This is a genomic window from Cyclobacterium sp. SYSU L10401, assembly GCF_010993705.1.
Lineage (GTDB): Bacteria > Bacteroidota > Bacteroidia > Cytophagales > Cyclobacteriaceae > Cyclobacterium.
This window is the reverse complement of sequence record NZ_WOFO01000002.1, coordinates 576,715-634,385: the sequence shown is the minus strand read 5'-3', so window position 1 is coordinate 634,385 and position 57,671 is coordinate 576,715. Positions and strand designations below refer to the sequence as shown.

Genomic DNA, 57,671 nt, shown 5'->3' with positions numbered 1-57,671 from the left:
TAATTTCAGTGCTGAAATGATGCCATGTTTTTTTTAGGCCAATTTAGCAAGAAAAAACGAATTCCGCCTTAAAAAATGTCCGAATATGGACATAATCAGATCGATTTTGTACATCCGTGAAATCACTGGGTCCTGATTTTTAATAGCCTGATAAAATTGTTACCTTTACTTTTTAATCAAAACATAAATTAATATGTCTGTAGCAACTAAAGGAAATACCGTAAAGGTACACTACACAGGAAAACTAAAAGACGGAACTATATTTGATTCTTCTCAGGACAGAGAGCCTTTACAGTTTCAATTGGGTGATGGAAAAATGATAAAGGGTTTTGACGTAGCCGTTCAGGGAATGGAGGTAGGAGCTGACAAGAGTGTTACCATACCTGCTGATGAGGCCTATGGTCAGAAAAGAGAAGATATGGTGCTGGATGTTCCTTTGGAGCAGGTGCCGGCCGAAATCAAACCAGAGGTAGGAATGGATCTTTCCATACAAAATCAACAGGGCCAGCCTACACCAGTTAAGGTTGTTCATGTAGATGATGCAAAAATCACACTAGATGCCAACCATCCACTGGCAGGTGAGGATCTTATTTTTGATATCAAATTGGTAGAGGTTATATAATACCCTTTATTGGTATCGAAACAAATGGGCTGTTTATCTTTAAGATAGACAGCCTTTTTTTATTCGTCAGTCGTAGATACATTTCGTTCCAGGGTTCCCTGGGGGTTAGCATATACACTTTTGGTTTTATTGTATTTGGCATTACCTACCTCTACTACAAATAACTTGCTGTTCAGATGGGTGAAATCATAGTTTTTTTGCATGCCGTCTTCAGGCTTTAGCTTTTCATGAAGGATCAGGTTTCCCAAAATATCATAAATCTTTACATTGGTTAAGGTTTGGTTGGGCTTTTCCAAAACCAATTTAAACTTTTTATTGCCCAGGGAATGCAAATCAAAATTGACATCGGGAGAACTCAGGTCCTTGGGAAAGGAGATTTCTGTCTCTACAGGCCTCAATACATTTTGTGCCAATACCGAAAACATTCCGGTAAAAAGAAGCAGGGCCAAAAGTGTGATTGGAAAAGTAAGTTTCAAAGTAATTTTTTCTTCATCCATTAACAGGCAAAATGCAAAAACTGAACCAGATAATTTTAATAATTCACCTTTAATTAATATTAATTAACAAAATTATAATTTATAAATTAAATTTTTAACTTAATTGATATAATATTTAAACTGTTTTATGTAAGTGGTAGAATCAGCAGGTTTAAAAATTTTCAGGTCTGGCAAAAGCAATTAATCCTTTCGGGTGCGTTAAAACCAGGGTTTTATTGGTTACAGCCAATCCGGTAAATTCATAGGTGTCGGGAATTGCGGCCGCTGCTAATTCGCCTGTAATAAAATTATTTTTCAGCACCTTGTTATTTTCAAGATAAAAAATGCTTTCACTTTCAATAAAAATCGGAATTTTACTGGCAATCGGAATGGCCTTGATAAAATTTGCCTGGTTATCTAAAATATAGACAGCTTCATTGGATACTTGTACAAACAACAGGTTTTTTCTTTCAATCAGCTGCAGGATTTGCAAGCTGCTCTCTGGGAACAAAATATTCAAAGGCTGTTCCTGAACCAGGTTCCTATTGTTATAATTGATTTTTTTAAGGCTTAAATCTGTTTCATCATACAGCCAAATGCTATGGTTATTGCCCGGGGTAGCTTGACTAAAAAAACCAGTCAAGCCAAGATCGGCCATGGATTTACTGCTCAAAGGACTAAGAAACCGATCCAGAATTTCAAACCTTTGCTGGCTTTCATAAAAAAGAAATACAGAAACTGTCCAATGTGCATCCAGCCTGGAAATACCTGCACTGAAATTTGGTGCATAAAAATTAATGGAATCACCGGAATCATTGTATTGTCTTAAATGGCCGTTTGGTGTGGTAAAGAAAATATTTCCTCTGCTATCGGTATCAATTCTTTCTATTCCATGTTCCTCCAATTGCCAGATGGCTTTAATCAAAGGGTTTTTCTGGGTAAATGCCTGTTGGCAAATTAAACTTAAAAAAATTAAAAGAACCGTTCTATTTAGATTTGAGGGCATATCCATTATACTGTCTGAGATGAAAAGCTTCTCCGTCAAATTCCCCAAAATAACATTGATTGACCCATTCACCCAGGTTAAAATAGGTAGCATCTCCGTTTAAAGGAAGGTTGAGTGGCAGGTGGCGATGGCCAAAAATGTAATAATCGAAGTGCATTTTATTTTCCATTTCCAGGCAGTACTGGTAGAGCCATTCTTTTTCTTTCCCTTTAAATTCATCTTCCTGCTTCAAATCGTTGGTTATCCGGCTGTTTTTCGACCAGGACTGTGCTATAGAGATGCCAATATCAGGATGAATCCATTTGAACAGCCATTGACAGTACTTGCTGGTAAAGAACTTTTTTAACAACTTATATTTTCGATCTCCGGGCCCTAAACCATCCCCATGGCCAACAAGGAATTTCTTACCATTGATTTCCATGCTCAGGGGATTGTGGTATACGGGTATATCCAATTCTCCGGTAAAGTAATCTTTCATCCACAAATCATGGTTACCGGTGAAAAAAAACAATGGCGTGCCCTTAGCCCTCAACAGGGTAATTTTGGATAGAAAACGTAAAAAACCCTTTGGAATCACTTTGTCATATTCAAACCAAAAGTCAAAAATGTCTCCCACAAAAAAAATAGCAGCGGCATCCTCCTCTATTTCCCCTAGCCATTTTACGATTTTTTCCTCCCTTTGCCTGCTGCTCTCCGGATCAGGGGTTCCTAAATGAAAATCCGAAACAAAATAAACTTTTTGTCCCTTTGCAAGTCTTATCTTCATGTTGTTTGGATGTGCGGGTTAATCTCCATGAATACTACAGGGTGGCTAATGCTTTTCCGGAAAGTGCAAGCATGGCACAAACGATAAAAAGGAGGGCAAGCCCTCCTTTAAATATATCGATTAATGAGAAAGTGCCATAAAATCAGTCTTTATTTTCAATCACATTTTCCTTTGCCTCTTCTGAATTTTTTGTTTCTTCCTTTTTTACGGTCGAATTTCCCTCAGCATTCGGATTCTTTTCATCTACCACCCGGGTAAATTTTTCATAGGTAGTCTCCTTATCAAATGGCCTTTTGCCAATGAGATTTTCAAGATCAGATTGAAACAAAATTTCTTTCTCCAACAATTCATTGGCGATTTTCTCCAATTCAGTTCTCCGTTCCTTTAACAAGGCAATGGTTTTAGCATAAGCAAATTCAATTAATTTACGAACTTCCTCATCAATGGTTTGGGCGGTGTTTTCGGAATAAGGTTTATCTAATTTATATTCACTTCCCTTGCTGTCATAAAAAGACACATTTCCGATTTTTTCATTCATACCGTAAATGGAAACCATGGAATAGGCCATTTTGGTAATCCGCTCCAGGTCACTCAGGGCACCAGTAGATATTTTCCCAAAAATGATTTCCTCTGCGGCTCTACCACCGAGGGCCATGCACATTTCATCGATAAGCTGCTCTGTTTGGTAAAGAAATTGTTCCTTCGGCAGGTATTGGGCATAACCCAGGGCCGCAATCCCTCTGGGAACGATACTCACTTTTACCAAAGGGTCCGCATGTTCTAAAAACCATCCGGCCACGGCATGTCCAGCTTCATGGTAGGCAACGATTTGCTTTTCCTCGGGAGAAATGATTTTATTTTTCTTCTCTAGTCCTCCAATCACCCGGTCTACAGCGTCCTGGAAGTCTTGCATGTCCACTGCTTCTTTATTTCTCCTGGCAGCGATTAGCGCTGCTTCATTACAAACATTAGCGATTTCAGCACCTGCAAAGCCAGGCGTCTGGGCCGCAAGTTTTTTCGGTTCTACATCATCAGAAGTCTTAATCGGTTCCAGGTGTACTTTGAATATGGCTTCTCTGCCCACAATATCTGGCTTATCTATGCTGATCTGACGGTCGAATCTTCCTGCCCTGAGTAAAGCACTATCCAAAACATCCGGGCGGTTTGTCGCCGCAAGGACGATGACACCAGAATCGGTACCAAATCCATCCATTTCAACCAGCAGCGAGTTGAGTGTATTTTCCCGCTCATCGTTGGATCCTGGCATTTGGCCTTTTCCTCTTGATCGTCCAATGGCATCTATTTCATCAATAAAAATGATACAAGGGGCTTTTTCTTTCGCTTGTTTGAAAAGGTCCCTGACCCTTGCAGCACCTACTCCGACAAACATTTCCACAAAGTCAGATCCGGAGAGTGTGAAAAAAGGCACACCGGCTTCTCCTGCAACTGCTTTGGCCAATAAGGTTTTTCCAGTACCTGGAGGGCCTATTAACAAGGCTCCTTTTGGAATTTTACCTCCTAATTTGGTGAATTTAGATGGCGTTTTCAGAAACTCTACAATTTCTTCCACTTCTTCCTTTGCTTCGTCCAGGCCTGCCACATTGTCAAAAGTAATTTTAACTTTGTTTTCAGCATCAAATAGCTGGGCCTTGGATTTGCCAACATTGAAAATTTGTCCTCCCGGCCCACTTGGGCCAGACATTCTCCTCATCATCATCCAGAATAGAAAGAAAATCAATATCAGAAAGCCGAAACTCGATATCCAATTTCCCCAGCTTTCTTCTTCCTTGGCAGAATAGCCAATCCTTTCCCCTTCCGGTAATTGTTCTTCAAGACGTGTATAATTTTCTATGAAATTATCTACTGATGCGATATTGATTTTATAATGCGGGCCTGTAGGATTGTAAAAGCGGTTTTGGGCTTCCAATTCATCCCTGTACCTTTGGTTTTCCAAAGCCTCCTCCCTCAGTGTGACTTCAACATAGTTTTGGTTGTAAATCACGGTAACCTTTTTCACATCGCTGCTCAAAACCATGTCTTCAAATCGCTTCATGGTAATCTCTACCGTAGCCGAATTTTGATTAAACCAGGTTACCCCTATCAAAACAATGACTGCAGTAATGATTAACCAAAGCTGAAGATTTGGCTTTTGGGGTGGTTTTGGAACAAATTTTTTTGATTTATTTTTATCACTCATCTTGATTTTTTTATCTCTGTAAACTTTTTGTAGAACGAAATTAAAAAATGAAAGTTTAAATCCATCGGATTTACTGATTGTTTATTTTGGTTACTTTAGCATCACCCCAGAGATCTTCTAACTGGTAAAACTCCCTTTTTTCCTTTAAGAAAATGTGAACCACTACATTAACATAATCCATTAACACCCACTGCCGGTTGTTTTTTCCTTCACTTTTCCAGGGTTTTTCCTTATTGGATTTGTAAACTTCTTCTTCCACAGCATTGGATATGCCTTCTATTTGTGTATCTGACGTACCTGAACAAATCACAAAAAAATCAGTCATCGTACTGTTGATATCTCTTAAATCCATTACCACAATGTCGGAAGCTTTTTTATCTTCCATTCCTTTCACTATAACATTGCTCAGCTCCTCTGCCGTCATATAATTTTTTCTGGTGATTTTAATTTAAATGCCAATTTATCCGTAAATTCACTTTGGTTTTTAAATATCCTGATTATAGGATAAAATAACTAATATTAAATGCATAAAATCCTTGCCAATACCACTTTTTTGGGAAAAGATTTGGTAAACCTGACAGAGTGTCATTCCACCAACGATGTCGCCATTTCCATGATCAAGTCTGGAAAGTTCAGGGAAGGAATGGTAGTAGTGTCAGATGTTCAAACCCGGGGCAAAGGACAAAGGAGTAATACATGGATTGCGGCAGCAGGAATGAACCTCACTTTTTCCATCGTCTTTCAACCTTATTTTCTTCCCGTAAGTCAGCAATTCATTTTTAATATGGCCATTGCCAATGGTGTTCTGTCTGCTTTGCAAAACCTGGCTTCAAGCATCCAAATCAAATGGCCCAATGATTTCCTCGATTTGAATGGGAACAAATTGGGTGGCATGTTGATAGAAAACACCATATCCGGACATTTGTTCGATACTTCAGTAGTAGGAATAGGCATAAATGTCAACCAGCTGGAGTTTCCCATCAGAAATGCCAGGTCTCTGGCAAACCTTACCGGAAAAACCTTCAACCTGGAAAGGCTTTTGGGTGAATTGTTGTTTTTCATTGAAGAGGAATACCTTAAGCTTAAAAATGGGGCGCAAGACACTATAAAAGAAACCTATCTGGATAATTTATACCGCTTTGCTGAATGGGCAACTTATGATGATGGAGAAATATTTACCGGAAAAATTCTGGGAATAGGCCCGTCTGGTCATCTCCAAATGATGAAACAAAATGGGAAAATTCAAAGTTATGACCTGAAGCAGATCAAATTCATTTAATGGGCCAGATTTTCTATTCTGTCAACGAATCCTTAAATTTGTTCAAAATTTTAATTATAACCATATACGATGTCAACAATTAAATCACAAAAATACACTGCATACAAAGTGAAAGACATTTCGCTGGCTGCTTACGGTAGAAAAGAAATCAGGTTAGCGGAAAGTGAAATGCCAGGACTCATGTCTTTACGTGAAGAATATGGCGCAGCACAACCCCTTAAAGGAGCCAGAATCGCCGGGTGTTTGCACATGACCATTCAAACGGCTGTACTTATCGAAACCCTGGTAGCCCTGGGCGCAGAGGTTACCTGGTCCTCATGTAACATCTTTTCAACCCAGGACCATGCTGCTGCTGCTGTTGCTGAAGCCGGTATCAGTGTATATGCCTGGAAAGGGCTCAATGCTGAAGAATTTGACTGGTGCATAGAGCAAACCTTGTTTTTTGGTGAAGAAAGAAAACCATTAAACATGATATTGGATGATGGTGGAGACCTCACCAACATGGTTTTGGATAAATACCCTGAGTTGGTGGCTGGAATCAAAGGGCTTTCAGAAGAAACCACTACAGGAGTACACCGCTTGTATGAGCGCATGAAAAACGGCACCTTGCCAATACCCGCCATCAACGTCAATGATTCGGTTACCAAATCAAAGTTTGACAACAAATATGGTTGCAAGGAGTCCCTCGTTGATGCCATCAGAAGAGCCACAGATATCATGATGGCCGGTAAAGTGGCTGCAGTCGCTGGATACGGTGATGTTGGAAAAGGATCTGCGGCTTCTTTGAGGGGAGCAGGCGCAAGGGTAATCATTTCAGAAATAGACCCCATATGTGCGCTGCAAGCAGCAATGGATGGTTTTGAAGTAAAGAAAATGGCAGATGCGGTAAAAGATGCAGACATCATCGTCACCGCCACCGGTAACAAAGACATCATCGGAGAAGCACATTTCAGGTCCATGAAAGACAAGGCCATTGTATGTAATATTGGCCATTTCGACAACGAAATAGACATGGCCTGGCTCAATGGGACTTTTGGGAACACAAAAGATGAAATAAAGCCTCAGGTAGACCTTTACCATGTTGATGGTAAGGATATCATTGTTTTGGCCGAGGGCAGGTTGGTGAATTTGGGTTGTGCCACAGGCCATCCTTCATTCGTAATGTCTAACTCTTTCACCAATCAAACCCTGGCGCAGATGGAGCTTTGGAACAATACAGATCAATACGAAGCAGGTGTATACATGTTACCCAAACATCTTGATGAAAAAGTCGCTGCCCTGCATCTCAAAAAGCTCGGTGTGGAACTGGATGAATTGTCTGAGGATCAGGCTTCATATATTGGTGTAAAACCGGAAGGACCTTATAAACCTGAATATTACAGGTACTAGATTTCTATAATACAGTTTCCCTTATTATTTAAAACCCAGGCCTTTTGTCTGGGTTTTTTTGGTTAATATAATTTTTAATCCGGATGCATTAAGTTACAATAAGCTAATTGAGGAATGTCCCTTGGAAAACTGGACAGGAGGCCATATCCCTAATGCTTGTTCGATTATAAAATGTTACAATTTCGGGTTTTGAAAATATCCAAAAAGTAAAAAATGAATAAATTGTAAGCATATTGGTTGAATAACACTTGTTAGGCAAGCAGGTAAAGTTTAATTTTATCCCAATATTGAAATTTATGAAACCACTGTCATTTGTTTTTATACGCTGGGGAATAGGAATCAGCATGTTTGGGCATGGATTGGTCAGGCTTCCAAAATTAAATACCTTCAGTGCCGGAATGGTCGATAATTTCAGTGAATCATTTATTCCAGACCTTATGGTCTTACCATTCGGTTTTGTTTTACCTTTCCTGGAATTTCTTTTGGGATTAATGCTCCTTTTGGGCTGGAAAACCCGATTGGCAGGCATTATGGGAGGAATCCTAATGCTTATTCTAATGTTGGGTACTTCTATGATCGAAAACTGGAGCTCCTTACCTTCCCAGATGATTCACCTTTTGTTTTTTATTTTGGTTTATGAGTTTCATCATAAAAACACCTTGGCTTTGGACAACATTTCTCCAAAAAAATAATTCATTATGATCAATAAAGAGGATTTGAAAATCCATTTACCTTTCATTACCGACATACGCTTACTTGATGCGATGGCAAGAGATGGGAAAATCATTGAAATTGAAAAGGGAAAATCCATTATGGAACCCGGCCAATTCATTAAAATGGTACCCGTCATCCTTGAAGGAAGTATCAAGGTGCTTCGCATGGATGAGGAAGGGAAAGAATTGTTTTTATATTACCTGGAACCCGGAGAGACCTGTGCGCTATCCCTGACTTGTTGCTCTGCCTCAAAGCCCAGTGAAATAAAAGCTGTGGCAGAAGAAAAAACCACGCTTTTGGCTATTCCCGTCCTCAAGCATGAACAGTGGTCGGATGAATTCAAACAATGGAAAGACTATGTAGCTAGTACCTATCAATCAAGATTTCAGGAAATGTTGGAAACGCTGGATGCCGTAGCATTCAAACGCATGGACGAGAGGTTGATGAGGTATATTGTTACTAAAATGAAACAGGCCAAAGCCAATGAATTGCAAATTACCCACCAGGAAATTGCCACAGAGCTTGGTACTTCCAGGGAAGTCATTTCAAGGTTATTGAAGCAATTGGAAAATAAAAAATGGATTGAACTCGGTAGAAATGTCATTTATATCAGAGATGATTTTGAAGAGTTGATCAGCAGGTAGGCAATATTTTTTTGCGGTTTTTCCAAAATATTGGTTTCAGTTTGAAGATGAAATTTATTATTCCATCTAATTTTTTAGCTTTGGATAGTCATCAGTTATCCGTGGGAAAAGAATTATGGGTAGAGCCATTACTTTTATTTTATTAATAGTGAGTCTGACTTTGCTGTCAGAAGTCAAGGGACAGAATGATTCTGAAATCACATTCAGGAAACTGGAAACCAGCCAAAACCTTTCCAGTGGAAATGTTCAGGCCATTTTTCAGGACGAAGATGGGTACCTTTGGTTTGGGACCAATAATGGTCTAAACCGCTATGATGGATCCAATCTCCTTGTGTATTATGGAGATGATGGAGATTCAACCACCATCAACAGCAGTTCCATCTACAAGATTTTTAAGGGTCCGGAAGGAAACCTATGGCTGAGGGATTTTGACAGGATCTTCAATATCTATCTTAAGGATCGGGGCATTTTCGAAAGTGACATGGAGAAAATAGCCCTCGAATATCAGTTGAGGAGTGTTGAAATCAGTAAAGTATTTGAGGATTCAAAGGGAAATTTTTGGTTTTTGCACCCGTATGAAGGATTGACCTATTATGATTCTCAGCGGAAAGTGTCAAGCTATCTTTTTCATAAGCCTACGGTAGAAGGAACTTTGAGCCAAAATGCCGTTTCAGATATACAAGAGGATCAGAAAGGCAATGTATGGGTGATGTATACCAATGGCTGGATAGACATCCTGTCTGGAGAAAGCCATAAAGTTATCAGGAAAGTTCAGTTGCCAGTTGATGCCGATGAAAAATTGGATTATTATTTTGAACTTCAGATCGATCAATCGGGTGATGCCTGGGCATTTTGTCCGGATTATGCCTGGGGAGTTTTTCATATCAGTGGGGAAGATTATGACATTCAGCACATCCATGAAAAATCCTCACCGCTTAGGCTAAACAATGCCCTGGTCAAGTCCATTATGATTAATTCCAGGAATCAGGTTTGGTTGGGAACGGATCATGGTGGAATCAATATTATAGACAAGCAAGAAAAGGAGGTCAGGTATCTGGTTAATCAACCTGAAAATGAACAATCATTATCCCATAATGCAGTCTATGCTTTGTACAAGGATGATAGTGGCATTGTATGGGTAGGCACACACAAGCGAGGCATAGATGTACACCATCCTTATTTTAGCCGATTCGGATTAGTAAGGAGGGAAATGGACCTGGACAACCCTGCTCCAAAGAATGATGTCAATGCCATTGAAGAAATTTCTCACGGGGAGATCATTATCGGATCAAATGGAGGTGGTTTATGGAAATATGATTATTCCGAGGGCAAATGTCTGGACTTGAAAAACTGGGCAGCCTTATCGGGTGATATCCCTTCACAGGATTTGGTAGTGGTGGATTTATATACAGACAGTTCAGGCAAACTATGGATAGGAACGTATCAAAATGGTCTTTATTCCTTTGATGAGAATTTGTTCACCCATTATACCGCTTCGCCAGGTCAATTGGGATCCTTAAAAGATAACAACGTATGGAAGATTTTTGAAGACAGCAAAAACAGGTTATGGATAGGTACCTTAAGGGAAGGGTTGTTTCTTTTTGACAGGGAAAAGGATGTTTTTACCCAGTTTACCTCCGAAGGAGAGGGGATTCCTCTAAATAACCTCTATATCACAGGAATAAATGAGGACAGCGCCGGGAATATTTGGGTAGGAGGCAGCCGGGGAATCGATGTGTTTCATCCGGATAAGGGATATCAGCAATATTATCCTGGTACTGAAACGGATCAATCAGGATTAGGTAGTAATACTGTTTCGGAGATTATCCGGGATCGACATGGAATCATGTGGATAAGTACAGGAAAGGGCTTGTATTATTACGATGAAGAATCGGACATCTTTCATGGGTTTGATCAGTCCAATGGGCTTGAAAATCATTTTTTGGTAAGCCTGATTGCGGACCAATCAGGGGATTTTTGGTTGAGTTCCCAGGAAGGCCTTACCCATGCAAAAGTGGATCGGAGCAGTAAAGATATGTCTCTTGAATTCCGGTTTTTCAATAGGGGTGATGGTTTGCAGGGAAATTATTTTAATAAGAATGCTGCTTTTTTATCCCGTACAGGCAAGGTTTTTTTTGGAGGGTCGGATGGTATAAATTATTTTGATCCTGCCAGTTTTCCATTTGTGGAAAAGGAACCTGAGATAGTGTTTACAGCTTTTCATTTGTTTAACCAAGCCATAGCTGTAAACCAACAAGTAAACGGGAGAGCCCTACTTTCCTCCTCTTTGAATAAAAAAAGGTCCGTTCAATTGAAGCATCACGAAAACATTTTTTCTGTTTCATTTTCATCACTGAATTACCTGAACCCGGAGAAGAGTAGGTTCTTATACCGCCTGGAGGGTTTTAATAAAGATTGGGTCAAATTAACAAAACCGCCATTTAAAGTCTCCTTTACCAACCTGGACCCAGGAACGTATACTTTGATGGTAAAAGCATCGAATCCTGATGGGGTCTGGGGAACAGAGACTGCAAGCTTATCGATTGAAATCTTATCTCCTTTCTGGCTCACCCCTTTGGCTTATGGTATTTATGCAGTGATTGTTTTAACTGTTTTTGTGCTGGCCTGGAGATGGTTTGTTTTTAGGGAGCGTCAAAGGCTCAAGCGCCAGGAGGAGTTGAGAGAAAACAAAAGACTGGCAGAAATGGATGAAATGAAAAGCCGGTTTTTTGCCAATGTAAGTCATGAATTCAAAACCCCGCTAACATTGATTTTGGCGCCTATTGAGAAAATGATCATGGACAGGCCTGAAAACCCGGAGTCCTTTCATTTCAAGACCATTCAAAAAAATGCCAAAAAACTCCTGCTCATGGTCAATCAATTATTGGAAGTCAGGAACATTGAAAAAAACACCTTGCAGCTAGAGATTTCGGAGGGAGATATCGTGGCTTTTGTAGAAGAGCATGTTCGCGCCTTTCAAAGTTTATCTATACACAAGCAGATATCACTCACATTTGCCTCCAATGTCCAAAGTGTACCGACCTCTTTCGATCCTGACAAGATGGGCAAGATCATTTATAACCTGCTTTCCAATGCCTTTAAGTTTACCCCGGAGGGCGGAGAGGTTCATGTGGGATTAGAGTTTCGACAGCAGAGCCTGAGCCATGGTATATTGCTGATCCATATTCAGGACTCAGGGATTGGAATTTCCGCGAAAATTTTGGATCGGATCTTTGACAGGTATTTTACCCTGAATACCGAGGGCAACCAGGGTACAGGTATAGGATTGGCTTTGGTTCAGGAGTTTACCAAACTCCATGGTGGAACAATAGAAGTGGAAAGCGAAGTTGGGCAAGGAACCCTGTTTACGCTTTCTATTCCCCTGTCTTTAAGGGAGGGTTACCTTGCCTGGGAAGAGTTTTTTCTTGAAACCGGAAAAGAAGAATTGATTACATCAGATCTTTCTCCAGGAAGGGAGGGAAAGCCAGGTTTGCTGCTCGTAGAAGATAACCCTGATTTAAGGCATTATTTGTCGGAGATCCTAAAGGAATCCTATGTTGTGGAGCAGGCGGCGAACGGAAAAGAAGCATTGGAAAAAGCTTTAGGGAATATTCCGGATTTGATTTTGTCAGATATTTTAATGCCGGAAATGGACGGTATTGCCCTGTGTTTGGCCATCAAGGCAAATATCAAGACTTCACACGTTCCGGTGGTTTTGCTTACTGCCAAGACTGCAGAAGAAGACCGGCTGTTGGGGCTGGAATCAGGCTGCAATCTTTACCTGGAAAAGCCTTTTAGCCTGGAAATACTACTTTCTTCGCTCAAAAACCTGTTGGAGGAGAGGTCTCGGCTGCAGAAGCATTACCGAAAAATCATATCCGTACAGACCAGTGATGCTGAATTAGAGTCTTTGGACGACAAACTGATCCAGAAGGCGGTAGCTTTGGTAGAAAAGGAAATTGAAAACCCTGATTTTTCTGTTGAAATACTTAGCAGATCTTTAGGTATGAGCAGGGTACATCTGTATAAAAAAATCAATTCGCTTACCGGGCAAAGTCCGCTGGAATTTATTCGGTCCATTCGCTTACAGAGAGCAGCACAGCTACTGGCAATGAATCAGTATACCATTTCAGAGGTCGCCTATATGGTAGGATACAACAATGCTAAATATTTTTCTAAACACTTTAAAGCCAACTATGGAAAACTTCCCTCTCAATTTCAAAAAAATAATGAAAGCGAATAAGGACTACTTCCTCGCATTTATTTTCAGTCTTTTGGTTTCCTGTGCTGCACCTCAGGATTCTCCTCCTGAACCGGTGGACCCTGTTCCCCATGCCCGGCAACTTGATTGGCAGCAGCTGGAGTTTTATGCATTTGCACATTTCAACATGAATACATTCACCAATAGGGAGTGGGGGATGGGAAATGAAGACCCTGCCTTATTTAACCCTACAGATTTTGATCCTGCTCAGTGGGCAAGGGTCTGTAAAGCTGCAGGAATGAAGGGAATCATTATCACGGCCAAACACCATGATGGTTTTTGCTTGTGGCCAACAAGTACTACTGAACATTCGGTAAAAAATGCCAGCTGGAAAGAAGGAAAGGGAGATATCATCAAAGAGGTGGCGGAAGCATTCCGTAAGGAAGGACTTAAATTTGGTGTTTATCTTTCGCCCTGGGACAGAAACCACCCGGACTATGGAAAGCCGGAGTACATTGAGGTATTCAGGCAGCAATTGAGGGAGCTGCTGACAAACTATGGAGAAATCTTTGAAGTTTGGTTTGACGGGGCGAATGGGGGAACAGGTTACTATGGCGGGGCCAATGAAGAGAGAAGGGTGGACAAAAAGACCTATTATGATTGGCAAAACACTTATGCCATTATTAGAGAACTTCAACCCAATGCCGTTATTTTCGGTGATGCAGGGCCGGATGTCAGATGGGTGGGAAATGAGCATGGATATGCCTATGAAACTACCTGGTCTAACCTGATGCGGGATTCGATATACGGGGGGATGCCGGAATATGCGGAAAAATATGCCTCCGGACAGGAAAATGGAACCCATTGGGTGCCTGCTGAAGCGGATGTTTCTATCAGGCCCGGCTGGTATTACCACGAATACGAAGACCACAAAGTCAAATCCTTACCCCAACTTTTGGATATTTATTACAACAGTATCGGAAGAAACAGTTCCTTATTATTGAATTTTCCGATTGATAAGCGGGGCAAAATTCATGAAAATGACATCGATCAACTCATGAAACTGGTCGATAAAGTGAAAGCAGATTTTGAAAGCCCTATATCAATAGAGGAGGATAACCTGTCGGCAAGTTCAAGCAGGGGAAAGGGATTTGAGGTTATGCAAATATTGGATGAGCGTTTGGACCGATACTGGGCTGCCGAAGAAGGAAAAAGCAATGCATCCATTACGATCGATTTTGGTGACCCCGTGGCTTTTAACAGATTTCTGGTTCAGGAAAATATAGCCTTGGGTCAAAGAGTGAAATCATTTGACCTGGAAGTGCAGCAGGGCAGTGATTCCTGGGAGAAAATTGCGTCAGGTACCACCATTGGATTCAAAAGAATTTTAAGGTTGCCCGATACCAGGGCTACACGCATCAGGCTCACTATTCATGAGGCAAAGGGTAGCCCTACGATCAGTCACCTGGCTTTATACCAGGCACCCAGTTTATTACTTCCTCCCCAAATCAGTAGGGAAAAATCCGGTATGGTAAGTCTGCAGTCCTCAGAAGAAGGATTGGAGATGTATTATACATTGGATGGCGCTGATCCAGCCAGGCAGGGCATATTGTATTCCGGAAAATTTGAAGTTTTGGAGCCTGCAACCCTCCGTGCCATTTCCAGAGACCCTAAAGTGGAAGCATTCAGTGAACCTGTAGAAGTGGAGCTGCAGCTTGCAAAGAAAAACTGGAAAGTAATGGATCCGGAGGAGGATGCCAATCATTTGATAGATGATAACGCCAATACCAATTATTTCAGCAAGAAAGATAAAGTTACCATTGACCTGGGAGCTACCTATACCCTGAATGGCTTTACCTATTTCCCCATGCAAAACAGGTATTTATCAGGTTTGATCCGATCCTATTCCTTCCTGGTAAGTAAGGATGGAGACCAGTGGGAGGAAGTAAGTACGGGAGAATTTGGTAACATTGCCAACAGTCCAATCGAACAACGGGTAAATTTTTCTACAATTGAGGCCAGGTATATCCAATTGAAAGCCCTGGATAAACTGGATGATCAACCGGCTAGTTTTGCTGAAATAGGAGTATTGATTGATTAAATGCTGACTGACTTAATTTATACCTGAAAAAATATCATTTGTATATACATTAATGGCGTTAGTTTGAAAAGTGGCTTATTTGTTGTAAATTATATGGTGAAATTTTCATTAACCAAACCAAAAAAACGATGTTAACTTGGGTAATTGTGTTTTTAGTTGTGGCATTGATTGCTGCTGTTTTGGGTTTTTCCGGGCTTGCTTCCGGATTGGCTTCTATTGCAAAAATAATCTTTTATTTGTTTCTGATTTTATTGGCCATAAGCTTGATTGCAGGGGCAATTAATGGATTTTAAACGAAATAAAGCCACCATCTCAAATGTGTGGCTTTATTTTTCCATTTTGAATACCTATAAGGCTTCCATCATTTCGGGTACAGGGACCTGCACTACCTCTTCCAGGAAATCGATAGACTCCTCCAACACCTCTTCCCAGGTATCGGTTTTTATGCTGGAGCTGATGACGTGATCAGCTGCCTCCGGGAAACTTGTTTTTCTTTTCAGGGAAGCAGGAGTATTGATTTGCTCATACATTTCGAGCATGGCAGGTACGGATACTACCCTGTCCTGATTTTCTTCATCTTTGTAATAATACCCCATAAATAGGGGTTGCTCCACCTTTTTAAAGGTTTCTGAATTCATTTTGCTTTTCACCAGAATACCCAGGCTTGTGTAGGCATTGATATGTAGCCGATTGGCCCAGTATTTTCCTTCCTCCTGCTCCCGAGGAACCAACATGATCCCATTTTCAGTCATGGTAATCTCCATTAATTGTTTCATCCAAGGCTGAAAAAGGGGGTCCAGTTTGTCTCCATATATGGCAATACAAGGGGAATATAAAAGCAGGGCATGTATTTCAGGTCTTTCTTCAGCAAGTATCAATGATAAGGCACCTCCCATAGAGGTGCCGATCACGATGACCTGCTCTCCGAGTTGCTTGCTGATCATGTAGGCTTCTCTGGCCCCTTGCACCAGTTTTGAAGCATCCAGGTACTCAAAAGCATTGGGTCTGTCGATCCCATGTTCTGGCAACCGGCTTAAAAAAAGATTGGCTCCAAAGTGTTCTGCAATTTTCCTGTGGACAGGATCCCCTTCCATTTGGCTGGCCCCAAACCCATGCACATATAATATACTGAATGGAGTTTTTTTCTTTTCGGTGCTGTCTGCCCAAATGATTTGAGCCTGATTATTGGCTTTCAATCCTTCGACAGTATCCTCTTTTGCCTTGACAAAGGCGTCCAGCTCGATCAGATCTTCAGGAACCTCAGGATAAGTGCCAGTGAGATCTTCTGTGCTTTCTCTGGGGCCCAGCATATATACTATTACCAGTAAAATGGCTATACCCATTAGCCAGGGGATAATTCTCGTCATGGTCCTACTTTTTGATGTCCTCATAGGAGGCGACTACACCTCTTACCATAGCAGAACTAAAACCATGGTGTTCCATTTCATTTAGCCCTTTAATCGTGGAGCCCTTAGGAGTCGTAACTTTATCAATGGCCGCTTCCGGGTGAATCCCTTTTTGGATGATGAGTTCAGCCGCTCCCTTTACGGTTTGGTTGACAATCTTGTTGGCTGTCTTCGCATCAAAACCAATCTGTATTCCTCCCTGTGTCATGGCCCGCATAAACCGAAGCACAAAGGCAGTCCCGCAGGCACCCAAAACGGTGGCGGCTTCCATCAGGTGTTCCTCTATGGTGATGGATATGCCCACACTATTGAATATGGACTTGACCACATCCTCAGATTCAGGAGTAAAATCTTCCCCACAAATGCAGGTGATGGATTCTTTAATGTCTGCTGCAATATTTGGCATTACCCGGAAAACAGTGGTACCAGGCTCTAATTCCTTCTTTATTGCTTCCAGGGTTACTCCGGCAGCCAATGAAGCAATTACCTGCTTTTTCTTATATAAAAATGGTTTTATTTCCTCTAATACAGGCTTGATGTTATAAGGTTTGACCCCCAAAATAACGAAGTCAGCATCTTTTACAGCTTCTTTATTGTCTGCCAGTACATTTACTCCCTGAGATTGCAGGTAAAACAGGCTTTCAGGATGCCTTTTGGTTACCGTCAGGTTCTTTCCGTTAAAACCTGATGTCGACAAAAGTCCATTGACAATGGATAAGCCGAGGTTTCCACAGCCAATAATGGCAATCTTGGTGTTTTTGTCCATTTCTGATGGTCCTTTTATTTAAAATTAAACTTTAAAATTAATCAAAATTTATGGATATGTTCACTTTATTTATTCGGTGACCGGTTGAATTTGCTGGGTGAAAATGTAAAAATTAGGATCCGCCTCTATCATTTCCTTTTCGATCAGGGCAGGGGTACTTTGCCATTCTGAAGTAGGCTCCAACCAATGGATCCTATCCTGTTGTTTGATTCTTAAAGGCATAGCAAAATCCTCCACCACCTCTCTCCAGCGATAATATAGCCGACCTTCTTTCCAGTAAAATTGAAATAAGGGGACATCTGCGGTTCTCAGGTACTGATCAAAAAATGATTGAAGGGGGAATCCGGTTTTTTTTGCCAAAAACGCTTCAATTTCACTACTTGTTACTGTTTGGTGATAAAAGGTTTTATTCATTTCCCTCAGGATCTTCCGCCATTTTTTATCGTCATCTATCCATTGTCTCAGGGTATGCAGGATATTGGCTCCTTTAAAATACATGTCTCCTGATCCTCTTTGATTGACCCCATAATCACCGATTATGGGAATGTCATTTTTTATCACCTGCCTTGCCCCTTGCAAGTAAGCGTTACCGGCATTTACTCCGTAGTGGTAATCCAGAAACAAGCTTTCAGAATAGGTGGTAAAACTTTCATGAATCCACATATCGGCAATATCCTGGTAGGTAATGTTATTGGCAAACCATTCGTGACCGGCTTCATGTATAATGATATAGTCAAAAGTAAGACCCCATCCGGTTTCGCTAAAATCCTTCCCTTTATATCCCTGCTGGTATCCGTTGCCATAGGTTACTGCGGATTGATGTTCCATGCCCAAATAGGGCACTTCTATCAATTTGAATCCATCCTCGTAGAACGGATAGGGTCCAAACCAATATTCAAAAGCCCGCATCAGCCTGGGTACATCCTTAAACTGAGCCCTGGCTCTGTCTAGGTTTTCTTTAAGTACGTAATAATCCAGACTCAGTGGACCATTTTCTCCCAGGTATTCTTCAGAAAAATGCGAATAATCTGCAATACTGATATTGACACCATAGTTGCTAATGGGGTTGGCCACAAACCAGTGGTAGGTGCTTTTCCCATCGTCGTGCTTTTCCGTTTTTCTCAGCCGGCCGTTGGATACATTTATTAAAGGATCGGGAACCTTTACGCTGATAAGCATGCTGTCCGGCTCATCATACATGTGGTCTTTGCAGGGCCACCAGAGACTGGCTCCGTCTCCCTGATTTGAATTGGCAATAAAGGGTTTTCCCTTTTCGTCTTTCTCCCAGGTCAATCCACCACTCCAGGGTGGATTGGGGCTGATGCGGGGACTGCCTCCATAGGAGATCTCCAGGTTATGACTGCTTCCCGGCTTTTGCGGAGACGAAAGGTTCACAAAATAGGCATTTCCTTCCCTTGTATAGGTCAGTTCCTCTCCTTCCTGCCGAAAAGCCCTTATTTCCATGGGCTCCTGCAGGTCAATTTGAAGCACCTGACCTTCTTGGAGCACGGTATAGTACACGGAATTGGTTCCCTCAATGGTTTTTTTTCTGGGATCCACCTCGATATCCAGGTGATAGAATACCAAATCCCACCACTCTCTTTCGGGAGTGATGCTACCTCTCAGGCTGTCTTGTCTGGAATAGGGAACACCTATTTGCTGGGCACTGGCTAAAGGGATTGAAAATGCCAGGCCTGAAAATAAGACCAGGACATATAGAAAAGTACTATCAGGAGGTAATTTCATAAGTAAGCTGGCGGTTATTCGTAGCGGTCAGTAATGTCAAGTTTTTCTAAATCGATCATCAATTGAGCCACTTTCTCGGTGACATCCTTAAAAAACCGGGCACCTTTTGCCTCGCTGGACGCTTTTGGATTGCCTATACCTGTATCTGCTGTGACCATGGACCATTTTCTCTCAGCCCAGGCCCAGCCTTCCCTTAAGGCTTTGACCTTTGACTTTTTTTCTGCACCCTCTCCGGTTTCTGCCAGGGGTCCCACCAGGTGAGAATGCAGGTACATGATCAGGCTGGTTTCCATTTCATCGGCATGGTCTCCCATGTGATCAAAATAGTTTGTTTTGTCCAGGGCCTGGAACCAGTTGCAGGTGCTGAAAAACATGTCTGGAAATTGCAGACCAATCTCCCTGAGGATGGTTTTGAAATCATTTCCACCATGACTGTTCAGGATCAGCAATTTTGGAATTCCCTGCCGATGTAAAACGCTTGTCAGGTCTTTGATGATGGCCAGCTGGGTGCTGGGGTTGAGGTTCATGTCCAGGTAAATATCGGATTGGCCTGTATTGACGCCAAATGGAATGGTGGGTAAAATCATTACTTTGGCCCCCTTTTCCCAGGCAATTTTTCCGGAGGCTGCCCCAATGGCATCTGCTTCGTAAATATCGGTACCGTAGGGAAGGTGGTAATTATGGGCCTCCGTGGCTGCCCATGGCAAAACCGCCAACTCAATCTTTTCATCTTTAAGGGCTTTCCAGTTGGTTTCGGCCAAAATATAAGGTCTCATGTGCTAGTTTTATTAATTTATCTGGTATCCATTCCTAAAATGTAAATAAACCATATTTTTTTAAAAGTACCATCCCCCGGGTTATTCATATTGTTCAGCAATTGCGGCAAGTCTATTTTGGATGGTCTGCTGGTCTATCCACTGTCCCCTGGCCATCACCCCGATAGGATTTCTCAGGTTTTCCAGGTCATCCAGGGGATTGTCATTTACCAAAATCAAATCTGCCTCCATTCCTTTTTTGATTTCCCCGAAATTTCCTCCGAAGAATGCTGCTGGATTGATGGTTCCGATTTGAATGGCTTCAAGGGGGCTCAGGCCCGCATCCAGCATGCCCTGTAATTCATGATGAATAGAAAATCCGGGCACATTGAAAACCTGGGGCGCATCAGATCCCAGGAGCAGCCCTTGCCCATCTTTGTGTAAGGATTGTATCAGTTGGTACCTGATTTCCTGGAATTGTTGCCACTTTTCCTTCTCATAGGAATCTCCTTCAGTCAGGTTATTTTTGCTTGCCACCCAATTATTTCGGGTTTCAGGGGACATGTACCGCATTTCAGGCTGGCTGACCAATTCTGCCGCAGGAATAGGAGAAAACCAGCGGTCGAAAAGTGCCTGGGTAGGCACCACCCAAACCTTGTTTTTTCTACTCAAGTCTACCAATTCAGGAATTTTATCCCTATCCGCCAGTCCGGTAAAATTGAATCCGAAAAAGCCATTTTCTGTTGGGTTTACCCCGGCATCTTCCGGAACCAGCCCTTCCAGAAAGCCATCCACATGGTCCACTGTCTGGTAGCCGTTGGCCAAAGCATGCCGGATCCCTACCAAATTGGACACATGTCCTGCATAGGGAATCCCCACTTCCTGTGCAGTTTTCACCAGGGTGTCAAATACATGTTTGCGGATGCCCGGGTGAAGTTTTAAAAAATCATAACCAGCTTGCGCGTAAGCTTTTACTTTTTCACGGGCCTCCTCAGGAGTTGGTACGGTAGTGCCGTTTAGTGAAGGGCTTGAGGTAAATATGCGTGGAGAAATGATTTCCTGACTGGCTGCTTTTTCCCTTAGTGGCAGGTGGACCGGATTGCCCAACATCCCCCTGATGGTGGTGATACCGTTTGAAAGATACAGGAATAAGGTTTCTTCAACCAGGGGCTCATTCCATTCCAGGGCGGGAATATGAGCATGCATTTCTGCAAGGCCGGGTAAAAGGTATTGGTTGGCAGCATCAATGACTGTTGCCTGCCCCCAGTCAGCAGGGCTTCCTGCAGGGATCACCTGATCGATGACCAGTCCATCAACGACCACATGGCATTTGGCTATATCACCCGTACGCACATCAATCACATGTACATTTTCAAATACGGTGGCAGTATCACTTAGGTCATACACGGTCTTAGGGCCGCAGGAAAGGCTCACTGCCAGGAAAGTGATCAATAACATCGAATATCTCATCATTTAGTACTTTAACGGTTTAACCTGATAGGGTCAGCAATTTATACCAATAACAAAATTTTCCCTATATGCCTGGAGCTTTCCATCAATCGGTGCGCCCGATGGGCTTCTGCCAATGGAAATGCCGTATGAACAAAGGGCTTAATTTTGTCCGGGAAAAGTGGCCAGATTTGGGCCATCAACTGGGTAGCAATAAGTCCCTTGTAGGCTACAGATTGTGGCCTTAAGGTAGATCCGGTCAGTACCAGTTCATTTTTCATCATGCGTATCAGGTCCACTTCTCCAATTTTGTTTTGCATGGCATTAATCATAATGAGCCTGCCTTTTTTGGCCAGTAACCTGATGTTTTTTAAAGTATAATCTCCACCGACCATGTCCAGGATAATATCAATAGCTGCACCGTTTAAGTGGTTTTTAATTTTTTCTTCAAAATCTTCCTGCCGGTAATTGATCGCCATTTCGGCTCCCAATGTCTTGCATGCCCGGCATTTTTCATCGGTCCCGGCGGTGGTGAATACCCTGCCTCCCAGGGCATGAATCATCTGTATGGCAGCTACCCCTATACCGCTGCTGCCCCCATGAACCAGTACCTTGTCGCCAGCCCGAAACTTTCCTTTGTCAAAGACATTGTTCCAAATGGTAAAAAAGGTTTCGGGGAGGGAAGCAGCCTCTTCCAGGCTAATGCCTTCAGGGATGGTTAAACACTGGCTGGCTGGGGCTACTACATATTCTGCGTATCCAGCTCCGGCAATCAGTGCGCATACCTGATCACCTATTTCCCAGGTTTTGACAGTTTCTCCCAATTGTTCCACAATCCCGGAAACTTCCAGACCGGGAATGTCTGCAGGCACACCTTCCGGAGCCGGATATTGTCCCAGTCGTTGGGCCAGGTCAGGCCGGTTTACCCCGGCAGCCCGTACTTTTATCAGGACCTCATTTTTTCCAGGTACCGGCTTATTTCTTTCTTTTAATTGTAATACTTCGGGATCGCCAGGTTCAGTAATAACTACTGCTTTCATGCTTTTTTATTTGATGACCAAAAGGGGTACATGGGTATGGTATGCCATTTCTATGCTATGACTTGACCTGAAGATTACATCAAAAAAACCCCGGTCTTTGGAAAACATAACCAGCATGCAATTGGGTTTGGTTTTGAGGAATTGGTCCAGGCCTTTGCCCGCATCTGCTTCCTCCAACTTTTCAAAGCTGAATTCACTGTCAGGAAAATTTTCATTGACATAGGATTCTATGCCTTTGAAAAGTATTTTTTTATTAAAATCCGGTTTGGTAATCACATGGAGGACACGATAAGGTAAATTCCATGTTTCGGTCAATGAAATTAATTTTTTAAACATACCTTCATTTTCATTTTCCAATTCCAGTGCCACTTCAATCTCTGAGACAGCATCAAAGGAAGCACCAAAAGGCACTGCTATGACAGGAACTTCACTCTCTTTGATTACGGTGGCCGTATTGGACCCTATTAGTTTTTTTTTGATACCGCTGGCTCCCTGAGTGCCCATGATGACCAGGTCATAATCTCCATTGGCAACGGTAGCGAAAACGGCAGTGGATACCGTGCCCTGAATGATTTTGTAATCCATCTGAATGCCTTCTCCAAATTGCTTTATAGCTTTTTTCATCGCCGTTTTGGCATCACTCTCAATGGCTTGGATGATTTCTGTGGCCTGGGCAGCAAAATCATATACGGCATAATAGGCATACAACAAGGTGATGCTGGCATCTTGCTGAATGGCATAAGCCTTTGCAAAGGCCAGGGCATTGTCGGCATTTTCTGATAAATCAGTAGGAACAAGGATCTTCATGGTATATAGTTTTTGGACTTTAATTTAGCGAAATTTAATCTAATCCGCACAATGATTTAAATCATATATATTTGTAGGAGCAACAATAGGAAACCTATACGATATGTTTGAATTTGATAAAGAGAAACATTACCCCAAAGAAACGGAAAGCAGGGTCGTGATCCGCTTCCAGGATTGTGATCCCTTGCAGCACCTGAATAATGCCAAATACTTTGATTATTTTTTCAATGCCAGAGAAGATCAGGTTCCCAAGCTTTATGGTGTGGAGATGATCGACTTTATCAGGAAATACAATGCAGCCTGGGTCGTATACAATCATAACATTTCTTATATCAGACCAGCAAAAGTAGGGGAGTGGGTACGCATCATGAGCAGGGTAATTTGGCATGATCACCAATCTTTGGTGGTGGAATATTATATGACAGATGACAACAAGGAAGAGTTGAAAACCCTGATGTGGACGACCATGCGCTATGTCGATGTAAAGGAGGGTCGGTCTACGGATCACAAAGGAGAAGTAAAATCCTTTTTGAAGGCAGTTTCTGAGGAGGTAAATGTGGCAGAGGTCTCCATCAGGGAAAGAATAAAAGAAATCAAATCCAAATTAAAGCAGGAATAAAAGCCGGGCAGGATGATTGATCAACCTACATTAGGGATAAGGAAGATAGGGTTGAAAAGAAGGTGTCTTTGTAGGAGAAGAAAGTAACACAGGGCTTTCTTCTAAAAGAAAGCTCAACTTTTTATATATCAGTATTTTATAATATTTATTTAACTTGCATAGATGAGGTGGAAAATATTTGGTTTGATAAGTAAATCTAAGGATCGTGGACAGTAAACCTATACAAACCCAACAGCTTTATGGAATTTTGCCTTCTGAAAAAAAGGGGGTAGGTAAACTGGCTACGCTGGCTTTAGACATGCGTTGGTCCTGGAATCATGCGGCCGATAAATTATGGAGACAATTGGATCCTGAGCTATGGGAACAAACCCAGAACCCATGGCTGGTACTACAGACGGTCTCAAGAAATAAGGTCGAGGAACTGCTTAAGGACCCGGAGTTTAAGGAGAAATTGGGAGCACTGCTGGAACAAAGGGAGAAAGCAGCGAGTAGCCCTGCCTGGTATCAGGAAAAACACGCTTCATCAGTTTTGACCCAGGTAGCCTATTTCAGCATGGAATTCATGTTGAATGAAGCACTGCCCATTTATGTAGGAGGGTTGGGAAATGTTGCAGGGGATCAGCTTAAATCAGCAAGTGATTTGGGAGTTCCGGTTACCGGGATCGGTTTATTCTATCAGCAGGGTTATTTCCGTCAGTTGATTGATCAACAAGGAAACCAGCAAGCCATCTATACTTTTAATGATCCGGGACAAGTATCCATTGTTCCTTTGAGAACACCGAATGGGGAATGGTTAAGGATAGCCGTTCAATTGGGAAGTTTTACCATCTGGCTGCGCACCTGGGAAGTACAGGCGGGTAGGGTAAAGCTTTACCTTTTGGATAGCAATGACCCCGCTAATTTGCCGGTTCATAGGGGGATCACCAATGAAATTTATGGAGGCGGGCCTGAAATGCGGATAAAGCAGGAAATTATCCTGGGCATAGGGGGTTGGAAATTACTTGCAGCTATGGACTTAAAACCGGAAGTCTGTCATCTAAATGAAGGGCATGCAGGATTTGCCGTATTGGCAAGAGCAGAGGATATCATGAAGGAAAAAGGATGTTCGTTTCAGGAGGCCCTATTTATATCCCGACCTGGAAACGTGTTTACTACCCATACAGCAGTGCCTGCTGGATTTGATCATTTTCACCCCCAGCTTATGGAAAATATGCTGGGACCCTTTGCCAGGCAATCACTTGGAATTAGCATGGAAGAATTGTTGGCTTTGGGAAGGAGAGATCCTGCCAATCAGGAGGAATATTTTAACATGGCTTTTCTGGCCTTACGTGGAAGCGGGGCTGTAAACGGGGTAAGCCAACTCCATGGGAAAGTGAGCAGGCAATTGTTTAGCGATCTGTTTCCACGTTGGCCCATCGATGAGATACCTATTGGGCATGTCACCAATGGCGTTCACATGCCCACCTGGGACAATGAATTCTCTGATAAAGTGTGGACAAGTGCTTGCGGAAAAGACAGGTGGAGAGGGGATCTGTTGAGCATGGAATCCAAGGTATGCCAACTGACAGATGAAGCGTTATGGGGGCTCAGAAATGTTTGCAGAGAAAACCTGGTCCATTTTATCAGAAGCATTTTTGCGAGGCAATCCAGGCTGGGAGGAAGAGTAGATCACTTAAACCTGAATGTAAATGATATGTTTCATCCCCAGACCTTAACATTGGGTTTTGCCCGTCGATTTGTACCCTATAAGCGACCCAATTTGCTTTTAAAGAATAAGGAAAGATTGATTCACTTGCTCAATCAGGAATCCTTTCCCCTTCAGTTGGTGCTTGCCGGCAAAGCGGGTCCAGGGGACGAGAGGGGTAAGGCCCTGATCCGAGAATGGATTCAATTCATAGATGAAAACCGACTGCATCACCGGGTAGTTTTCCTTAGCGATTATGATATGGGCATTGCTGAGCAATTGGTTAGCGGGGTGGATGTCTGGATCAATACACCCAAACGCCCCTGGGAAGCATGTGGAACCAGTGGTATGAAAGTCCTGGTCAACGGTGGCCTGAACCTTTCCACCAGGGACGGCTGGTGGGCGGAGGCGTTTTCCCCTGACTTGGGATGGGCATTGGGAAATGAAGAAAGCATGGCTGAGGGAGAGCTTTCTGATGTGCAAGAGGCAGAAGCACTATATGACCTGTTGGAATATCAGGTGATCCCCGAGTTTTATGGGCGGAATGATAACGGGTTTCCCCTAAAATGGCTGGAGAGAATAAGAAATAGTATGTCTAAACTCGCCCCAGTTTTTTCAGCCAATAGGGCAGTGAGACAATATACCGAAAATTATTATCTGCCTGCGGCTGAAAGGTACAAAGAAAGGAATGCCGATAAGGAAGGATTGGAGATGAAAATTTTTGACAGGCAAAAACACTTGAGGGAGCATTGGTCCGAAATCAGTTTTGGAGAAATTAAGACCGAAACCGAAGGGAAATATCATTCATTTCAAGTTTCACTGTTATTAGGGGAAATTCATCCCGAATGGGTTTCGGTAGAGATTTATTCGGAAGGGAGCCACCAGGGATTACCAAAAATGGAAAGGGAGGAGCAGGTAGGAGATCATGGGTACCAGGTATACAAAGGCAAAGTACCTGCCTCCCGACCCATTGAACATTATACCATTAGGGTGGTTCCCTTTTCTGATGGCATGGCTGTGCCTTTGGAAGCTTCTCAAATTCTTTGGCAGCGCTGAGATGGTTAAAAAACCCTACCTTTGGTTTTAAAATGCATAACATGAACTTTTCCGACCTCGGACTTTCATCAGAAATACTGGAAGCCATAAGCAAAGTCAAATATCAGGAAGCCTATTCCATTCAGGTCAAAGCCATACCTGCCATTCTGCAAAAGAGAGACGTAATGGGGCTGGCACCAACGGGTTCCGGTAAAACGGCCGCCTATGTCCTTCCCATATTGGAATTGTTTCAGGATAAGGCTTTCCTGAAAACCAGGAGCATGCGGGTACTGGTACTTGTTCCTACCCGGGAGCTGGCTAGCCAGGTGGAGGAAACGGTAAGGGTTTTTAGTCAATTTATACCCAGAAAGGTAAAAACCCTGGCTGTGTTTGGAGGAGTGTCCATCAACCCACAGATGGTAAATCTATATGGTACAGAAATATTGATTGGCACGCCGGGCCGCTTGCTGGACCTCCTATCCAAAAATGCCGTTGAGCTCTCGGGTCTGGAAATTTTGGTACTGGATGAGGCCGATAAGATGCTGGAGCTAGGGTTTAAGGAGGAAGTAGATGAAATCCTTTCCAGATTACCCGCTAAAAGGCAAAATATACTCTTTTCGGCTACCATGGAAGCACCCGTTGAAATGCTGATGGGCATGATATTAGACCAACCGGTAAGGATAGAAATAGGGCAGGACAAAATCACTCCGGAACTGATCTCCCAGTCTGCTTACAGGGTGGCGAAGGAAAACAAGGGGCCATTGTTGAGGTTTTTGATCCTGGAGGGGAATTGGCAGCAGGTACTTGTATTTACGGCTTCCAAAAGGGCTTCTGATAACCTGGCTGAAAAACTTAACAAACACGGTATTCAGGCCCAGGCTTTTCATGGTGGTAAAAGCCAGGGAGCCAGAACAGAGGCCTTGCGCCAATTCAAGCAAGGCCAACTCAGGGTTTTGGTGGCCACAGATTTAGCTGCACGGGGAATTGATATCCGGTTTCTACCTTATGTGGTGAATTATGAATTGCCCAGGTCTCCGAAGGACTATATCCATCGGATTGGCCGCACAGGCAGGGCAGGTTCGGAAGGGGAGGCCATATCCCTGATTGCTGAAGAGGATGAACCCCATTTCAAGGTCATCCAGAAAAAAATGAAAAGGAAAGTAGAATTGATTGACCCGGCAAATCTGGGATTTTAAACTCCGAATATATCAATCTATTGACAACAAACCCCCTACGACGCAGAAATTTTTTATCTGTTGACTGGCAAAGCTTTTGAAAACACCTTTGGTCAGGAGTAAAAATGTGTTTTTTATATTTATGATTTGCTTAACCTCCCTTCAAAAAGGTAGGCCTTCCTGTTTTTTCCAGGACCTCTTCTGACCAATAGAAGGCTTCTGGTATTTTTCCCTCAAATACCACCCGGGTAGGAGATATCAGTGCAGGGAGCTGATACACATCAGTAACCCTCAATACATTCAACAGTTCCAGTGCAACATCCCGTCCGTTTTCAGGACTTTCCTTATCATGGGTGCTGGGAGGGTTTTGAAGAAACACCTGTTCACATTGCTCATCCAGAAAAGCCGCGTAAAGCGCCACGGCTCCCATTCCATCCCTGGCTGCAATACTGACCTTTTCAGGATCTACACCGGGAAGGGTTCGGGCATATTCAAGGGCCCGCCCGGCATCATAAACCTGCATGGAGGCCAGTGTCCTTCCTGTCCAGGCTGCAGCTCTCCTTACATGCCAGTTCAATTCCGGTGCCCAGCCCACTTCCCCTGTACCCCGAACTTCCAGGTAGGCCACATTTTGTCCTTTGGCCACCTTCTGAGCAAAACTTTCACTGCCCCAGCGTTCTTCACCCGGACTTCTGAGGATGATGGTTAGGGGATGTCTTTCTTCAGGAGGCTTTCGGTAAAATACATTTAACTTTAACCGCCACCCCTTTTCACTGGTAAAGGAAAAGGTTTTATTGCCATAGGGTGCCAGATCCGCAGTATGGTAGATTTGCTGTCCATCCAAGGCTTCAGGCTCTTGGGGAAAAGCACCAAAAGTTCTGGTGAGCAGGTAATCTTTTACCTGATGTCGATACCTATTCAGGTCTTCCTCATTGGATATGTCTGGGGGAGAAGGTGTTTTAATGAAATGATCCTGAATGACAGGGGTAAGGTCCCCCTGGGGAGCCGTTTCTCCATAGACCTTTAGGTTGTCTGCTTGCTGCAGGTCCGATGGTTCAGTGCTGATATCTGACAATTGGGTTGGAGGAATATCCTTCCCCATCAGGTGATGTAAAAAAAATGAAAAAATAGCCTTTCTAGATTTTTCATGATAGGAGTGGCCTCCTGGAGTAGCCACCAGTGATATGTTATCCTCAGCCTCAAATTGGGCATAAAAAGCGGAAAGTTTTTGGTAAAAGTCCCGGGTAGAGGCTATCCCATAAAGTTCATCCTGATCAGATTGGGCAATTAATAGTGGTCTGGGTGCAATCAGTGCCCCTATGGTCTGAAAGTCTATCTGAAAGCCATTGTTGGGCATCATGCAATCACAGTGTCCGTCTATCCTTCTTTCTCCCACCTGTGAATCAAGGGTGCCTGCGCCGCAAACAGGGGCGGCAGCCTTGACCCTGGGATCTGCTGCAGCCATGTACCAACTCTGGGAACCCCCACCAGAAATTCCTGTAACGCCGATATTCCCCATGTCAACTTCATTTCTGGTGGCCAGGTAATCCAGACCTCTGATGGCATTCCATAACTCCACCGCAGCTGGATTATACCCTCTGGAATACCAGTGAAACCAGCCCTGATTGTAGGGACCCCAGTGGTGACCCCAAACTTCTCCAAACTGCAGGGTGTCAAAAATAAGTACCACAAAGCCCAGCTCCGCAAGCCGCCTGGCATGCGCCTGGTAGTGGGCTTTCTGTCCATGGGCATGACCGCAAAGGTAAAGGATAGCAGGTCTTGGAGATTGAATCCCGTCTGGAACATACAAGTTGGCCGGCACATACAAGCCAGGTGAAGATGCATAATAAAATTTCTCTATTTTATAGCTATTTTCCTGCAGGGTACCGGTGTGGGTTACCGGAGGGGGTGTTCTTTTTTTATCCATGGAAAATCCCATCATTTCCACGAATTGATCGTAGTGCTCAGGTTTTATTTTTTCCCATTCTTCAGGAGAAATAACCCCGGGTGAGAAGTTATTGGTGATGGCATCTGCCTCCTGTTGCAAATAATAAAGGATATTATTTGCCTCCCGGGTTTGCTGTGCGGAAACCTGCTGATACCAAGGTGTGGCTAAAAGCATCAAGGCAAGGAATAGGTAGTTTGTTATCGATTTGGATACCATAATAAAAGTCTGGTTTTGAAGCTGTTTTAGGTCGTAGTAGATAGGCCAATGCATAATTAGGGATTAAGCTAAGGAAAAAATGGCTGATAAGGTATTTAATTACCGAAAATCTTCTGGATGAAACCTGTATTTTATTGGATCTTATTGTCTTCTAAATTATTACCAGCCCCGTATTGACCCCTGATTGAAATTATTATGAAGGAGGATTCTTTTCGACAGAATCTGAAGCTACTTTTGAATTATTGGAGTTACTTTTATGGACCCTTTGCATACCTGTATGTATTTTTAGTTTCAGCTTTTTAAAGAACCGGATCCTTTCTTTTTCTCCAACAGTACTGATCATGGTTGACTTTTTGATCAGGTTATTCAGGCTTTCAAACATGGCATTATTTAGTTTTGGGTCCATCGAACCGATAAAATACAATACACTATGATTGAGGTAAGTAATTTTAATATCATCCAATTCGGCCATAAAGGTATTATCGCCCAGAACAAATTCATTCACGAGTAACTCATAGGGAGCGCTATCATGTTCCAGACCAATGGCAGGGTTATATTTCCTGCCGATTTCTGCTTGTTTTTCGATGTGTTCAACCATTCCAAGGAGCTGTTGGTAGATTAAAGAGCAATCCTCTGTATGGCTGATATAACCCATTTCCTGGTACAGGTCCACTTGCCTCAGGGTAGTGTTGATACTTTCCAGGTTCCATATTTCGGTGGTCGGTATTTTATTGTAAAGTTTAAGGATTTTGCGAATCAGGTCATCATACTCTTCAAACCGATGGGTTTTGGCATCAAAACTCTGGTGCTTAAAATTATCATAATACAAGATAGATTTCATCCAAAAAAAGAACTTAAAGTAGGCCAATTCTTTGAAATAAAAATGATAAAATGGGGGTATATCCTTGAGCAGAAAATAAATGTGTTTGTGTTGGTGTTGATGAACCAGTTCCAATTGGCGTAAGATGTCCTCCAGCCAGGACTTGAACCTGTTTTCAGATTGGTCATTTAGGTTTCCATGGAAAAGGATTGCCTGGCTGTTTAAATTCATCAGCTGGTCCAGGGAAATCTGAAAATGCTGGCTGATTATTTTGATTTCCTCCATGTTGATCATTTTTTGACCCCGGATTCTTCTGTAAGTGCTATCAATACTAATGTCCAGGAGGTCTGCAATCTCATTTACCAGAGATTTATATGGCGGCAGCATTGACTTTAAATGCTGGAAAAACTGGTGCTGAAAATGATTGTTTTCCATAGTAATTGCCTTTTAAACCTTAACTTTTATCAAGCCCGACGTACAGTTCAAAACCTTCGCTTGGATTGGTAACAAGAATTGGAGGGGTGTGATTTAGCTCATTAATAATATTCAATTAATTTATATTTTGCAATAGTTTATCTTAGTTTTATTGATTACTACATTTGATTATTTTAGAAGAATCAATTTTTATGGTAATTATTTGAAAAATAATATTTCCGGTATTTGTCCGATATCCGGGCATCTTTTGGTGGCAAGGTGCCGAATATTTTATCCCACCAAATACAGCTGAAGCTGAAACATTTATCGGGGTATTTTCCATGGTGGTGAATATGGGATTCCTGTAGTTTAGGGAACAGATATGCAGCCCAGGTTTGGTGCAGGATATAGTGCATCAGGGTATAACCTAGAAATCCCAGGTAAAATCCTGTAAATACCGAGAAGTAATTGTCCCATAAATAGGCCAGCAATAGGAGTAAACTACCTAATAAGCTTGCCAGAATTCGTTGGAATACATTAATCCGAATGTCTGAGGGATGCCGGTGATGGTTTTCATGGGATTGGTAAAGTTTCTGATTCAAATGCGGGAAATGCCTGTGCATGTAAAATCGGTGGATGCAATATTCTGTAAAAGTCCAGCTGAACCATCCTGAGAATAACAATAGAAAAAACCGGAAATAAGCTGTCAAATCCAGGTTACTTAAGAGGGTAATGATGGTAAACAGCGGAAGGAATACCGAAAGGCAGGAAAGAAATGAAAACTTTTCATTTTTACCTTTGATGGGAAAGGATTGATTTTTCATGGCTACATTTTTTTAAGGTTATACCCTAAATTAATGCAGCAGAAGCAGGGTCAATAATTGATGAAAGATCGCAAACAAATTTTTCTTTTGAAATTTGTAACTCTGAAAGGGGATTACAGGCTAAATTGTGATAAAATCTTTATTGTTAAAATTTATATTGCGTTAATTGGCATAAAATAAAAATTATTAAAAGTTAATAATTGATTTTCACCAAATTAAATTAATGGGTTTCCGGGAAGTATTTGATAGTGAATTCCGATCTAGCTGCTTTCAATTTCAATTTTTTCTCCTTACTTTAAACTTGTGATGAAATTAAATACAAAACAAATCAATCAATACCGCCAGGACGGCTATGTATTGGTCAGGGGTTTTTGCTCCGAAGCAGAAACCAACAGGATGTATCAGTCCGCCGTACAGGATGATACCATGCAAAAAAATGCCATGGACCTGAATGATCAATCCGGAAAGAAAACCAGGCTTTCTCTGTGGTTTAACCCGGGAAATGATGTTTTCGGTTACCTTACCCGCAGTGAAAAGATGGTGAATTGTGTAGGACAGCTATTGGATAGTGATGCCCCGGTTTGTCATTTTCACTCCAAATTGATGCAAAAGGAACCCAAAGTAGGAGGAGCCTGGGAATGGCACCAGGATTATGGGTATTGGTACAAAAATCAATTCATTTTTCCAGATCAACTGCTCAGTGTTATGTTGGCCCTGACACCTGCCAATAAAGAAAACGGATGCTTGCAAGTGATCAGGGGCTCTCATAAACTGGGGAGGGTAAATCATGGATTTGCCGGTGAGCAGGTAGGTGCTGATATGGTGATGGTGGAGAATGCCTTAAAGACAATGGAGCTGGTTTATTGTGAGATTGACCCTGGAGATGCGTTGTTTTTTCATAGCAACCTGCTCCACCGATCTGCAGCCAATCTTTCTGATTCCCCCAGGTGGTCCATCATTTCCTGTTTTAATTCCCAATCCAATATTGCCTACAATGAAACTTCTACTGCATGGAAAAGACCCATAGAACAGGTTCCTGATGAGGCCATTTTAACCTGGGATGCAGCACCCCTTTCTCAAGCGGATTTTCTAAAAAAAGAAAATGATCCTGCACTGAAAAATACTGGCTGGGAAGAGGATGTAAATATCAAAAGTAAAGCTTGACAAAGGGAATGTCCTGAAGTTTCCATTTGGATTTAGTTAGCCCTCTTGTACATTACATAGGCTGGTCAGCTGGCCACGGCAACTTTAACCTTGACTTTTTTCAGTTTTTCTCCTGAAGTGCGATGGAGAAGGTGCTGAACCTTGTCTTTAGGGATGGCTACATAGGTAGCATGATCTAAAATGCTGATCAAGCCAATTTCGCTTCCATCCAAACTTCCCTTTTTTGTTAGAAATCCTACAACGTCACCTTTGCTGACTTTGTCCTTTTTCCCGGCACTGATATAAAGGCAGACCAACGCCGATTCTTCGGGAATTTTGAAATCCTCCGGCAAGGTATATTCGGGAAGTTCCTTCTCCAGGTAATCCGGAAGGGATTCTTCATGGGCCAAAACCAGGTAACTTTGTCCGGAGGCAAACATACGGGCAGTTCTGCCATTTCGGTGAATGAAGGCATTTTTTTTGGGAGGGAGTTGATAATGCACCACATGTTTGATTTCTGGAATATCCAATCCTCTGGAAGCGAGGTCAGTGGCAACCAGTAATTGTTGAGCCCCACTTCTGAATTTAAAGAGGTTTTTTTCTCTATCGATTTGTTCCATTCCTCCATGAAGGATATCATGTGGAAAATGGTTTTCTGACAAGTGGGTACTGATCCTGTTTACAGCATCTCTATGGTTGCAGAAAACCAGCGTGCTTTCCTGTTCAAAATCAGCCAGCAGCCGCATCAGTGTATCCACTTTTTCTACACTGGATGTCCTTACCAATTTGAGGTCTAACCTGCTTTCCGGACTATCCTTTAAATAATCCAGGGTTTCAAAGTTGTCAAAAGGCAAGAAATCAGGCATGCTTTCCAGGTTGGTGGCAGAGGTAAGCAGGTACTTTTGGTTGCCATTCAGGTTGTCAAAAATGACTTTTAGCTGATCATGGAATCCAAACTGTAATGATTTATCGAACTCATCCAAAACGACAGTTTTTAAACCCGGCATGACCATGTTTCCCATTTGCGCATGCTCGGATAGCCTGCCTGGAGTACCAATTACCAGTGCGGGATTTTCTTTCAACCTGTTGGCTTCAGTTTTGAAAGCATGTCCACCATAACAAGTGCATACATTCAAATTTGTTTTCAACGATTTGAAAACCTGTTCAATTTGCAAAGCCAGTTCCCTGGATGGGACAATAATTAAAGCACTGGATGCTGGAAAGGTTTCCTGAATTTCATGGGCCAATGGTACCAGGTAAGCCAGTGTTTTACCTGAACCTGTAGGGGCCAGGAGCATCAGCGGTTTGTCGCCACGAGATCTCTCCATGAAATCTTGCTGCATCTCATTGAAAGTATCAAAAGGTAACCTGTCAAGGAAAGCCCCAAAGTTGGGGGGGGTTGGTGTATTCATTCCTCAAAGGTACAGATTGTGTAGGAGATCTTTGCTGTGTCTTTCATTAATTCGTCCTTAAATGGGAATGCAATGTGAAACGTGATTTTTCAGGTTTATCGGGGATGTTTTAAAAAAGCAAAACCGGTGGATCAATTTTGTTCACATTATCAAACCATTGCATCTGAAATGTGTCGGTGGATAAGGGATGAAAAAGTCTTCAATAAAAAAAGCATCCCCCTGTTTTAGAAGAGAGATGCTTTTAGAATCTTATAAAACTGCTTTAATTTCTGGTCAAAATTTTGAATTGATCCATCACCTTATAGGTGGCTCTTGTAAGGTCAATATGGATGTTTGGCGAGGCATAATCAAAATAGGCTGAAGTATACCCTTGCCAGATGGTGTTGCCTTTTTTATGATCAATTACCAAAACTACCAGCATTCCGTCGTTTTGTGTATATTTTACGGCATTGTAATTTTCACCTCTTTTTTGTCTTTCCAGGCTATCCAGAACTGACTCTTCAACCAATTCTATGCCTTGCTTCTTTAACCAATAATCAAAGTTGGGCTGGTTGTAGCCCCTGTATCGGACTTCACTCATGTATAGCTTATGAATGATGAGTAAATCAGGGTTATTTTCCTTTTGTCTAAAGCCTTGAGAACCTAGTCTGGAAGTGATGGATTTTTCTATAATGCCGGTAAAGTCAGCCTCATTTTTGCCTTCTTCTTCCACAAAACCAAAGGTTTTGTATTTTTTGAATGCACCTTTATAGTTGTAATCATACTCGGCAACAAAATCTCTCTGGGATAAACAGGCTGAATTGATGATCAGCAAAACAAAGATGAAGTAGTTAAAATTTTTCATACAGATTTGTTTTGAAAGTGTTGGTGATATAAATGATAGTTAAGTTACATGTAACAATTGAAATATGATCCAAAATTTTCAATTGCTAACTTTCATTTAACCTTCATTTTAAATTTTTGTTTGCATTCATAGGGATAATAATGGATTTAATGTTAATGAATTTCAAAAGGATTTCCAAGTAAATCTTCAGGAAATGAAAAAACTTATCTTATTGATGCTAAGCGGTATAGGGATATGAGAAAATTATGTGTTGGTTTTCAATAAAAAAGGCAATCAAAAATGATTGCCAATAGTCCGATACCATAAACCAATGGGTAAAATTGGTTAATCAGAAGTACTGGTGTTGGATTCAATAAAACCCCCAAGGTTTAAATATTCCTGATATTTTCTTTGGTATATTTCCAAATGCTCTGGCTTAGGCTGATAAATTTGATCAAATCCATTACCCATTTTAAGGATGGCTTCAGAAACATTGTCATGGATACCTGCTGCCGTAGCAGCATAGATGGCAGCTCCCAAAGCCGGAGCCTGTTCTGATCTGGCCACTTTAATCGGCATATTCAATACATCTGCCATGGTTTGCATGACGAGTGTAGATTTTTTTGCTACCCCACCCAATCCGATGACCTGTTCTATTTGTACGCCTTCCTCCCTGAATCTTTCAATGATTCTTTTGGAGCCATAGCATATGGACTCAACCAATGCTTTGTAAATTCTGGCTGCATCGGTGCCCATATCTAATCCGGATAATGCTCCTTTAAGGTTTTGGTTGGCATCGGGTGTTCTCCGACCATTGATCCAGTCAATGGCCAGCACGCTGGAATGACCCGGGGGGATTTGCGCTGCTTGTTTGGAAAGGTTAAGGATTAATTCTTCTTCCAATATTTGGCGGATTTCTGCAAGGCTGTCCGGGCTTAGGGAAGTCTCAGAGAGGGTTTCCATTACCGGTTTTTGGATTAACTGTATAAACCAGGCCAGAACATCTCCAAATCCCGATTGTCCGGCTTCCAGACCAATTTTTCCAGGCAAAACAGAGCCGTCTACCTGCCCACAAATACCCTTGACCGTTTTACCCTTCAGAGAATCAGGAGAACTTACCATGATGTCACAGGTGGAGGTGCCCATTACCTTGACCAGGGTCCCCTCGGAAACTTCACCACCTATGGCTCCTGCGTGGGCATCGAATGTTCCAACAGCAACGGTAATTCCAGGTTCGAGTCCTAACTTTTCAGCCCATTCTCCGGATAGTAAACCTGCCGGAATATCGGAAGTAAAAGTGTCCTTATACAATTGGTTTTTCAATGTAGCCAATCTGGGATCGAGACTTTCCAGGAACCTGTCATCGGGCAATCCTCCCCAGCTTTCATGCCAGAGCGCTTTATGTCCGGCTGCGCAACGGCTCCTTTTGAATTCCTTTAGATCTTTACCGCCTGTCAGCTCGAAAGTAAGGTAATCGCAATGTTCCATCCAGGAATAGGCAGCTGCCGCTACCTCCTGATCCTTCCTTATGATGTATAAAATTTTTGCCCAAAACCATTCTGAAGAATAAATCCCTCCTTCAAATTTGGTAAAATCAACTCCTCCCCATGTTCTGGCCAGTTGGTTGATCTCCTCGGCCTCCGCTACGGCCGTATGATCTTTCCATAAAATCATTTGGGCATCGGGATTATCGGTAAATTGATCAGATAGGGCCAATGGTCGACCATTCCGATCTACTGGCAGGGGAGAGGACCCGGTGGTGTCCACACAAATGCCCTTGATATTCCCTTTCGGGATGCCACTGTTTTTGATTACTGAACTTATTGTAAAGGCCAGGCCTTCCAAATGATCTTTAGGGTGCTGTCGGAACTGGTTTTTTGAAGGGTCACAATATGTTCCATTTTTCCATCTGGGGTAAGCGAATACTTCACTACCAGCAGTTTTTCCATTTTGAGCGTTGACAAGTAAAGCCCTCACAGAGTCTGTTCCGAAATCTACTCCCAATACGTAGTTGTCCATTAGAGATTATTTTGGATTTTAAAAAAAATGACTTAAAAGATGAATCTGATGTAAAAATATACCCAAAAATTCAAAAATGACCTATTTCAGGGAGGAAAAAAGTAAAACAACTACCAGTTGGCCTAGTGTAGATCTGAAGCCTCATTATCTACCTGATGCCAGGTTTGTATTTCGATTATTTTATCATCCACAGTTTTGACTGCCATATGGTATTCATACTTTATGGATTTAAGGGATTCTCCATCCAGAGCTGAAAATGTGGTCCAGACCAGGGTCCAATCCCCTTTCAATATACCCCTGTTGACCCGAATGCTTTTTAATACGGGATCGCTGAAAGACAAATGTTTCAGTTTGTTGTGCTGGGATTTCCAGTGGGCCAACTCTTCCAGGCAATCTCTTATGGAATCCGTATTGGTGTTGATACATTTGAAATCCGGGTGTATAAATTTCTTGATATAGTCATAACTTTCCAATTGCAGTCCCTCCAGGTACCGGCGAATCAATTTTTGATCACTGGATTCTTTTGGATTGGTGGTTACTGGTGATTTTTCTCCCTCTTGCTGGTTAATTTGTTGCTCATATTGACAGGAAAACAGGTATCCTGGCAAAAAGGCTAACGCCAATGAATTTTGAATGTTGGTCATGCTGCATCTATTTTGGTCTAAAAATATTTAGATGAAGCCAAAACGGGTTTAGATTTCTGGCCACCTTTTTTAAATTTAGTACAAAATACAAAAAAAAGCATTAATAATCCAAAATATTAGATTTATTTTCCAGGATTTTCATTTTCCCATACCTGAGGCAGGTTATTCATACCTTTTAAAGAACTTGTTTTCTGCCTCAGCAGTACCAATTAAAATAATTTCATCTTCAGATTCAATTACCGAATCAGGATGAGGGTTAACTATCATTTCGTTTTTTTTCTTAATGGCAATGATAGTGCAGCCGGTCTCCTGCCTGATACAGGAGGAAGCTATGGATTTGTTTGTTAGCTGCTCAGGGGCTTTGATTCTAATCAGGTCCAGACCCTCTGCCACCATGAGAATATCACTCTTTTTTAACAGATTATAAATGGCATTGGCCCCCATTGAAGCATAGGACATTACGAAATCTGCTCCTGCCCTGTGCATGGTATCGAGGTTTCTTTCTAATGTTGAACGTGTAATGATTTGAATATCAGGTCGTAATTTTCTACAATAAATGGTCAGGTATGCATTGATATCATCCTCGTGGGTGGTGATGATCACACTGGGGGCATTTGAAATGCCCGCCTTTAACAAAACGTCCAAATTTGCTGCATCACCATAAATGTATTTGTCGTTGTCTTTTATTCGGTCAGAGAGCTTTTCAATGATTCTGAAATCCAGGTTTCTTTTTTCCAAAGCTTTTCCTGTCGACCGCCCCACGCGTCCTCCTCCAATGATAATCAATGGGTCTGTTTCTTGTTTTTGGATACAAAAGAGCGAGTTGTAGGCTGCAATTTGAGGTGGGGTACCGGCAAGTACCAGAACAGAATTTTCAGTTATCTCGGTTTCCGGTTGAGCCACCTGGTACTTTCCCCTGACCCAAAACCCCAGAACACTAACTCCCACCTTTTCTCTTAGTTTCGTTTCTCGAAGGGTTTGGCCCACCAATGTAGATCCTCCCACTGTAGCTTCAGCAATGCTCAATTCTTCAAATTGGCCAATAATCAGGGCTGATGCATCTCCTCCGCTGGCCCTCCTTGAAAGAAACAGACCCATCATTTCTCCTAAACTCAATACATGATTGCATCCTGCCAAGCTCAGGATATCTTTGGATGCTTCCACATTGCAAGTAGCAATGATAGGAATCTTATCATTTACCTCCCTGATGGTAAATGCTACACTGGTATTGACTACATCGGCGGAGGTAGTAGCCACCAGATTTGCCGTTTCAATGCGGGCTTTCCGGTAGGTTTCAGGATCATCTAAGTCACCCAACATCACGGAAATTTCCAATTCTCCCAGTTTTAATCCCTCAGCAAAATCCTGAACCAACAACACATAGGGTATCTGGATCCTTTTTAGTTTTTTGATCAGGGCATCAGAAACAGGGTCAAAATGGGTTAGGATTACATGTCCTTTAATACCTTCCTCCAGTTTCTTTGGAACCCTGGACTGCTCTTGAGCTTTCATCCATGGGGAATAAAAAAAATTTATAAAGGTAAATGGGAAAAGGACCAATAGGAACAACATTCCTGATAGCAACACTACCATGGTATAAATCCTGCCCCAGTCTGTTTCAAAAGTAATGTCTCCAAAACCCAGCGTAGTCATGACAGTAAATGTCCAATACAAGCCTGTCACCCAGGAAAAATACCTGCCTTCACTCAACATTATCAGATGAAAGGCCAGGGTGAATACAAGAATCATCACCAATAAAATCAATAAAAACCGAAACAATAATTTGAAATTTCTTCGCTGCGGCTTATTCTTAAGTAAAAAACTGATCTGGGAGGTTAAAAACTTCATGAGCGTATCTGATTTAAAGCATATTTATACATCTTTTTTATAATTTACCTTCAAATGATAAAAAAACCTAAAAAACCTTTTTTGACCAGGCCTTTCTCCTTCTTAATATTATAATTACTTTACAACATCGCTCTGCTTTAATTTAAGCATTAAATGAGGGAAATTCCTATCACAAGAATCAAAAGAACCTGACAAACCAAAACTACGCTTCCGGTTACAAAAAGAATTCGTTTGATCTATTTTTTTCATGCGATTTAAACCATAATATTGTTAGATATTTTATTCGGTTCAATGATCCTTTCTATTGTTTTACTTGTTATAGGTTTTGTTTTATTGGTCTATGGTGCCGATAAACTGGTAGAGGCGGCATCCAGCATAGCAGTTCGGCTATCCATTCCAAATATCGTAATAGGATTAACTGTGGTGGCATTTGGTACCTCAGCACCCGAATTGGCTGTGAATATAATTGCCGCTCTAAATGGATCAGGAGCCATGGTCATGGCCAATGTTCTTGGCAGTAATATTTTTAACATATTTGTGATCCTGGGGCTTTGTTCCATCATTTTCCCCCTTTCTGTTAAATCCAATACCACCTGGATTGAAATACCACTTTGTTTACTGGCAGCGCTGTTGGTCGGCATCATTGCCAATGACCAATGGCTTGATGGCATGGGAGCAGATGTAGTCAGTAGGAGTGAGGGCCTTGTTTTAATATTGTTTTTTGCCGTCTTTTTGGTTTACAATATTATGGTATCCAGAAATCCGGGTACAGCACCTGAAGAGGTTTCCGTAGGGCAAATGTCAGTAGTGGCAGCTGTTTTCTGGCTGATCCTGGGCCTGGGTGGTTTGGTGTTGGGAGGACATCTGATTGTCAGCAATGCAGTTTTTATTGCGCAAAGTTTTGGTTTGTCGGAGCGGGTTATCGGGTTGACCATCGTCTCCATTGGTACCTCATTGCCTGAATTGGCCACTTCCCTGGCCGCTGTAAAAAAGAAGAAAGTAGACATCGCCATAGGCAATGTGGTAGGTTCAAACATTTTCAATATTTTTTTAATATTGGGACTTTCATCAACCATTTTCCCGGTGGAAGTTCACCAGGAAACATTGGTGGACATTTTCGTTAACATAGCGGCAGCCTTGTTGCTGTTTTTATTCGTTTTTTCCGGTAAAGGCAGGATGGTAGAAAGATGGGAAGGAAGCGTTTTTCTTGCCTTATACCTGGTTTACCTTACTTTTTTGCTGGCATTCTGAACGAGAGAAGTACTATTTCAAATTAAATTTCGCAATTTTATTTCCTTCATTATGGTTGATTTTTGACCATAGACTGCTTGCCGGCCAGAAATTATTCCGGTAAAGGCAATGGTTGGATTGATATTTTTGGAGCCGAACACAAAAAGACTAAACCTTCTGTCCTTCAGTATTTTTGGAATTAACCGGTAATTGGCTAATTTGAGAACATGTTTGGGATGGTAAAGAAAAATAATTGCATTACCTGGCTTTCAGGCCCTGTGCTATTGATTGTATTTTTTTCTCTGGCCTGCGAAAATCAAAAAAAACCAACCGGAGAGGACATTCCCGAATCAATTAGCTATAACCTGCATATTCGGCCAATCCTTTCTGAAAACTGCTTTGCCTGCCATGGTCCTGATGCCAACAAGAGGGAGGCGGGACTACGCCTGGACAGGGAGCAAGATGCTTTTGCTGCCTTAAAGGAAGCGCCGGACCGTAGGGCCATCAGTCCCGGTAAACCGCATCAGTCAGAGGTGTATGCAAGGATCATGACAGCAGATGAAACGGAGCGCATGCCACCACCCTCCTCCAATCTGTCCCTTTCCAATCATCAGGTTCAGCTTATAAAAAGTTGGATCAGACAGGGGGCCGAATATGAGCCTCATTGGGCTTTTGTTCCCCCTGAGAAGGCGACATTGCCAGAGGTAGAGGCAGCAGATTGGGTTCAAAATGAAATTGACCACTTTGCCCTATCGGCAATGGAAGGCAAAGGGCTTCAACCCAATAAACGGGCTGAAAAGCAGTCGCTGGTAAGGAGAATTTACTTTGATTTGACAGGACTGCCTCCCTCCCAAGAGGTTTTGAACCGAATCGAAAAGGAAGAAATCCCCCTAAATGCCCTCATTGACACCTTGTTTGCCACCCCTGCCTACGGAGAAAAAATGGCGGTTTCCTGGATGGACGTTGCCCGGTATGCGGATTCTCATGGCTATCAGGACGATTATTACCGAACCCAATGGCCCTGGAGAGACTGGGTAATCCACGCCTTTAACCAAAACATGCCCTATGATCAGTTCATTACCTGGCAGCTGGCAGGAGACCTGCTTCCCGATCCCACAAAGGAACAAATTCTCGCCACAGGCTTTAACCGGAATCATAAAATCACTGAAGAATCCGGTGCCATCGATGAAGAATACCGGGTGATGTATGCCGTAGACCGGACCAATACTTTAGGAAAAGCTATGCTGGGTATTACCCTGGAATGTGCCCAATGCCACGATCATAAATATGATCCTATTTCTCAAGAGGAATATTTCCAGGTATTTGCCTTCTTTAATAGTGTGGCCGAAAAGGGCATAGAAGAAGCCAGCCCGGGATTTTCTAAAAAAAGCCCCGCCAAGTTGCCGCTGATGGAAATCACTGAAGGGGAAACCCGTGATATCCTTCAATTCATCAACATGCCTGACAGTGCGCGCCGGGTGCAAACCTTGCTTGCGAATATGAGTAAGGGTACCAACTACAATTCATTGCTGGCGGAGGCAAATGTTTTGAAAGTCTCTGTGATGGGTGATCTGGACAGTGGCAGGACTACATTTATCCTGGATAGAGGGGCTTACGATGCACCGACTGAACCCGTAGAAGAAGGGGCTCCAACAGCAATATTGGACTTTCCGGATCATTTGCCAAAAAACAGGCTGGGATTGGCCCAATGGCTTTTTGACCCCAATCATCCCTTGACGGCCAGGGTTTATGTTAATAGGGTATGGCAGGAGATCTTTGGGATTGGTCTGGTAGATACCCCGGGAGATTTTGGAATGCAGGGAAGCTTGCCCATCAATCAAGCCCTGTTGGATTGGTTGGCGGTAGATTTTATGGAAAATGGCTGGGACATCCAATACCTGCTTAAAAAAATATTGATGTCGGCCAGCTACCAGCAATCGGCGGCCGTAACACCTGAAAAAATTGAAATTGATCCTGACAACAGGTATTTGTCCCGTTTTCCCCGACAAAGACTGAAGGCTGAAGAAATCAGGGACCTGGTTTTGGCAAGTAGTGGTTTGCTCAATCGGGAAATAGGAGGACCCAGTGTAAAGCCCTACCAACCTGAAGGACTTTGGGAGGCGGCTACCTCAGGAAGGGGGAATTTGGCTGCCTACCAGCAGGATACCGGTAAGTACCTTTACCGAAGGGGTTTATATACTTTTATAAAGAGAACCGTACCTCCTCCCCAAATGATATTGTTTGATGCCAGTAACAGGGATGCCTGCGAGGTGGAAAGGGTAAAAACCAGTACCCCACTACAAGCGCTCGCCATGATGAATGACCCATTTGTACTCGAAGCTTCCAGGGTTTTGGCAGAAAAATTATTGGCAGAGAAGAGCAGCTTACCAGAAAGTATTCATTCAGCTTTTTACCGGATAGTGGGCAGGCCGCCGGATGATAAAGAAATAGCGGTATTAACTGCCACGCATACTGATTTCATTGAAGTCTACAACAAAGATCAGGACAGGGCTGCACAGGTATTGGCGGTAGGAGAATATCCTGCCAATGATTCATTACCTGTAGCCGTTAAGGCTGCACTCATGCAGGTGATTTCCCTGATTTATAATTTGGAAGAAACCAATACAAAATCCTGAGTCATGGAAAAGGAATTATTGAAACATGGGTTGCACGTAAACAGAAGGCATTTTTTATCCAGCATGAGTATTGGCCTGGGAAGTGTTGCTTTGGGCTCCCTGCTGATACCGGACTTATTCAGATCCACGAAGGATGGGGTAGTAGATGAGGCCGCATTGGGTGTTCCTCATTTTGCACCAAAAGCTAAAAGGGTCATTTACCTTTTTCAAAACGGAGCGCCTTCCCAATTGGAATCCTTTGATTTCAAGCCAAAACTCAGGGAGATGTGGGGAGAAGAACTTCCGGAATCCATACGGCAGGGACAGCGGCTGACAGGAATGACAGCAAGTCAAAGTTCCTTCCCCCTGGTAGGCTCCATTTATGATTTTCAGCAATATGGAGAGGCGAGGGCCTGGGTGAGTGAACTTTTTCCGCACACCGCCAAAATAGTAGACGACATTTGTATTGTCAAATCCATGCATACGGAATCCATCAACCACGATCCGGCGCTTACATTTTTTCAGACGGGGGCACAGCAGGGTAATCGGCCGAGCATGGGTTCCTGGCTGAGTTATGGACTGGGCAGTGAAAACCAAAATTTGCCTGCCTTTACCGTTTTGCTTTCCAAAGGTAAAGGAAACGGGCAGGGGGTTTATTCCAAACTCTGGAGCAATGGATTTTTACCGGCGACCCACCAGGGAGTACAGTTCAGCAATGGAGAAGACCCTGTCCTTTTTTTAAACAACCCGGATGGTATGCGTAAAGAGGAAAGAAGAAAGATGCTGGATCAGCTGGCGCTGCTTAATGAACATTCATTTCAAAAAGTGGGTGATCCGGAAATACAGACCAGGGTGGCACAATATGAGATGGCTTACCGCATGCAAACGGCAGTTCCGGAGGCTACCGATTTGTCCAAAGAACCCGATCGTATTTTTGACATGTATGGAGAAGATAGCCGGAAGCCCGGTACTTTTGCTGCCAATTGTCTGCTGGCCAGAAAGCTCTCTGAAAGTGGGGTGCGATTTGTCCAGCTTTATCACCAGGGATGGGATCAGCACGGAAATCTTCCTTCCGAAATGGCTTCGCAGGCCAGGGATGTGGATCAGGCTTCTGCAGCCTTGGTTAAGGACCTGAAACAACGGGGTTTGCTGGAAGAAACGCTGGTGATTTGGGGCGGAGAGTTTGGAAGAACTAACTATTCTCAGGGGAAGTTGACGCGGGATAATTATGGTAGAGATCATCACCCCCGTTGTTTTAGCATATGGATGGCTGGTGGTGGTATCAAACCCGGTATGGTATATGGAGCTACGGATGAATTGGGGTATAATATCACTACTAACCCGGTTCATGTCCATGATTTTCAGGCTACCGTTTTGCACCAGCTGGGATTGGATCATGAAAAATTGATTTACCGGCATTTGGGAAGAAAATTCCGGCTTACAGATGTTTCGGGAAAGGTAATCCGGGACATACTGACCTGAGTTTCCATAGGGAGGCTTCTGCGGCTGGATACAATGATTGAACCGGTCGTACAAGTAAATGAATAGGTTTTAAATTTGTGATTACAGGGAAAATGTCGCATTTTTAAAAACAGCAAATCCGATGAAATCTAATTTTTAGATAATCAACCACATACATGAAAAGTTTAAAATTTGCCAATGGAGATACCATGCCAGCCTTGGGTTTAGGAACGTGGAGATCCAAACCCAATGAAGTTTTTGAAGCCGTCTTACATGCGATTAAAACAGGCTACCGACACATCGATTGTGCCCATGTCTACAAAAATGAAAAGGAAATCGGGGATGCGATAGCCAAGGCCATATCGGAAGGATGGATAAAACGAGAAGAGCTTTGGATTACCTCAAAGCTTTGGAATGATTCCCATTTAAAGGAAGATGTGCTTCCAGCATTGAAGACTACCTTACATAACCTGCAACTGGATTACCTGGACCTGTACCTGGTTCACTGGCCGGTAGCCATTAAAAAGGGGATTGATTTCCCCTCTGGCCCCGGAGATTTTCTTACTTATTCGGAAGCAGCCCTTGCGGAAACATGGGAGGCCATGGAAGATTTATGGCATAAAAAACTCACCCGCCATATTGGTGTTTCCAATTTCAATTCCCAAAAACTGGAGGAAATCAGGGAAGGGGCCAAAATCCAGCCCGAACTCAATCAAATTGAACTTCATCCGTACTTGCCCCAGAAGAAGTTGAAAGCCTATTGTGATAGTGCTGGTATTTTATTGACCGGTTATGGTCCTTTGGGTGCAGCCTACAGGGTAGCTAACAGCGAAGTAGACCACCCCCTTTTACTGGAGGATAAGGGCTTGAAAAAGATAGCCCAAAAGCACCAGGCAAGTGTGGCACAAATAGTCCTGGCCTGGGCCATGGAAAGGGGTACCTCGGTAGTACCCAAATCAGTCAATCCCCAGAGAATTACAGAGAATTTTGGTGGCTTAAAGGTCCATCTGGATGCTTCCGATATGGAAGAAATTGATCAACTCAAAGGTCCATTTAGGTATACCCCTGGGCCTGCATGGGTTGAGGAGGGCAGTCCCTATAGTTACAGTGATCTCTGGGAAGAGTATATTTAATCCATCAAATAAAATTATAAACACATGAAATCGAGCATGTCGGAGGCGACACACAGAGGAATGATTATCATTGCGAGATTCCATCTGACAGCTAAAAATAAATTATAAACAGATGAAATCGACACGATTAAAATCATCATTAAACACACAGGGCAATGATTATTTTAATCATCAAAGATTCCATCTGACCATTAAAAATCAAATTATAAACACATGAAATATATCACATTTGAAAATGGCGATAAATTGCCCATGTTGGGTTTAGGAACCTGGAAATCTGCCCCGGGGGAAGTTTATCAGGCAGTACTTTGGGCTCTGGAGGCAGGCTACCGGCACATCGATTGTGCCGCTGTTTACAAAAATGAAAAAGAAGTTGGGGATGCCTTGACTAAGGCTTTCAAAGATGGCCTTGTTAAAAGAGAAGATGTTTTCGTTACTTCCAAGTTATGGAACAATGCCCATGAAAGAGACCAGGTTCAGGTAGGCTTCAACCAAACTTTAGCAGATCTGCAATTGGAGTATTTGGACTTGTATTTGATCCATTGGCCGGTGGCTTTAAGAAGTCATGTCATGTTTCCCGAGAAAGGAGCCGACTTTCTGGATCATGCTGCTGCGCCTCTTTCAGAAACCTGGGCTGGAATGGAAGCTTTGAAAAAAGAAGGAAAAGTGAGACATATTGGCGTTTCAAACTTTAATCAAAGCAAACTTGAAGAAATTCTGGCTTCTTGCGAGATTAAGCCGGAAATGAATCAAATAGAATTGCATCCATATTTACCTCAACAGAAGTTGGTTTCCTTTTGCCGCAGCCATCAGATTAATGTGACCGCTTATTCTCCACTCGGCTCTGCGGACAGGCCCAGTGCAAGAAAAAAAGCCAATGATCCCGTCTTGATGCAAGAGCAGGTTTTTCAGGAAATTGCTGACAAACATGGGAAAACGGTGGCTCAGATTTTAATTGCCTGGTCCTTACATAGGGACGTTGCTGTTATACCCAAATCAGTAAACAAAGATAGAATCATACAAAACCTGGAATCTGCAGACATCAGGTTGGATGGATCAGATATGGAAGCCATGTCCAACCTGAAAACAAAACACAGGTATATTGACGGAACCTTTTTTACAGAGGTACCGGGTAGCCCTTATGCGCAATCAGATCTCTGGGAGAAAGCCTGAAACTCAATTGGGTTTACCTGAGAAGGAATGGTTTTCTGGACATTAAAGTGGTCACTTAGTCGTCTGATTTTCACGATGAGGGGCCGGGAAATTGGTCCTTAAAAGGGGTGCTCCGTCTGCTTCAGATTTTCTAAAAACCATGATAATAAATCAGGCTTAAAGATTATTTAAAGGGAATGATTACTTTGTTAATTCATATACTGTATCAGTATCAGACTAATCATTATTTGTAAAATCAAGTTTAATAGCCTTATATTTGTAGTCAATTTATATAAAGTAATATTTCGATTATTTAGGAAGAATTATTTTAATAAAGCGAGTAATTATATCATACATATTTGGAGCCCCAATCACGAATGAAATCAATTCACATCTTATTGGTAGAGGATAACGAAGGAGATATTTTTTTGACAACCGAAGCCCTTGAGGATAGCAATTTCATCAATGAAATCAGTATAGCAAAGGATGGTCAGGAAGCATTGGATTTTGTTTTTAAAACTAAAGGATTCGAAAATAAGTCGACCCCGAACTTAATTCTACTGGATGTCAATCTTCCCAAAAAGAGTGGACATGAGGTGTTGCAGGAGTTGAAGTCTCATGAGGTTTCTCGAAAAATTCCCGTGATCATGTTAACCACTTCCTCGTCTAAAAGGGATATTGATCTCTCCTATCAGCACCATGCCAATTGTTTCATCACCAAACCCGTAGAGGTATCAGATTTTCTGGAGGCTATTGCCTCTATTGAACAATTTTGGCTTCGAACAGTAAGTTTGCCCCATTAATTTAAAATTTTTCAGCGTTATTCCCGAATGCTTAATTTTTCTATGGTTGAAAAAAATGAACCACATAAGGTAAATACGTACGTGGAAGGGTTGGGGATATTCTATATGTTTGCTTAAGTTCCTAATATGGTTTAAAAATTGGACCACATAAGTGACATAAGGGCATGGAAGAGGTTACGTGTATGTATGTTTGCTTAGGTTTCTTAAAGGGTTAAAAGGAGGCAGAGTGGTTGATGTTTCGGTTATTTCCCTAATCTTTAGCTGTTTATTGGTTGCTGTACTTTGTTTATTTCGATTGGATGTGTAAATTTTAGAAATAAAAATATACACACCAATAATTCCAATAATATGTTATCAAGACTTTCCGTCGGGAATTTTATATTTTATCTCCTCCCCCCGTTGTTTTTTGCTTGTGGTGGTAGCTCCATGCAGGAACAAAGTAGTGAAGATAAGCCCCAACCTAATGTTGTCATCATCTTTACCGACGATCAGGGATATGCAGATGTAGGTGTATTTGGAGCCAAAGGGTACCAGACACCAAATCTGGATAAAATGGCTGCAGAAGGGACCACCTATACCAATTTTCATGTGGCCCATGCAGTATGTTCTGCCTCACGGGCTGCCCTGCTGACCGGCTGTTATTCTAATCGGCTGGGAATTTTTGGTGCATTGTCTCATCAGAGTCAGCACGGCTTGAACCCGGAAGAAGAAACCATCGCAGAGGTTCTCAAACCCCAGGGCTATGCCACGGGTATAATAGGAAAATGGCATTTAGGGCATTTGGACCCTTTTTTACCTGCCGAGCAAGGTTTTGATGAATTTTTTGGCCTTCCATATTCCAACGATATGTGGCCTTACCATCCGGAAAGGCCTGATTTTTATCCGCCACTTCCATTGTATGAAAACACATCAATTATTGATACTTTGGAAGATCAAAGTCAGCTGACAACCTGGTATACAGAGAAGGCGGTAAATTTTATTCAGCGAAAAAGGGATCAACCTTTCTTCTTGTACCTGGCCCATAGCATGCCACATGTACCACTTTTTGTTTCAGAAAAGTTTAAAGGAAAATCCGAAAACGGACTCTATGGAGATGTAATCATGGAAATTGATTGGTCCGTAGGACAGGTTCTGGATGCCTTGAAAGCACAAGGGTTAGAAAACAATACCTTGGTGATTTTTACATCTGACAACGGACCCTGGCTTTCTTACGGCACCCATTCTGGAAGCCCGGGGGAACTAAAAGAAGGAAAGGGAACTTCCTGGGAAGGAGGTATCAGGGTACCTACCATTATGAAATGGCCGGGTACTATTCCGGCAGGGAAAACCCAGGACGAGATGGCGATGACCATAGATTTATTGCCTACCATTGCGCACCTTACAGGGGCATCCCTTCCTGAAAAGAAAATTGATGGCAAAAATATCTGGCCACTTCTGATAATGGAGGAAGGGGCAACTTCTACCCAGGAAGCCTATTATATTTATTACAACCAAAATGAATTGCAGGCGGTCATCATGGGCGACTGGAAACTTGTTTTCCCTCACAGATACCGTTCTCTTCCTGGTGACTTTGTTCCACCCGACGATGGGAATCCCGGAAAATATGAAATGATTGAAATGGAGGAAATGGGGCTGTTTGATCTGGGGAATGATATCACGGAAAGCGTAAATCTTATTCATGAGCGTCCGGAGATAGCCAATAAAATGATGGAACTTGCAGATATAGCAAGAGAAGATTTGGGGGATGCCTTGCAGGATAAGGAAGGGAAAAATCTCCGCCCCCCTGGCAGATTGCCATCCACTGGTATTTAATCTCTTAAAAATTCCTTACATTAGACATTCAGGCATAGGAATTGACCGGTATGGGTAATTGAATTTTATAACTTTAAACCAAAATATTTTCATGGGAATACAGGAGGAATACAGTCTTTTTAATGATGTGTGCAGGGTAGTGGACCATGCGGCCAGTCATATGGATATACATCCGGGACTTTTAGATCAAATCAAGCAATGCAATAGCGTCTATAAGTTTAATTTTCCTCTCCGGAATGGAGATGGTACCTACCAGGTTATCGAAGGATACCGGGTGCAGCATTCCCAGCACAAATTGCCGGTAAAAGGAGGAATCAGGTACAGTAGCTTCGTAAACGAAGAAGAGGTGAAAGGTCTTGCTGCATTGATGACCTATAAATGTGCCCTGGTGAATATACCCTACGGGGGAGCCAAAGGAGGCGTGGCCATTGATCCCACCAAATACAATGTGGACCAATTGGAAAAAATCACGAGACGGTACACTTCTGAGTTGATCAAGAAGAAATTTATTGGTCCTGCCATTGATGTCCCGGCACCAGATTATGGTACAAGCAGCCGTGAAATGGCCTGGATTGTAGATACGTTTGAAGCCTTTAATCCGGATGTGATCAATGCAAAGGGCTGTGTGACCGGAAAGCCTCTTTCACAGCATGGTATTGATGGTAGAACTGAAGCTACCGGTATGGGGGTATTCATTGGCATACGGGAGGCTGTCAGTGTAAAGGAAGATATGCAAAAGTTAGGTCTGTCAGTGGGACTGGCAGGAAAAAAGATTATCGTACAGGGACTGGGTAATGTAGGTTATTACTCGGCCAAGTTTCTGGAGGAAGCAGGTGCTAAGATTATCGGCATCGCAGAATACAACGGTGCTATATGGAATGAAGAGGGGATCAATGTGGATGATATTAAGGCCTATCAGATCGAAAACAAAAGTTTTAAAGGATATAGTAGAGGAAGGTTTATTGAAGACAGTAAATCTTTATTGACCTACCCTTGTGATATATTGATTCCTGCTGCCCTGGAAAACCAGATTACAGTAGAAAATGCAGCGATGGTTCAGGCCAAAATTATCGGGGAGGCAGCCAATGGCCCAGTGACCCAGGATGCAGATAGAATACTTATTGACAAAGGAGTGATGGTCATACCTGACATGTACCTGAATGCAGGAGGTGTGACGGTTTCTTATTTTGAATGGCTCAAAAACCTATCCAGGGTTTCCTTTGGTAAATTGGAGAAACGGTACGACATGAAAAAGTACGATATCCTGCTGGAAAGCATTGAGAAGGCTACGGGGGATTCTTTCAGTGATGAACAAAAGGAACTCATCGTCAGGGGCGCAAGCGAAAGGGATCTGGTGAATTCCGGTTTAGAAGAAACCATGGTGACTGCCTACCACCATATGAATGGAGTGAAAAAAGAAAAGGACATAAAAGACCTTAGAACGGCCGGATTTATTGTAGCCCTGGAAAGGATTGCCATTTCTTACATGGACCTGGGAATCTTTCCTTAAGAAATTGCTCCGCCATGAAAAAAAGACAGTTTCTAAAAAATTCTTCGCTTCTTGTTGGAGCTAATTGGGTATTTCCTATGATTTCGTGCGATTCAGAATCAAAAAAACAACAGGGTCCCCTTAGGTCCAACTGGGCGGGGAATTTTACCTACAGTACCCAAACTTTGGAGGAGCCTGATAAGGGGGAAGCATTGCTTGCGGCCATTAATAAGCAGGAAAAACTTAAGGCGTTGGGTACCAGGCATTCGTTCAATACCATCGCCGACAGCCAACACAGACAACTCTCCCTGGCGAAAATGGACCCCAATATCCAGCTTGCTACGGATAGGAGCACGGTTTCAATAAACGGTGCCGTTCAATATGGCGTATTGGCTAAAAAACTGCAGCAGGAGGGATTTGCCTTGCATAACCTGGCTTCATTGCCGCATATTTCGGTTGCCGGAGCTTGCGCCACAGGAACCCATGGATCAGGTGACCAAAATGGAAATTTGTCAACCGCTGTGACAGAAATGGAAATGATCAAGGCGAATGGGGAGATCAAGGTTTTTAGCGAGGAAACCAACCTTGAGGAACTGAGGGCATCGGTTGTTCACCTGGGGGCTTTGGGAGTAGTGACCCGGATGCGTTTACGTATCGAGCCTGCCTTTACCGTCAAGCAATTTGTTTATGAAAACCTGCCTTTGGAGCAGCTTGATACACAATTTGATGCAATTTTTTCTTCCGGCTACAGTGTGAGTTTGTTTACCGACTGGCAGGGAGAAAGGGTCAACCAATGGTGGATCAAGAAGAAAGGCCAAGGACAGGATGATTCCATGCCCGAGACCATTTTTGGAGCCTCAAAGGCTAAAGACCATTTGCACCCTATAAAGGAAATTTCCGCTATAAATTGCACGGAGCAATTGGGAATAGAGGGGGCCTGGCACGAGCGGCTTCCCCATTTTAAAATGGACTTTACACCCAGCAGTGGGGAGGAGCTTCAGTCGGAGTATTTTGTTCCCAGGACGGAGGCAGTAGCGGCAATCCATGCGATTTATGCTATGGGAACAGAAATTTTCCCTTACCTACTTATTTCCGAAATTCGTTCCATTAAAAAAGATGAACTGTGGTTGAGTCCCGCCTATGGCAGGGATAGTATTGCCATTCATTTTACCTGGAAGGCAGATTGGGAAAATGTAAGTAAATTATTGCCCAAAATTGAGGCCCGGTTAAAACCATTTCAGGTCAGGCCCCATTGGGGAAAATTGTTCACTTTTGATCAGGATTACCTCCATGGTCAATATGAGAGGATGGATGATTTTGTTTTCCTGATGAAAAACATGGACCCATCAGGGAAATTTATCAACGATTTTCTTCAAAAAAATCTTTTGTCAAAAGGCTGAAATCAAGGGGCTTCTATTTCCTTTAAAAGCCCCTTTTTAATTTATTCTTCACTTTTTAAGAGATTCAATACTTCCTCCAATTTGGCAGGATCACTCTGGTACGGGGACAGGTCAAAAATTTCCACCCGTTTGAAATCAATGGGGTGGCTTTCGCTTTGCAGGGAGATAAAACCTTCTGAGATCAATTGCCCGTCCTTTTTTACTTCAGGATTGTGATTACTCACATTTCCGCCTCCCATTTGCGGCTGATAATAGGTAAGCACCGTATCGCCCTCCAGGATATGGTGAATGATGGAATCACCCAGGACAAGAAAATCAGCCGTTACCCATTGCTCTCCATGATAGGTCTTGGATGTTGAATTGATACAGTGGGGAGTGAAGAGTTCATTATCCATCACTACGTTAGTACCCGGGGTACAAAGGTTGCTCGTAGTTCTTGGGTTTTCACCATCTCCACCCAGCAACTGTCCTTCAATGGAAATGGGGAAATCCTGGTCTTTGGTCATGGTCTCCGGATCCTGTCCATGCAACATGACACCGGAATTTCTCAAAGCCCATCCTTCTCCTTCCGGAGCCTGTTCCCCTACAAATCGGTATTCTACCCGATAAAGATAATGAGAGAAGGATTCATCATAGAAGATATGACCATACTGTCTGTCGAAAGCTTCATAGCCATCATACCTGACTTTAAGCAACCCGTCCTCCACCCGGAAAGTATTGGCATAATTTTCATCCAGCTCATGTTTGGAAATTTTTATTCGCCAGTTGTCCAGGTCTTCGCCATTAAATAGGCTTCTCCAGCCATTCTTGATGTCTATTTCCTCTTCCTGCTTCTCAGTCGCTGGTGAACAAGCCATCCAAAGACCGCATATAAATATTAATATTATGGATTGAAAACGTTTACTTTTATTCATAGTGAAATTAATTATTGAAGATGTAACTTAAGTATTTTAATCTGGTTATTTGTTTGGCCTGTGTAGATGGGGTTGACTATTGCGTAAAAAGGGAGGTCAGGCCCTTCAAAATTTAAAATAAACAGGATTTCAAAAGGCAAGTTTACCGGCGCAGACCAGCCTGTTTTATCTGCGAAGACCTTTAGCTGCTGTCCGGGAGGTCTGTTTTTCTGCTGATTGGGTGAATTTTCCAATCCTTCAAAAAATGTTACGGCAAACCCATTCTCCAATCCGAAAAGCCCGGTAATCTCTCCTTCTGCTAAAACAGAACCGTCATTACCCAAGGGGATTTCCTGCCCCTGGATTTGGACAAAATTTGCTGTTTCCAATGGTATGGATTCCTCCCATGCACCACCCTCAACCAGGTTATAGCGATGAATAAGGGGCTCTTTGTTGAAAGCAAAATACAATTGATTTCCAGCGCAACTGATCAAGGCCGTGGGAGGTTCGAAATGGAGGTTTTTTTGGTATTTGCTTTCGGGAGATAGTTTTAGGTAAGGGCTGCTTTCACCTGTATTCAGGTCCAGTTTTTCCAGCAGGTAATTGTCACGGTAATAACCCAGGGAATAAGGGCTTTTGTTGTCCCTGCCTGGATAAAATAACAACAGCTCATTGTTCCATTTGTCTATGGTACTCACATTTCTCTTCAGATCCATGGTACCATTGGGAAAGGGCATAAACAGCTTTTCCTGTAGTCGAAGTTCTTCATCCAAAAGGGCTATTTCACCTTTTATCGAATGGGCTAAAACCTTCCCATCATCCAGGATTTTAAGCGCATTCACATAAAACAAGCCACGCTCACCTTCTGCAGGAATGGAATTTCTGATCAAAACCTTACCCGCACTGTCAAATTTAAGGTATTCGCCGGACCTGTAATTGTAGATAATTCCCCGGTTATCCTTAAAATCTCCTGCGTGGATTTCACCCTGGAAATCAATAGATAGCGTATCTTTAACCACCAATTGGAAAGTATGGCTATTATCACTGGCATCAGGACTGCAGGCGAATGCGAAAATCACTGAAACCAGGATTGGAAAAAATCTAGCTTGACAAAACATTCCGAAATTTAAGCTCAATTTATAACCCATTCAAACATTCTATTGAAAGTAATGCATAATTTTTTGCTATAAATCTCCGTATTTCTTCTAAATTCAGGACTGAAATGGTTCAATGTATTTACCTGCTGCTCTCAGAAGTGAAGGCATTTATCCAAAATCTAACCATAGCATTCGAAATAACCATATTAATTAATCATGAATAATTATCGTAGAAAGTTTTTGAAAAACAGCACTTTAGGTGTTGCGGGTGTTTCCCTGATACCCTCATTTGTATTGGGTAAACCTCTGGGCCATGTGGCACCAAGTGAAAAAGTCAACCTGGCCTGTTGCGGAATCGGCCACCGGGGAGGAAGCATCACCAAATCACTTCACGAAACCGGATTGGCCAATATTGTGGCCCTTTGCGATGTGGACATGGGAGCACCACATACCGAAGAAGTCATGAAAATGTTTCCCAACGTGCCCCGATTCAAAGATTTCAGGGAAATGTTTGATAAAATGGGGAAGGATATCGAAGCGGTAAGCGTAGGTACGCCGGATTTTTCTCATTTTCCCATTACCATGCTGGCCATGTCTCTGGGCAAGCACGTGTATGTAGAAAAGCCCATGGCCCGAACCTTTCAGGAGGTGCAGCTGATGATGGATGGTGCCGAAAAATACAAAGTGGCTACCCAAATGGGAAATCAGGGGCATTCGGAGGCCAATTATTTCCAATTTAAGGCCTGGAAAGAAGCAGGAATTATCAAGGATGTGACCAACATGACGGCCCATATGAACGGTCGCAGAAGGTGGCACGGTTGGGATACCAATATCATCTCCTTCCCGGATAAGCAACCCATACCCGACACCCTGGACTGGGATACCTGGCACACCACTGCTCATGAGCACGCTTATAACGAAGACCTGGTAAATGGACAATGGCGCTGCTGGTACGACTTCGGCATGGGCGCATTAGGTGATTGGGGCGCACATATCATGGATACGGCCCACGAATTCCTGGATTTAGGGCTTCCGGAAGAAATCATTCCGACCCGATTGGATGGTCACAACACCTTCTTCTTCCCCATGGAAACTACCCTCGAATTTAAATTCCCCAAAAGAGCGGACATGCCGGCCATGACCATTACCTGGTATGACGGGCAAAATAACATCCCTCCGGTACCGGAAGGATACGGAGTATCCGAATTGGACCCGAATATCCCACCTCCAAGTGATGGGCAATTGCAGCCATCCAGACTCAACCCTGGTAAAATCATTTATGGAAAGGACCTCACCTTTAAAGGAGGATCTCACGGTAGTACGCTATCCATCATTCCTGAACAAATGGGTAAGGATATGGCTTCCCAGCTTCCGGAGGTCATGGAAAGCCCTTCCAACCACTTTGCCAATTTCCTTAAAGCCTGCAAAGGGGAGGAGAAATGCAGGTCTTCCTTTGATATCGCCGGACCTTTAAGTCAGGTTTTTACCCTGGGAGTCCTTTCCCAGCGACTCAAGGCCCATTTGAAATTTGACCGGGAGTCCAAGCAAATCACCAATCACGCATTGGCCAATCAATTGCTGGCAGGCGTTCCGCCAAGAAAAGGCTGGGAGGAATATTACAAGCTTTAAAAGGCTTGTAGATGAATCGTTTTCAGCAATTTCTGCTGTTTACGCTATGCTGCTGGGGATGGGTTTGCTGCAAACCTTCCCCCCAGCTTCCCGTCGAGGTTTCGGCGAAACGCATGCAGGAAATTTACGAGCGGATTAAAACTCCCTATAAGTACGGTGTGGTGTTTCAGCACAGCGACACTACCAAACTGGTGGACAGCCCCACCATCTTTCGCCACGAAGGCCAATGGTACATGACTTACATCGTCTTTGACGGAAAGGGCTATGAAACCTGGCTGGCAAAAAGCGGCAACCTACTGGATTGGGAGGAGATGGGTAGGCTGCTCTCGTTTACGCAGGACACCTGGGATGCCAATCAAAAGGCAGGCTACCTGGCACTTGTAGACACCGATTGGGGTGCTGGAAACGAGGCAGGGACACATGCAGGCAAGTACTGGATGTCCTATTTGGGAGGAGCCACGGAAGGGTATGAAGCAGGTACGCTAGGTGTTGGAATGGCGAAATCGGATCACCTGGATAGGGCCGAAGAATGGGAGCGGATAGACGATCCGGTTTTGCTGCCTGGCGATTCTTCTGCCCGCTGGTTTGAAACCGATAAAATTTACAAGTCCCACATTATCCGGGATGAAGATCAACTTACCGGTTACCCTTTTGTCATGTATTACAATGCCAAAGGGGATACTGCTACCTATGAAAGTATTGGCATGGCAGGATCGGAAGACATGGTAAACTGGGCCCGGATAGGCGAGGGACCAGTCATCACCCGTGGAGAAGGTATTTGTGGAGATGCACAGCTAGTTAAGATAGACGACGTGTATGTCATGTTTTACTTTGGTGCTTTCTGGAAACCCGGTGCTTTTGAGCGCTTTGCCTGCTCCTACGATCTGGTCCATTGGACGGATTGGGAAGGGGAGGACCTGGTGGCACCCTCCGAGCCTTACGACTCCCAGTATGCCCATAAGCCCTGGG

At 42.9% G+C, this 57,671-nt stretch carries 45 protein-coding genes (1 of these 45 running past the window's edge); 23 read left to right on the top strand and 22 right to left on the bottom strand.

Translation table 11 applies throughout. The features are described from left to right. Positions 1–193 precede the first annotated feature (193 nt). Positions 194–622, top strand: coding sequence for a peptidylprolyl isomerase (locus tag GL182_RS07535; protein WP_163379022.1), 429 nt, complete (start codon positions 194–196; stop codon positions 620–622). Positions 623–681: 59 nt separating this feature from the next. On the opposite strand, the gene GL182_RS07530 is transcribed toward GL182_RS07535, so the two are convergent. The 5 genes from GL182_RS07530 to rsfS form a co-directional block, all read right to left on the bottom strand. Continuing rightward, a complete protein-coding gene (locus GL182_RS07530; RefSeq protein ID WP_163379021.1) occupies positions 682–1,119 on the bottom strand; it encodes a hypothetical protein in 438 nt (145 codons plus the stop codon). 151 nt (positions 1,120–1,270) lie between these two features. Further along, positions 1,271–2,023, bottom strand: coding sequence for a hypothetical protein (locus GL182_RS07525; RefSeq protein WP_163379020.1), 753 nt, complete (start codon positions 2,021–2,023; stop codon positions 1,271–1,273). 61 nt (positions 2,024–2,084) lie between these two features. Next, positions 2,085–2,870: a UDP-2,3-diacylglucosamine diphosphatase gene (locus GL182_RS07520; protein WP_163379019.1), complete on the bottom strand. Its 786-nt coding sequence runs from the start codon at positions 2,868–2,870 to the stop codon at positions 2,085–2,087. A 142-nt stretch (positions 2,871–3,012) separates the two neighbouring features. Continuing rightward, the gene (ftsH, locus tag GL182_RS07515) at positions 3,013–5,067 is read right to left on the bottom strand and encodes an ATP-dependent zinc metalloprotease FtsH (protein ID WP_163379018.1); all 2,055 of its coding nucleotides are present in this window, start codon (positions 5,065–5,067) and stop codon (positions 3,013–3,015) included. A gap of 70 nt (positions 5,068–5,137) precedes the next feature. Beyond that, a complete protein-coding gene (rsfS, locus tag GL182_RS07510; RefSeq protein ID WP_163379017.1) occupies positions 5,138–5,491 on the bottom strand; it encodes a ribosome silencing factor in 354 nt (117 codons plus the stop codon). A 99-nt stretch (positions 5,492–5,590) separates the two neighbouring features. Between rsfS and GL182_RS07505 the strand changes: the two genes are divergently transcribed. The 7 genes from GL182_RS07505 (at position 5,591) to GL182_RS07475 (ending at position 15,688) form a co-directional block, all read left to right on the top strand. Beyond that, positions 5,591–6,346: a biotin--[acetyl-CoA-carboxylase] ligase gene (locus GL182_RS07505; RefSeq protein WP_163379016.1), complete on the top strand. Its 756-nt coding sequence runs from the start codon at positions 5,591–5,593 to the stop codon at positions 6,344–6,346. A 69-nt stretch (positions 6,347–6,415) separates the two neighbouring features. After that, positions 6,416–7,735 carry an adenosylhomocysteinase gene (gene ahcY / locus GL182_RS07500; RefSeq protein ID WP_163379015.1) on the top strand — a complete coding sequence of 440 codons (1,320 nt, stop codon included), beginning with the start codon at positions 6,416–6,418 and terminating at the stop codon, positions 7,733–7,735. Between the two features lie 296 nt (positions 7,736–8,031). Next, complete coding sequence (locus GL182_RS07495; protein WP_163379014.1) at positions 8,032–8,427, top strand: MauE/DoxX family redox-associated membrane protein; 396 nt, start codon at positions 8,032–8,034, stop codon at positions 8,425–8,427. Positions 8,428–8,436: 9 nt separating this feature from the next. Then, the gene (locus GL182_RS07490; protein ID WP_163379151.1) at positions 8,437–9,093 is read left to right on the top strand and encodes a Crp/Fnr family transcriptional regulator; all 657 of its coding nucleotides are present in this window, start codon (positions 8,437–8,439) and stop codon (positions 9,091–9,093) included. 148 nt (positions 9,094–9,241) lie between these two features. Next, on the top strand, positions 9,242–13,336 hold the full coding sequence (locus GL182_RS07485) for a hybrid sensor histidine kinase/response regulator transcription factor (protein WP_205603600.1): 4,095 nt from the start codon (positions 9,242–9,244) through the stop codon (positions 13,334–13,336). Continuing rightward, positions 13,323–15,395 carry an alpha-L-fucosidase gene (locus GL182_RS07480; protein WP_163379012.1) on the top strand — a complete coding sequence of 691 codons (2,073 nt, stop codon included), beginning with the start codon at positions 13,323–13,325 and terminating at the stop codon, positions 15,393–15,395. Before GL182_RS07485 ends, GL182_RS07480 begins: the two co-directional genes overlap by 14 nt. 128 nt (positions 15,396–15,523) lie before the next feature. Continuing rightward, on the top strand, positions 15,524–15,688 hold the full coding sequence (locus GL182_RS07475) for a DUF1328 domain-containing protein (RefSeq protein ID WP_163379011.1): 165 nt from the start codon (positions 15,524–15,526) through the stop codon (positions 15,686–15,688). 54 nt (positions 15,689–15,742) lie between these two features. Here the strand turns inward: GL182_RS07475 and GL182_RS07470 are convergent, their stop codons facing one another. From GL182_RS07470 to GL182_RS07440, 7 genes are all read right to left on the bottom strand, one after another. After that, positions 15,743–16,762, bottom strand: coding sequence for an alpha/beta hydrolase (locus GL182_RS07470; RefSeq protein WP_163379010.1), 1,020 nt, complete (start codon positions 16,760–16,762; stop codon positions 15,743–15,745). 4 nt (positions 16,763–16,766) lie between these two features. Continuing rightward, a complete protein-coding gene (proC, locus tag GL182_RS07465; protein ID WP_163379009.1) occupies positions 16,767–17,567 on the bottom strand; it encodes a pyrroline-5-carboxylate reductase in 801 nt (266 codons plus the stop codon). A gap of 69 nt (positions 17,568–17,636) precedes the next feature. After that, entirely contained in the window at positions 17,637–19,313 is a 1,677-nt protein-coding gene (locus tag GL182_RS07460; protein ID WP_163379008.1) for a M1 family metallopeptidase, read from the bottom strand. Positions 19,314–19,327: 14 nt separating this feature from the next. Then, on the bottom strand, positions 19,328–20,089 hold the full coding sequence (locus GL182_RS07455; protein WP_163379007.1) for a creatininase family protein: 762 nt from the start codon (positions 20,087–20,089) through the stop codon (positions 19,328–19,330). Positions 20,090–20,170: 81 nt separating this feature from the next. Next, positions 20,171–21,541 carry an amidohydrolase family protein gene (locus tag GL182_RS07450; RefSeq protein ID WP_240469727.1) on the bottom strand — a complete coding sequence of 457 codons (1,371 nt, stop codon included), beginning with the start codon at positions 21,539–21,541 and terminating at the stop codon, positions 20,171–20,173. Positions 21,542–21,579: 38 nt separating this feature from the next. Then, entirely contained in the window at positions 21,580–22,557 is a 978-nt protein-coding gene (locus tag GL182_RS07445; RefSeq protein WP_163379006.1) for an NAD(P)H-quinone oxidoreductase, read from the bottom strand. Between the two features lie 6 nt (positions 22,558–22,563). Beyond that, a complete protein-coding gene (locus GL182_RS07440; RefSeq protein ID WP_163379005.1) occupies positions 22,564–23,364 on the bottom strand; it encodes a universal stress protein in 801 nt (266 codons plus the stop codon). 103 nt (positions 23,365–23,467) lie between these two features. On the opposite strand from GL182_RS07440, the gene GL182_RS07435 reads away from it, so the two are divergent. From GL182_RS07435 to GL182_RS07425, 3 genes are all read left to right on the top strand, one after another. Then, complete coding sequence (locus tag GL182_RS07435; RefSeq protein ID WP_163379004.1) at positions 23,468–23,983, top strand: acyl-CoA thioesterase; 516 nt, start codon at positions 23,468–23,470, stop codon at positions 23,981–23,983. Between the two features lie 205 nt (positions 23,984–24,188). Beyond that, positions 24,189–26,723 carry an alpha-glucan family phosphorylase gene (gene glgP, locus GL182_RS07430; protein ID WP_163379003.1) on the top strand — a complete coding sequence of 845 codons (2,535 nt, stop codon included), beginning with the start codon at positions 24,189–24,191 and terminating at the stop codon, positions 26,721–26,723. 41 nt (positions 26,724–26,764) lie between these two features. Beyond that, on the top strand, positions 26,765–27,898 hold the full coding sequence (locus tag GL182_RS07425) for a DEAD/DEAH box helicase (protein ID WP_163379002.1): 1,134 nt from the start codon (positions 26,765–26,767) through the stop codon (positions 27,896–27,898). 130 nt (positions 27,899–28,028) lie between these two features. Here GL182_RS07425 and GL182_RS07420 read toward each other — a convergent pair whose 3' ends face one another. The 3 genes from GL182_RS07420 to GL182_RS07410 all read right to left on the bottom strand — a co-directional run bounded on the left by GL182_RS07420 (position 28,029) and on the right by GL182_RS07410 (position 32,099). Then, a complete protein-coding gene (locus GL182_RS07420) occupies positions 28,029–30,095 on the bottom strand; it encodes a dienelactone hydrolase family protein (RefSeq protein WP_163379001.1) in 2,067 nt (688 codons plus the stop codon). A gap of 139 nt (positions 30,096–30,234) precedes the next feature. Next, complete coding sequence (locus tag GL182_RS07415) at positions 30,235–31,296, bottom strand: helix-turn-helix domain-containing protein (protein ID WP_163379000.1); 1,062 nt, start codon at positions 31,294–31,296, stop codon at positions 30,235–30,237. A 182-nt stretch (positions 31,297–31,478) separates the two neighbouring features. Then, entirely contained in the window at positions 31,479–32,099 is a 621-nt protein-coding gene (locus GL182_RS07410; protein ID WP_163378999.1) for a sterol desaturase family protein, read from the bottom strand. A gap of 306 nt (positions 32,100–32,405) precedes the next feature. Here GL182_RS07410 and GL182_RS07405 point away from each other — a divergent pair, with 306 nt between their 5' ends. After that, positions 32,406–33,263: a phytanoyl-CoA dioxygenase family protein gene (locus tag GL182_RS07405; protein WP_163378998.1), complete on the top strand. Its 858-nt coding sequence runs from the start codon at positions 32,406–32,408 to the stop codon at positions 33,261–33,263. Positions 33,264–33,328: 65 nt separating this feature from the next. Here the strand turns inward: GL182_RS07405 and GL182_RS07400 are convergent, their stop codons facing one another. From GL182_RS07400 to GL182_RS07380, 5 genes are all read right to left on the bottom strand, one after another. Continuing rightward, positions 33,329–34,654, bottom strand: coding sequence for a DEAD/DEAH box helicase (locus GL182_RS07400; RefSeq protein ID WP_163378997.1), 1,326 nt, complete (start codon positions 34,652–34,654; stop codon positions 33,329–33,331). 262 nt (positions 34,655–34,916) lie between these two features. Beyond that, a complete protein-coding gene (locus GL182_RS07395) occupies positions 34,917–35,498 on the bottom strand; it encodes a DUF4136 domain-containing protein (RefSeq protein WP_163378996.1) in 582 nt (193 codons plus the stop codon). A 324-nt stretch (positions 35,499–35,822) separates the two neighbouring features. Further along, positions 35,823–37,496 (bottom strand): ribulokinase, encoded by a 1,674-nt coding sequence (locus tag GL182_RS07390; protein ID WP_163378995.1) that lies wholly within the window; start codon positions 37,494–37,496, stop codon positions 35,823–35,825. Positions 37,497–37,618: 122 nt separating this feature from the next. Then, complete coding sequence (locus tag GL182_RS07385; RefSeq protein ID WP_163378994.1) at positions 37,619–38,140, bottom strand: hypothetical protein; 522 nt, start codon at positions 38,138–38,140, stop codon at positions 37,619–37,621. 162 nt (positions 38,141–38,302) lie between these two features. After that, positions 38,303–39,988, bottom strand: a complete 1,686-nt coding sequence (locus GL182_RS07380) for a potassium channel family protein (RefSeq protein WP_163378993.1) — start codon at positions 39,986–39,988, stop codon at positions 38,303–38,305. Positions 39,989–40,255: 267 nt separating this feature from the next. Between GL182_RS07380 and GL182_RS07375 the strand changes: the two genes are divergently transcribed. The 9 genes from GL182_RS07375 (at position 40,256) to GL182_RS07335 (ending at position 53,083) form a co-directional block, all read left to right on the top strand. Then, a complete protein-coding gene (locus tag GL182_RS07375) occupies positions 40,256–41,239 on the top strand; it encodes a calcium/sodium antiporter (RefSeq protein ID WP_240469726.1) in 984 nt (327 codons plus the stop codon). Positions 41,240–41,454: 215 nt separating this feature from the next. Further along, a complete protein-coding gene (locus GL182_RS07370; protein WP_163378991.1) occupies positions 41,455–43,854 on the top strand; it encodes a PSD1 and planctomycete cytochrome C domain-containing protein in 2,400 nt (799 codons plus the stop codon). A 3-nt stretch (positions 43,855–43,857) separates the two neighbouring features. Beyond that, positions 43,858–45,315, top strand: a complete 1,458-nt coding sequence (locus tag GL182_RS07365; protein ID WP_163378990.1) for a DUF1501 domain-containing protein — start codon at positions 43,858–43,860, stop codon at positions 45,313–45,315. 155 nt (positions 45,316–45,470) lie between these two features. After that, a complete protein-coding gene (locus GL182_RS07360; protein WP_163378989.1) occupies positions 45,471–46,427 on the top strand; it encodes an aldo/keto reductase in 957 nt (318 codons plus the stop codon). 213 nt (positions 46,428–46,640) lie between these two features. Further along, the gene (locus GL182_RS07355; RefSeq protein ID WP_163378988.1) at positions 46,641–47,600 is read left to right on the top strand and encodes an aldo/keto reductase; all 960 of its coding nucleotides are present in this window, start codon (positions 46,641–46,643) and stop codon (positions 47,598–47,600) included. A gap of 356 nt (positions 47,601–47,956) precedes the next feature. Continuing rightward, on the top strand, positions 47,957–48,382 hold the full coding sequence (locus GL182_RS07350; protein WP_163378987.1) for a response regulator: 426 nt from the start codon (positions 47,957–47,959) through the stop codon (positions 48,380–48,382). Between the two features lie 348 nt (positions 48,383–48,730). Next, positions 48,731–50,194, top strand: coding sequence for a sulfatase (locus GL182_RS07345; RefSeq protein WP_163378986.1), 1,464 nt, complete (start codon positions 48,731–48,733; stop codon positions 50,192–50,194). A 91-nt stretch (positions 50,195–50,285) separates the two neighbouring features. Next, complete coding sequence (locus GL182_RS07340) at positions 50,286–51,704, top strand: Glu/Leu/Phe/Val family dehydrogenase (RefSeq protein ID WP_163378985.1); 1,419 nt, start codon at positions 50,286–50,288, stop codon at positions 51,702–51,704. Positions 51,705–51,781: 77 nt separating this feature from the next. Then, on the top strand, positions 51,782–53,083 hold the full coding sequence (locus tag GL182_RS07335; protein ID WP_240469724.1) for a D-arabinono-1,4-lactone oxidase: 1,302 nt from the start codon (positions 51,782–51,784) through the stop codon (positions 53,081–53,083). A 41-nt stretch (positions 53,084–53,124) separates the two neighbouring features. Here the strand turns inward: GL182_RS07335 and GL182_RS07330 are convergent, their stop codons facing one another. Continuing rightward, positions 53,125–53,940, bottom strand: coding sequence for a DUF1080 domain-containing protein (locus GL182_RS07330; RefSeq protein ID WP_240469722.1), 816 nt, complete (start codon positions 53,938–53,940; stop codon positions 53,125–53,127). A 68-nt stretch (positions 53,941–54,008) separates the two neighbouring features. Continuing rightward, complete coding sequence (locus GL182_RS07325) at positions 54,009–55,055, bottom strand: hypothetical protein (protein WP_163378982.1); 1,047 nt, start codon at positions 55,053–55,055, stop codon at positions 54,009–54,011. A 234-nt stretch (positions 55,056–55,289) separates the two neighbouring features. On the opposite strand from GL182_RS07325, the gene GL182_RS07320 reads away from it, so the two are divergent. Together GL182_RS07320 and GL182_RS07315 are read left to right on the top strand one after the other, a co-directional pair. Then, entirely contained in the window at positions 55,290–56,702 is a 1,413-nt protein-coding gene (locus tag GL182_RS07320) for a Gfo/Idh/MocA family protein (RefSeq protein ID WP_163378981.1), read from the top strand. A gap of 11 nt (positions 56,703–56,713) precedes the next feature. Beyond that, on the top strand, positions 56,714–57,671 hold the 5' portion of the coding sequence (locus GL182_RS07315) for a glycosylase (RefSeq protein WP_205603599.1). It continues 95 nt past the right edge of the window; 958 of the gene's 1,053 nt are visible here — the first part of the coding sequence; its start codon is at positions 56,714–56,716; the stop codon falls past the right edge of the window.

Coding starts and splice junctions, on each gene's coding strand:
- GL182_RS07505 (WP_163379016.1), top strand. CDS start 5,591: ATGCATAAAATCCTTGCCAATACCACTTTTTTGGGAAAAGATTTGGTA.
- GL182_RS07370 (WP_163378991.1), top strand. CDS start 41,455: ATGGTAAAGAAAAATAATTGCATTACCTGGCTTTCAGGCCCTGTGCTA.
- GL182_RS07365 (WP_163378990.1), top strand. CDS start 43,858: ATGGAAAAGGAATTATTGAAACATGGGTTGCACGTAAACAGAAGGCAT.
- ahcY (WP_163379015.1), top strand. CDS start 6,416: ATGTCAACAATTAAATCACAAAAATACACTGCATACAAAGTGAAAGAC.
- GL182_RS07425 (WP_163379002.1), top strand. CDS start 26,765: ATGAACTTTTCCGACCTCGGACTTTCATCAGAAATACTGGAAGCCATA.
- GL182_RS07410 (WP_163378999.1), bottom strand. CDS start 32,099: ATGAAAAATCAATCCTTTCCCATCAAAGGTAAAAATGAAAAGTTTTCA.
- rsfS (WP_163379017.1), bottom strand. CDS start 5,491: ATGACGGCAGAGGAGCTGAGCAATGTTATAGTGAAAGGAATGGAAGAT.
- GL182_RS07390 (WP_163378995.1), bottom strand. CDS start 37,496: ATGGACAACTACGTATTGGGAGTAGATTTCGGAACAGACTCTGTGAGG.
- GL182_RS07475 (WP_163379011.1), top strand. CDS start 15,524: ATGTTAACTTGGGTAATTGTGTTTTTAGTTGTGGCATTGATTGCTGCT.
- GL182_RS07535 (WP_163379022.1), top strand. CDS start 194: ATGTCTGTAGCAACTAAAGGAAATACCGTAAAGGTACACTACACAGGA.
- GL182_RS07440 (WP_163379005.1), bottom strand. CDS start 23,364: ATGAAGATCCTTGTTCCTACTGATTTATCAGAAAATGCCGACAATGCC.
- GL182_RS07480 (WP_163379012.1), top strand. CDS start 13,323: ATGAAAGCGAATAAGGACTACTTCCTCGCATTTATTTTCAGTCTTTTG.
- GL182_RS07380 (WP_163378993.1), bottom strand. CDS start 39,988: ATGAAGTTTTTAACCTCCCAGATCAGTTTTTTACTTAAGAATAAGCCG.
- GL182_RS07520 (WP_163379019.1), bottom strand. CDS start 2,870: ATGAAGATAAGACTTGCAAAGGGACAAAAAGTTTATTTTGTTTCGGAT.
- GL182_RS07400 (WP_163378997.1), bottom strand. CDS start 34,654: ATGAATACACCAACCCCCCCCAACTTTGGGGCTTTCCTTGACAGGTTA.
- GL182_RS07450 (WP_240469727.1), bottom strand. CDS start 21,541: ATGATGAGATATTCGATGTTATTGATCACTTTCCTGGCAGTGAGCCTT.
- GL182_RS07460 (WP_163379008.1), bottom strand. CDS start 19,313: ATGAAATTACCTCCTGATAGTACTTTTCTATATGTCCTGGTCTTATTT.
- GL182_RS07470 (WP_163379010.1), bottom strand. CDS start 16,762: ATGACGAGAATTATCCCCTGGCTAATGGGTATAGCCATTTTACTGGTA.
- ftsH (WP_163379018.1), bottom strand. CDS start 5,067: ATGAGTGATAAAAATAAATCAAAAAAATTTGTTCCAAAACCACCCCAA.
- GL182_RS07455 (WP_163379007.1), bottom strand. CDS start 20,089: ATGAGACCTTATATTTTGGCCGAAACCAACTGGAAAGCCCTTAAAGAT.
- GL182_RS07395 (WP_163378996.1), bottom strand. CDS start 35,498: ATGAAAAATTTTAACTACTTCATCTTTGTTTTGCTGATCATCAATTCA.
- GL182_RS07335 (WP_240469724.1), top strand. CDS start 51,782: ATGATTTCGTGCGATTCAGAATCAAAAAAACAACAGGGTCCCCTTAGG.
- GL182_RS07320 (WP_163378981.1), top strand. CDS start 55,290: ATGAATAATTATCGTAGAAAGTTTTTGAAAAACAGCACTTTAGGTGTT.
- GL182_RS07340 (WP_163378985.1), top strand. CDS start 50,286: ATGGGAATACAGGAGGAATACAGTCTTTTTAATGATGTGTGCAGGGTA.
- GL182_RS07405 (WP_163378998.1), top strand. CDS start 32,406: ATGAAATTAAATACAAAACAAATCAATCAATACCGCCAGGACGGCTAT.
- GL182_RS07435 (WP_163379004.1), top strand. CDS start 23,468: ATGTTTGAATTTGATAAAGAGAAACATTACCCCAAAGAAACGGAAAGC.
- GL182_RS07530 (WP_163379021.1), bottom strand. CDS start 1,119: ATGGATGAAGAAAAAATTACTTTGAAACTTACTTTTCCAATCACACTT.
- GL182_RS07330 (WP_240469722.1), bottom strand. CDS start 53,940: ATGGCTTGTTCACCAGCGACTGAGAAGCAGGAAGAGGAAATAGACATC.
- proC (WP_163379009.1), bottom strand. CDS start 17,567: ATGGACAAAAACACCAAGATTGCCATTATTGGCTGTGGAAACCTCGGC.
- GL182_RS07345 (WP_163378986.1), top strand. CDS start 48,731: ATGTTATCAAGACTTTCCGTCGGGAATTTTATATTTTATCTCCTCCCC.
- GL182_RS07385 (WP_163378994.1), bottom strand. CDS start 38,140: ATGACCAACATTCAAAATTCATTGGCGTTAGCCTTTTTGCCAGGATAC.
- GL182_RS07355 (WP_163378988.1), top strand. CDS start 46,641: ATGAAATATATCACATTTGAAAATGGCGATAAATTGCCCATGTTGGGT.
- GL182_RS07415 (WP_163379000.1), bottom strand. CDS start 31,296: ATGGAAAACAATCATTTTCAGCACCAGTTTTTCCAGCATTTAAAGTCA.
- GL182_RS07495 (WP_163379014.1), top strand. CDS start 8,032: ATGAAACCACTGTCATTTGTTTTTATACGCTGGGGAATAGGAATCAGC.
- GL182_RS07445 (WP_163379006.1), bottom strand. CDS start 22,557: ATGAAAGCAGTAGTTATTACTGAACCTGGCGATCCCGAAGTATTACAA.
- GL182_RS07360 (WP_163378989.1), top strand. CDS start 45,471: ATGAAAAGTTTAAAATTTGCCAATGGAGATACCATGCCAGCCTTGGGT.
- GL182_RS07350 (WP_163378987.1), top strand. CDS start 47,957: ATGAAATCAATTCACATCTTATTGGTAGAGGATAACGAAGGAGATATT.
- GL182_RS07420 (WP_163379001.1), bottom strand. CDS start 30,095: ATGCATTGGCCTATCTACTACGACCTAAAACAGCTTCAAAACCAGACT.